A 53117-nucleotide genomic window follows, 5' to 3' on the forward strand; every position below is an offset into this window, starting at 1 on the left:
AGCCGACCGGTTCGCCGCCGTCGCCGCGCTGGGCTTGCCCACGGCGGGCGGCGGGCGGCGGGCGGCGGGCGGCGGGCGGCGGGCGGGAAAACCGTGTGCCGTCCGGGTGTCCGGGTGACAGGGTGGGGTGATGGACACCCCGCACGACCCCGCTCCCGGCCCCTCCGGCACGTCCCCGGCAACGGGCTGGATCACCACTCCCGTCACCGCGGACCTCCTGCGCGGCGCGCTCGACGTCGAGAGCACCGGGCGCGGAGTGCTGCCGCACCGGCTGCCCGCCCGGGCCCGCGCGCAGTGCGCCGACGGGCAGCTGGCCAGGGCGGAGGCCCAGCCGTCGGGTGTACGGCTGGTGTTCCGCACCCGGGCCACCGCCGTCGAGCTGGACACGCTGCGCACCAGGATGGCCTACAGGGGCGCCCCGCCCCGCCCCGACGGCGTGTACGACCTGCTCGTCGACGGCCGTCTCGCCGGGCAGGCCCGTACGACCGGCGGCAATGTCCTGTTGATGGACATGGCCACCGGGTCCGTGGAGACCCGGACCGGGCCGGTCGGCACCGTCCGGTTCTCCGGCCTGCCCGGCCGCGTGAAGGACGTCGAGGTCTGGCTGCCGCACAACGAGATCACCGAGCTGGTCGCCCTGCGCACCGACGCTCCCGTCGAGCCCGTGCCGGACCGGGGCCGCAGGGTGTGGCTGCACCACGGCAGTTCGATCAGCCACGGGTCCGACGCCGCGAGCCCCACCACGACCTGGCCCGCGCTGGCCGCCTCCCTCGGCGGGGTGGAACCGGTCAACCTCGGTCTGGGCGGCGGCGCCCTGCTCGACCCGTTCACCGCCCGCGCCATGCGGGACACCCCCGCCGACCTGATCAGCATCAAGATCGGCATCAATCTGGTCAACGCCGACCTGATGCGGCTGCGCGCCTTCGCTCCGGCGGTGCACGGCTTCCTCGACACCGTCCGCGAGGGGCACCCCGCCGTGCCGCTGCTGGTCGTCTCGCCCGTCCTGTGCCCGATCCACGAGGACACCCCCGGGCCCAGCGCCCCGGACCTCAGCGGCCTCGCCGAGGGGAAGCTCCGGTTCCGGGCCATGGGCGATCCCGCCGAGCGGGCCGGCGGGAAGCTGACGCTCAACGTCATCCGGGACGAACTGGCCCGCATCGTGCGGCAGCGGGCGGCCGACGACGCGAACCTCCACTACCTCGACGGCCGCGAGCTCTACGGCCCGGCGGACTTCGCCGAGCTGCCGCTGCCCGACGGACTCCACCCGGACGCCGCCGCGCACCGCCGCATCGGTGAGCGCTTCGCCGCCCTGGCCTTCGGTTCCGGCGGGCCGTTCGCCCCCGGGTCCTCCTGAGGCACCCCGGGCCGCCCGGGACGGGCGCCCCCGCCCGGCTCCGCTGCCCCCGTCCGGTTCCGCTTCCCGCGGGCCGGACGAGGAGCGCCGCGGTGGCGTGCCGGGGCGTGGGCGCTGTGCTCAGTCGTCGACGGCGTCCATCACGTCGGCCAGGTCGACGAACTTGAAACCGGTCGCCTCGCGGCCGTCCCGCACCGGGGTCTCCTGTCCGTCCTGGACGACGAGCAGGCCGTCGGGGTACTTACGGCCCAGCGGCGCGTTCAGCACGGCGGCGCCGTCGCACTCCTGGGAGCCGTCCAGGGTCCGGGAGGCGGCCGTGACGCGGAAGCCGCCCTCGTACTCGTTGCCGTCCCCGACCTCGCGGTCGTAGAGGGCGAAGGAGTCGTCGCCCTGGCTGGAGGCGAGGACGTACCCGTCGCCGTCGCGCTCGGTCAGCAGCGTCAGCCCCTCCACGTCGGCCGCCAGCCGGCGGCCGCCGAAGCCCGGATCGGCCCCGGTGGGCAGGCACTCGTCGCTCTCCTCGTCGTACGCGGCCGGGACGCCGTACTCGCGGACGGTGTCGATCAGCACGGGTGTGCCGGTGAGGTCGGCGCGCGTCCGCCAGATCCCGACGTCCTCCTGGCCGGCGTAGAGCATGCCGTTGGCCGGGTCGACGACCATGCCCTCGACCTGCGGCAGTTCGCCCGGCTCGCCGCACGGGGACCAGTCGGAGCCGTCGGGCAGTCGGAACGCCGAGGGCAGGTCCAGGGTGCGGACCCGGCGGTAGCCGACCGTGCCGTCCGGCTCGGCGGTGATCTCCAGCAGTGCGACGGTGGTGCGGTTGTTGCGGCTGACCAGGGCGTAGGAGCGGCCCGTCGAGGGGTCGGTCCAGGTGGCCAGGCCGTAGGCGGTGGCCTCCTCGTTGATCTCGTCCTGGTCCGCCGAGAAGACCGGGGCCGCCGCGGGGTCGGTGACGTCGGTGAGCGGCCCGCCGGGGCGGTCGCGGTCGATGCGGTAGACGCGCAGGCGGTCGTGGCCGCGGTCGCTGACCACGGCGAGGTCGGCGCGCCCGGACGGCAGCCGCACGCCGTGGAGGAGGTCGACGTTGTTGAAGCGGCCGGGGGCGTCCCCGGGGGAGGCGGGCGGAGGCGCGGGGACGGACTGGACCTGCCGGGCGTCGAGGTCGTAGACGCGCAGGCCGCCCTCCTTGGCCGTGGCCACGACCAGGCTCCGCTCCGGGTCGGCGGCGTTGCGCCAGATGGCGGGGTCGTCGGCGTCGGCGTAGCCGCCCGGCTCGTCGTCGTGGAGGGGGCCCGTCTCGGCCCTGGGTGTGACGGCGGGCAGGGCGGACGGGGCGGCGGGGCCCGCGTGGGCGGGCACGGCCGGGGCCGCCAGGGCCGTGCACAGCAGCAGCGTCGCCAGTCGGCCTGATCGGCGCACGGTCACGGACGTCTCCTCCGGGTCGGGGTGCGGCGGTACGGGGATGCGGGACACCCGGGAGCATGGGGCGGCGGGGTTGCCGGGCGGTGTCGCACCGCCCAACCGGGCCGGTCCGTACCGTGTACTCGCCCGTACTCGTCCGCCCCCCGCCGAACCGCCCCTCGCCCGTCGGCGTCCCCGGGCCGGGTCCGCCCGGAATCGCCTACGGTGGACATTCCCGGGCGTCGTCGACCGCATCGGAGGTGCCGGCGTGCGGATCTGTGTGTTCTGCGGGTCGTCGGGCGGCGGCGACGGCTATCTGGAGGCCGCTCGCCGGGTCGGCCGCACCCTGGCGGACCGGGGCATCGGGATCGTCTACGGCGGTGCCCGGGTCGGGATGATGGGGGCGGTCGCCGATGCCGCGCTGGCCGCCGGCGGTTCGGTGATCGGGGTGATTCCGCAGGGGCTCGTCGCGTGGGAGGTCGCCCACGAGGGGCTGAGCGAGCTGCACGTGGTGCCCGACCTGCACCGGCGCAAGGCCCTGATGGCCGACCTGTCCGACGCCTTCGTCGCGCTGCCCGGTGGAGCGGGCACCCTGGAGGAGACCTTCGAGGCGTGGACGTGGGGGCAGCTGGGCCTCCATGCGAAGCCGGTGGGGCTGCTCGACGTCGACGGCTACTACGCTCCGCTGCTGCGTTTCGTCGACCACATGGTCGCCGAGGGGTTCCTGCGCGCCCCTTACCGGCGGATGCTGATCGTGGAGTCGGACCTGGACCGCCTGCTGGAACGCTGCGCCGACTACCGGCCCCCGGACTACACCTGGACGGAGACGGACCCCTGAGGGCCCCCGCGGCCGGAGCGGCGCGGTACGCCCGCCCCGCGGACCGGGTCCGGCACCGGAGGCCGTCCCCGTGCCCGGCGCCGCCCCGGGGACGGCGGGAGGAGGGTGTCAGCACAGGACCCGGAAGGGCCGGTGGTCGGCCGCCGGGTCGAGGGGCCGCCGGCCGTTGGGGACGACCGGACGGCCGCACGAGACGAACAGGTCGTCGTACCGGGCGCGTGACCTCTCGCGGTAGTCGGCCGCGGACCTGGCCAGCATCCTGATGACCTCCTCGGCCAGCATCAGCTGGTACTGGCACGATTCCCGGTTGAGGTCGTTGAGGTCCCCGGTCGCCACGTGGTTCTCCTGACGGCATCCCCCGCCGCACAGGTAGCGGGCCCAGCACGCGCCGCACACCGGGTGTTCGTCCACCGTGCGCCGCCATTCGGGGTGCTCGCGGGTGATCCCCTCCGGTCCGGTGCCCACGTCGAAGCTCCGGTCGCCGACCAGGCGGTGGCAGGGGCTGATGCTGCCGTCCGGGGAGTGCGTGTAGTACGTGCGCCCTCCCGAGCAGAAGGCGAGCGCCGTCGCGCCCTCGGTGATCATCTGCACGGTCCGCTCGTACTCCAGCACGCCCTTGAACCGGTTCTCCGGCGAGAACAGGTTCGGGTAGTGGAGCAGGAAGTCCCGGAACTGCTCCGCGACGCCCGGCTGGAGGAAGTGGTTGATGTACCGGACGTCCCGCGGTTCGGAGAGTTTCCGGTCGCCCAGCGTCAGCGCGACGGGCACCTTCGTGTCCCGGTCCACCGGGTAGACGCCGGGGTAGATCTGGAAGTAGTCGAAGAGGTCGAGCCGCCACAGGTCGAGGACGTTCTCGGTGAGCGTCGGTTCCGCCGTGGCGATGGTCATCCGCGCGACCAGGGTGATGTCGTCGCCGCACGCGCGGCGGAGCCGGGTCAGGTTGCGGACGATCCGGTCGTAGGATCCCCTGCCGTTCTTGGAGGGGCGGTTGGCGTCCTGCACCCGGCGGCCGCCGTCGATCGACACCGAGACGATGAAGCGGTGGTCGCGGAAGAGTTCCTCGACGCCCTGCGGCAGCAGGGTGAGGTTGGTGGAGATCCGGTGGACGAACTCGGTGCCCTCGCGTTCGGCGAGGTCGCGGGCGCGTTCGCAGATCTTCCGGATCACTCCGGCGTTGGCCAGGGGCTCGCCGCCGAAGAACTCGAAGCGGACCCGCCGGCCGGGGGCGGCCCGGCGGCGGACGAAGTCGAAGATCCAGCCGATGGAGTGCTCCCCCATGGCCTCCGTGATGCGCCCGTAGTCGCCGCCCTCGGCGAAGCAGTAGGCGCAGGCGAGGTTGCAGACGTTCGTCAGATTGACGTTGACCGCGAAGTCGGCCCCGTCGGACAGTGCGCTGTTCCGCAGCCGGGTCCGGTTCGCCTCGTCGCCGATGCCGGCTTCGGTCCGCAGGCGGTCCCAGGCCCGCCGCTCCTCCGGCAGGAGGCTGTCCACACCGGATTCCAGGCGTTCGGCGGTGGCGGCCGGGGCGAGCAGCAGCCGGTGGCTGCCGGTGATGAAGACGGCCGAGGTGTCGTCGCTGAACGGCAGGACGCGGTAGTCGGTCCGGTGTCTCATGGGCGTCTTCCCCTCTTTCCGGCCTTCCCGGCCCTTTCCGCGGTCTTTCCGTGGCCTTTTCCCGAGCCTTCCCGGCCTCCTCCGCGGCGTTTCCCGGGGCCGTGCCCGGCCGTGCCCGGGCCGTGCTCAGTGTCCGGCGCGGGGCCGGAACAGCGGCAGCGGGGAGACGTCCTCGTTCAGCGCCCCGGCGTCCGCCTCCACCGTCGGGAAGTGGGCTCGGTCGAAGACCTGGTGGAGGCTGGAGGTGCACCGGCGGGGGACGGCCACCTGGACGCCGGTCTCGTCGGGGGTGCTCTTGGCCGCGATGTACCGGAAGCTCTCCCGCGGTGCGAGGTCGATGACGTCCCAGTCCGGGGCCGCGGCGGGGTCGCCGTAGCGGCGGTGGTAGACCCTGGCCGGGGCGTCGGAGGCGTTGCGCACCTGGACGTGCAGGGCGCGGATGTCCCCGTGCCAGTCGAAGTGCGCCACGTCCAGGTCCTCGTCGGAGGGCGGCTCCGCCACCCGGGGCCGGTGCCGGGCGCCGGGCAGGAGCGTGAGGGGCGCCGGTGCGCCGCACCCGGCGCAGTCGCCGTCGCCGTCCAGGCCCACGAGGTCGGCGCTGAGGCCGTACCGGGTGACCTGGAGCGTGCCGCACCGGCGGCACCGGGTGTCGGTCGACTCGGTGTCGTAGACGTTCCCCAGGTAGACGTGGTGCAGCCCCATGTCGAGGGCGGCCCTGCGGGCCCGTTCCAGGCGGTCCACCGGGGTGCGGACGGTGCGGGTCATCTTGTAGTCGGGATGGAAGCGCACGAAGTGGGTGGGGACCTCGGGACTCAGCCGCTCGCCGACGAAGGCCGCCATGTCGCGGGCGGTCTTCTCGTCGTCGCTGAGGTCGGTGACCATCAGCGTGGACACCTCGACGTGCCTGCCGGCGCGGAAGACCTGCTCCGTCCCTTCCAGTACCGGTTCCAGCCAGCCCTTGGTGATCCTCCGGTAGTACTTCGGGTCGAGGGATTTGATCGACACCGAGAAGATGTCGATGACCGGGATCAGTTCCTCGATGGCCTCGCCGCTGATGAAGAACGCGGACTTGTAGAGGTTGACGATCCCCGCGGCCTTCGCGAGAGCGGCCGTCTCCACGACGAACTCGTGCCACACCACCGGGTCGTTGTAGGTCCAGGAGATCACTTCGATGCCGTGCCGGACGGCGATGTCGACGACCTCTTCGGGGGTGTAGTGGTGGACGTCCTTGTCCTCCACGTGGCGCGCCTGCGAGGTCTTCCAGTTGTGGCAGTAGTCGCAGTTGAGCATGCAGCCCACGTTGCCCATGGAGAGGATCCGGGCGCCCGGCGCGTAGTGGAACACCGCCTCGGTTTCGATGGTCTCCTCCGTGGCGTGGACCGAGCGCCCGTAGTTCAGGGTCACCAGGCGCCCGTCGCGGTTCGCCCGCACCATGCAGAAACCGTGCTGGCCGGGTCGTATCCGGCAGTTCCGGGGGCTGAGGCGGCACCGGACGACACCGTCGTCCAGCCGCTCCTCCAGGCGGGCGGGGCGGGGTTCCCTGTTCCAGGTGGTGTTCGTCACTGGCTGTCCTTCCGGCGGGGGTGCGGGCAGGAGAGCGTGCGGGACGGGCCGGGGCTCCGCCCGCGGACGGAGGGCCGCGGGGACGGCGGCTCGCGGGCCGCACGCGCCCGGTTCCGGACGTCCCTCCCACGGTTCAGCGGTGGCGGAGGTCGGGGCGTCCCCGGTGTCGTGCGCCCGGTCGCATGCGTGCTGGAAGATGCCGTGCGAGTCGGAGCAGAGGTGTCGGTCGCCGGGGGATGCGGAGGAGGAGGACGGCCGCGCGGTTGCGCCAAGCTTCGTGGGACGCCCGTACTCCGTCAAGGAGCTCTCCGACGCCGCCGGACCCGGCCGGCACGGTTCCGGCCATCGAGGCCGCGGTCGGGTTCCCCGTACCGGTGGAGGCCCCCGACCGGCGCGTCCGTCTCCGCGGCCGGTGGATTCCCGCCCGGCCGGCCCGGCGGGGACCGGACTCCGGTTTCCCCTGCGGGCGGTGTGTCTGGAGGGACGACCGAAACCCGGTCCTCGCGCGGGGGCGGACACCCCCTCCCCGCGCGCCGCTGTGCGCGGCCCGCGCCCACTCCCGGATGTCCTGCGGCCCGGATGCCCGCGGGGAGCACGTCCGGCCGCCCGGGGGCGGTGGCCCGTGTTCGGGAGCGGGGCCGGCGGGCCCGGGCGGGCGCCCGCCCTACCTCCCGGCGACCGGCCGGTAGGTGCACACGTTCACGCCCGTGCCGCTGGTGACCGTGGAGACCAGTTCCAGCGTGCGCAGCGCCCCGTCGTCGGGGAAGATCCTCTTCCCGCCGCCGAGGAGCACCGGCATGACCATGAGCCGGAGTTCGTCGGCCAGCGCCTCGTGCAGGAGGGTGCGGGCGAGGGTGGCGCTCCCCATGACCACCGCGTCGCCGCCGTCCTCCCCGCGCAGTTCCCGGATGCGGGCGACGGCCTCGTCGCCCGGGATGCGTGTGGTGTTGTTCCAGGTCAGCTCGTCGTCGCCGAGCGTCCGGGACACGACGTACTTGGGGAGGGAGTTCATCCGGTCGGCGAACGGGTCCCCCGCGCGCCCGGGCCATGCCGCGGCCATCGTCTGCCACGTGCGGCGTCCGAACAGCAGCGCCCCGGCCCGGCTCACCGTGTCGTCGAAGGCGCCGCCCACCACCTCCGGGTCGAAGAACGGGTGCGTCCAGCCTCCGTGGGAGAAGCCCCCGTCGGTGTCCTCCTCGGGACCGCCCGGCGCCTGCACGACACCGTCCAGGCTGATGAACTCGCAGATCACGATGCGCACCGAACTCGCTCCTCTTCCGTCTTTCTCCGTTCCGGGGTCGCGGCAGTGGGGACCGCCGCGCCGCTGCGGACTCATCGCTCCCCCCGGACCCGGACGGGTGATGTGTGTCACACGCGGCCGCGTGCCGCCGCCCAGCCCCTCCGGCACGGCGGGAGCGGCCGGGCGGAACCGGGGCCCGCACGCGTCCGCCGTGACATCCGTCACGGCCGCGATCGGTACTAAGCCTGCGGAATAGTAGATGAACTCGGGCGGTATACGCCGTTTGCCCTTCTTGTCACGGACGCACCCCGTCCACGGCCCCACACCCCGCGCCCCGCTCGGCGCGCTCGCCCACTCGCGCGGCACCGGACGGTCCGTGACGGCCCGACAGGTCTTCCCGGGCGCCCCCGGCGTCCGGCCCAGCACGTCCCCACGCCCTCCGCAAGGGGCGCGGGCCCCTACGAGCGGAGGTAGTAGCAACGCTCGTTGCCCCACGTGCCCGGCGGTTTCCACAATGACGATCCGCACGGCATTCCCGCAGCTCAGAAGCGGGATTGTGCGGAGCCGGCCGCACCAGGGGCGCTCCGCGACTCACCGATCGAGGTCACCCATGAGCAAGCACCGCAGGACGAGGCACTACCGGAAGATATCCATCGCGGTCATCGCCGCGGCCGCCGTGGGAGTGCCCACCGCCGCCACGGCGTACGGGGGCGGATCGGGGTCCGCCAACGGCTGGTACCCCTTCTGGCAGCGCGCGTCCGCCGACGAGCGGCCGGCCAGGACCGCCTGGACCCCGCGGCCCGCCGCGAGCGCGTCGCAGACGCCCACCACCTCCCCGAGCGCCTCCGCTTCCGCCGCCCCGGCGGGCGATGCCGCGGCCCGTGTCGTGGAGCTGGCCAACAGCGAGCGCCAGAAGGCCGGGTGCGCGCCGCTGAAGGTGAACGAGAAGCTCACCCAGGCCGCCCAGGCCCACAGCCAGGACATGGCCGAGCACAGGAACATGTCCCACACGGGCTCCGACGGCTCCTCCCCCGGCGACCGGATCGAGAAGGCCGGTTACACGTGGAGGACCTACGGCGAGAACGTCGCCTACGGCTACCGGACCCCCGAGAGCGTCATGGAGGGCTGGATGACCAGCCCCGGCCACAAGCGCAACATCCTGAACTGCGCGTTCAAGGAGATCGGTGTCGGCCTGGCCCAGCCCGGCAACTACTGGACGCAGGACTTCGGCACCGCCCGGTAGGGACGGACGGGTGCGGGTGGGGGCGGGACCGCGGTCCCGCCCCCACCCGGAGGATCCCCTGAGCGTGCCGCCGGCCGGGCCGGCGGCACGCTCAGGGGATGTCGCCGCGCCAGTCCCAGCGCCGCGGATCGCCCCGGCGCGGCTCGTAGAGGGCACGGCCCCCGCTGCCGAAGGACCCGAGCTCGGTGGCCAGGGCCATGGCCTGGCGCGGCTGCGCGTCCTCCCAGTCCGTGACGTCCAGCAGCAGCCCGTCCAGGGGGCCGCCGACCAGTTCCCGGTACACACGTCCGGGCCGCGGCCCCGGGTCCTCCGGGTCCGCGCCGTAGACACGGCCTCTCAGGAATTCCTCCTCGTCCATGCCAGGCAGCATCCCAGCCGGCACCGACATCCCGCGCCGGCCCCCGGGGCGCTCCCGTCCCGGCCCTCCCCGGGCGTTCCCGGCTCCCGTCCGCCCCTACACGTCGTGCCCGTGGGCGGCCAGCCATCGGTGGACCGCCGTCTTGTCGGCGACGCTGACGCGTACGGGGCCGCCGGGCGCGGGTCCCTCGTCCTCGTTGAAGCCGGTGTCGGTGACGCGGGCCGTGACCCAGTCGGCCAGTTCCCGGGCGGTCTCGGAGGACAGCCGGCCCTCCTCCCACTCCCGCCCGGCCCGTCCGGCCATCCGTTCGTCGTGGCGTGCCGCCTCCTCCAGCCACACCGGTACCAGACGTTCGACGACCTGCTCGTCCGACGGTGCGGCGGCGGGCGTGTGCGCGGAATCGTTCATGGTGGACGGGTGACCGGCCGGGTCCCCTCCATGCCTGCCCAGCTCCTCCGCGGCGCCGCGCGTCACCCGTCCGTCCGCACGGCCCCGGCGGTGGCGGGCGGCTGCGGCGGGGGCGTCATCGCCCAGCGGATCGCCCCGGTCAGCCCGTGCCCGGCCAGGCGTACGGCGGTCTCCTCGACGACCGGGAGGTACGGCAGCCCCAGCGGCTCGCGGGCCCAGCGGGGCAGCAGAGCCGCGGCGCTGGCGGCCAGCACCGCGTACGGCGGGCGGGCGATCCACGGCAGCGGGGGCCGCAGGAGCAGGAAGCGGGCGGCTTCCCGGGCCTGCGGGGTGGCCCGCAGTTCGGGGCGGTAGCCGTCGAGCCTCACGGCGAGTTCGGCCTGGTCGCCGGGCGGGTCGGGCACGCCGAGGGCCTCGGCCACCCGGGCGGCGTCGGCGACGTACCCGTCGTACGCGTCGTCGTCCAGCCGCCGGGCGCCGTAGCGCCGGTGGGCGCGCAGGAAGCTGTCGACCTCGGCGGCGTGCACCCAGCCGAGCAGGTGCGGGTCGGAGGCGGCGTACTCCTCGCCGTCCGGAGTGGTGCCGTGCACCCGGGCGTGTGCGGCCCTCACCCGCTCGACCGCCCGCCGCGCGTCCTCGGCGGTGCCGAACGTCGTCACCGCCAGGAAGGTGCTGGTGCGCTGCAGCCGGCCCCAGGGGTCGCCGCGGTAGCCCGAGTGCGCCGCGACCGCGGCCATGGCCAGGGGGTGGAGGGACTGGAGCAGCAGCGCCCGCAGGCCGCCCGTGAACATGGACGCGTCGCCGTGCACCGTCCGGATCGGCCGGTCGGGCCCGAACCAGCGGGGTCCGGGGGTGTCGTGGATGCGGGCCCGGTTGGCCGGTCCCCGCGGCCCCGCGACCCGGGCGAACAGTTCCGCGCCCAGGCGGCGGCGCACCGCGTCGAGACCGGGAATGCCCGGTATGTCGGCATCCATGTCCGCCACTCTACGCTTCCGGCCGCACCGGCGGGCCGGGCGTGGGGGCCCGTCGTCCCGGGCGCGGAGGGCGGCCGTCCGGGGTGTGTCCCCGGACGGCCCCGCGGGGTGCCGGCGGGTGTGGAGGACACTGGCGGCGAGGGCGCCGCGGGGCGCCACAGGGGTTCGGGGGTCACCGTGCGTCTGCTGTACGACACCATGTCCGGGCTGGACGGCCTCGCCCGGGGGCACCACGACCGCCTGGCCGGGCTCGCCGCCTGGCCGGAGATCGGCCCGGAGGGGAACCTGCTGCACTCCTCCTCGGGGGGCGGGCCCTCGCAGCCTCTGGAGCAGATCTGGGTGGGCCGGGACGACGGAGCGGAGGGCCGGCTGGTCGTCGAGGCCACCGCGGACCGCGGCCGTGCCTGCGTCGCCGACTCCCTCGGGGAGGCCGTGGCGGTCTACCGGCGATGGGTCCGCGAGTACGTGGCCCGCCTGGACGTGCTGTTCGAGTACAGCGACGTGCCCGGCTGCGGCCGCGACCAGTACTACGGCACGGGCGGACCGGCCGCCGGCTGACCGACGGCGGCGGGCGCCCGCGCGCCCTTCCCGGCGTCTCCCCGCACCGGTCCGGGCGGACCGGGCCGCGCGCCGGGGCGGCCCCGCCGTATCCGGCCGACCGCAGCGGATGAGCGGATGAAAGATTTCAATCGAGGGACGGGGCGTGCCATGCCGAACGCCCTCCCCCTCGCAACCGGCCGAGGGCGTGGAGGCCGTTTTCCCTGCATTCGTCCCGGCTGTGGCGAGCGTGACGACCGGAAGATCATCCGCGGCCCTTGACCGCTCCCCTGTGGGAAGCCATGGTTGATTCGTTTCAATCAACCGTCAGAACCCGGTGCCCTCCAAGGCTGCCGGGGTGGCGCGCGCTCCCCGGCGGCAGGCGGGGCGGCGCGCCCCGGGCGCCCCTCCGCACAGGACGAAGGAGTCCGCGTGACATCCGCGCAGAACACGCCGCCGGCCGTCGGCGGTCCCCGGGCCGGCGACGGCACGGTCACCCGCCGCCAGTGGAAGTGGACGATCCTGGCCGGAATGGCCTCCTACCTCGACGCGGGGTCGATCGTCGCGATCAGCTCCGGCCTGGCGCTGTTCCAGGCCGAGTACGGCCTGTCGGACCACCTCACCGGCGCGCTGGCCGCCATCGGCCCCAACGCCATCGGCGCGGCCATCGGCGCCTTCGTCGGGGGACGGCTCGGCGACAGGCTCGGGCGCAAACGCATCTACCAGTACGACCTGCTCGTGTACGCGGGCGCCATCCTGCTCATCGCCTTCGCGACGGGCCCCGTGATGCTCTTCGCGGGAACCTTCGTCGTCGGCCTCGCCGTCGGCGCGGACGTGCCCACCTCCCTGGCCCTGGTCGGCGAGTTCTCCCCCGCCAGGGCGCGCGGCAGGCTGCTCGGCTTCACCCAGGTGAGCTGGAGCCTGGGCCCGGTGGTCGTGCTCCTGCTGGCCTGGGCGCTGTCGGACCTCGGCCTGCTGGGCATCCGCATCGTCTTCCTGTCGCTGTTCGCGGCGGCCGTCCTGACCTACCTGCTGCGCAGGGGCATGGTCGAGTCGGCCACCTGGCAGGCCGCCGCCCGGTCGGGGGCGGCGGCCCGGGCCCGGGTGCGCGACCTGTTCAGCGGCCCGCACCTCCAGGCCATGCTGCTGACCGGCGGGATCTACCTGTTCTGGAACCTCGCGGCCGGCACCAACGGCGCGTTCACCCCGTACATGGTCAAGACCCTCGGCGCGGGCGGCCAGGCCACCGGCGTGCTGCTCTCCTGCGCGAGCTTCGCCCTGGTCATCGTCGGCTCGGTCGCCTTCTACATGCGGCTGGCCGACCGCAGCCACCGGCACCGCCAGGTGATGTGGGCCGCCGGCTCGGTGATGCAGGTGGCCGCGTACGGGGTGTTCCTCTTCGCCGACTTCACCGTCCCGGTGATCGTCCTCAACGTGGTCCTCTTCGGCGTGGGCCAGGCACTGGCCGGGGAGGCGGTCTACAAGACGTACAGCCAGGAGCTCTTCCCCACCCTGCTGCGCGGCACCGCGCAGGGCATCACCTTCGGCACGTCCCGCGTCGTCCTGGGTGTCTGGTCCTTCTTCGTGCCGACCCTCGCGGCGACCGGCATCTCCACCGTCGCGGCGTTCCTCACCGCGTCCCTGGCCGTCTGCGCGGTGATCGGGCTCTTCCTGCCGGACACCACGGGGAAGCCGCTGGAGCAGGTCGAGGCCGAGCGCTCCGCCGCCCGCGGCTGACCGTGCGGGGGCCCGGGCCGGCTCGCCGCCGCCCCGGGCCCCGCGGCCCGCGGTCGTCCGTCCGCCGGGCCGGGCCCGCGTCAGCCGGGCTGGTCGTTGTCCTTCAGGGCTCCCCAGCCGTGCCAGCGGTCGATCTCGATCCAGGCGCTGAACCGGCGGCGGTCCCGCTGCGAATACCGCTTCCCGAGGTAGTGGCGGGCCAGCCGGTCGATGTCGGCCAGTTCCTCGTCCTCGCGGATCTCGGCGACGCGGCCGATGAGGGTGACGTGCGTGTACCAGTCGCCGTCGGCGAGCACGGTGAGCGTGACCCGGGGGTCGTCGCGCACGTGCTGCAGCCGTTTGCGGCCCTCGTCCATGTTGACCAGCACCCGGCCGTCGTCCCACAGGTACCAGGTGGCGGTGGACACCGGCTGGCCATCGGACCGCAGGGTGGTGATGACGGCCGGATTGGCCTTCTCCAGCAGGGTGACTGCCGCTTCGGGAAGCGGTGGTTTCGACATGCGCAGCACTCCTCGACGCGTCGCCGTTCGCCGTCCGGTCGGTCTTCCGCCCTCATGATCACACGGTGCCCCGGGCTTCGCGACCCGGTGGGGGCCGCCCCCGGCGGAGAGCGCGGCGCGCGGTGGAGCGGTCGGCGCCTCAGGCGAGTTGCGCGCTCTGCAGGGCGGCGTAGGCGCCGCCGCGGCGCAGCAGTTCCTCGTGGGAGCCGATCTCCTGGATCGCGCCGTCCCGCATGACGACGATGCGGTCGGCGCCCCGGACGGTGGACAGCCGGTGCGCGACGACGAAGGTGGTGCGGCCGCGCACCAGCCGGCCCAGGGCCTGCTGGACGAGCGCCTCGGAACGGGTGTCCAGGGCCGAGGTGGCCTCGTCCAGGATCAGCACCCGCGGATCGCGTATCAGGGCCCGGGCGATGGCCAGCCGCTGACGCTGCCCCCCGGACAGCCGGGCCCCGTTGTCGCCGACCACCGTGTCCCACCCCTGCGGCAGGCGCTCGACGAACTCCAGGGCGTTGGCGTCGCGCAGCGCCTGCCGCACGGTGTCGTCGTCCGCGTGCTCCATGCCGTAGGCGACGTTCTCGCGGACCGTGCCCTCGAAGAGGATGGACTCCTGGGGCACGACCGAGACGAAGTGCCGGTACGTCCTCAGGTCCAGGTCGTCCATGTCGGCGCCGTCGAGGAGGATGCGGCCGGAGGTGGGGCGGATGAACCCGATGACGAGGTTCAGCACGGTCGACTTCCCGGCCCCGGAGGCGCCGACGAGGGCGACGGTCTCGCCGGGGGCCACGGAGAGGGTGAAGTCGCGCACCGCGGGCGCTCCGCCGTCATAGGCGTAGTGGACCCGCCGGAACTCCACGGCGCCGCGCACCTCGGTCACCTCGGTCTTGCCCGCGTTGTGCTCCAGTTCCGGGGCCTGCAGGACCTCCCCGATGGACCGCACGGACTCCAGCCCCTTGGTGACGACCGGGGCGAGGCCCATCAGGGTGCTGGTGGAGTTGGTCAGGGTGGTGAGGAACGCGCTGAGCATCACCACGTCGCCGGGGGTGATGGCCCACACCTCGAAGTACGCGATCAGGGCCGCGCCGCCGAGGAAGCAGATGCCGAGCAGGTTGAGGAGGACCCAGGACAGCGAGGCGAAACGGCCGTTGAGGAGGTCCAGGCGCCGGCCGGAGTCGAGCACGCGGCGCAGCGTGTCGTCCATGCGCCGCAGGGCGTCGCGTTCCAGGCCGTGGGCGCGGGTGATGGTGATCAGGCGGGTCATCTCGCTCACCCGCGAGGAGAGGTGCTCCACCTCCTGCCGGAAGTCCTCGTTGTGGCTGCGCAGCCGGCCGCGCAGCCGGGCCACCAGCAGTGCGGCGACCGGGACCACGAGGAGGAAGACCGGCAGGAACTGCGGGGTCCGCACGGCGATGATGGCCAGGCCGCCGGCGAGCACGGTGACGGCTCCCAGTCCGGTCTCCGAGGTCTGCTGGACCATCTGCTCGACGGTCTCCACGTCGCGGACGACCTTGGTCTGGAGCACGCCCGCGCTCGTCCGCGTGTGATAGCCGATGGACAACTGCTGCATCCGGGTGCACAGCGCCGAGCGCAGGGCGGTGCCGGTGCGGCGCACGCTTCCGTGGAGGAGGCGGACCCACAGGAGGTGCAGGGGGGTGTTGACGAGCAGGATGAGCACGGTCAGTCCCACGCTGCTCCACAGCCGTCCGAGGGGCAGGTGCATCACGACCGTGTCGACGATGGCCGCGGTGACCAGCGGCAGCAGCCAGATCGGGCTGTGCTTGACCGTGAAGACCACGCACGCCGCCGCCAGTCGCCACCGGTCGTCCCGGAAGAGGTAGAGGAGGGTGCGGACGGGGTGCTCCCCGTGGTAGCGGCGGTCGAGCGGACCTTCGAACGACGCCACGGCAACAGCCTTTCCCTCGGGAGACACGGCGATGGGGTTCCGTGGCGAGTCCACCACAGCAAGCCCTTGCTATGAGTTTCTCAGCGTAGTCCATGGCGGGCAGCAGACCCGGGCCGGCGCCCTCGGCACCCCCAAGAATGCCTTCCTTAACCACCCTAGAAGACATATCTCGCCCTTCCCCCGCGAGCACCGAAGAAAAGGCGCGGCACTCAGGAGCCCGCTCCGGAACATCTCGCTTAGAGAGCGCTTTCCCATCAGTGGGAAACGTGAGAGGTTCGTGCGCCATGAACACCGACCGCCTCCCCGACGCCCCCCTGTTCCGCGACCCCCGCCTCGACGGCGCTGCCGATCCGACCGTCGTCCTGCACCGGGGGACCGGGCAGGCGTGGATGTTCTACACCGCTCGCCGGGCCACCTTCCGCGGGGAGGGTGTCGCCTGGGTGCACGGGACGGACATCGGCATCGCCGTCAGCGACGACGGCGGCGCGAGCTGGCGGTACCGGGGCGTCGCACGGGGCCTGGAACACGAACCGGGCCGTAACACCTACTGGGCACCCGAAGTCGTGTGGCACGACGGCCTGTACCACATGTACGTGACGTACCTGCGCGGTGTGCGCACCGCGTGGACCGGGCCGCGGAACATCCTGCACTACACCTCGGCGGACCTGGAGAACTGGCGGTTCGCCTCCGTCCTCCCCCTGCCGGGCGACAGGACCATCGACGCCTGTGTGCACCCGCTGCCCGGCGGCGGGTGGCGGATGTGGTTCAAGGACGAGGCGGACGGCAGCCGCATCCACTGCGCCGACTCCCCCGACCTCCGTGATTGGGAGGCCCTGGGCCGCGCCCTGCCCGACGACCGCCCCCAGGAGGGGCCCACCGTGCTGCGGCTGGGCGACTCCTACTGGATGCTGACCGACGGCTGGTCCGGACTGCTGGTCCACCGCTCCGACGACCTGGCCGCCTGGACCCCTCAACCCGGCGCCCTCCTCGCCGGCGGCGGCGCCCGGCCGGACGACGAGGGGCCGGGCCACCATGCGATGGCCCTGCCCCGCGGGCGGGGTGACTCCGCGGTGCTGTTCTACTTCACCTCGCCCGGAGGCGGGCAGCGTTCGACCGTCCAGGCCGCCGCGCTCGCGGTGCGCGGCGGCCGTCTGGTCTGCGACCGGGACGCGCCGTTCTCCGTCGGCCTGCGTCCCGGCGCCGTCCCCGTCTGGCGGGGCGGCACGGCTGCGGACTGAGAGCCGGGCCGGGCCCCCGGAAGACCTTGCCGGACCGGCCGCACGCCGCCGCGGGGAACGGCACGTCCCCCGGACACGGCCCGGGCCCGGTCCCTCCCGTTCACCCGAGGGGCCGGGCCCGGGCCGCAGGGGACGCCCGCGATGCCCCGCGTTCCGCGCGAGCCGGGGTTTTACCGGTTGCTCCCGCCGCTCGCCTGACCGCCCTTGCGGCCCGTCTCGGCGGCCCGCTCGCGGTCGTCGGCGAAGTTCCCGGAGTCGTTGGGGTTGTCGGCCGCTGCCATGACTGCTCTTCCACTCACGTCGCGTTGGCGCCTTACGCGGACGCGGGCGCCCGGCCGACTGGCGGACATTCGCCCCTGCCCCCGCATTTTCCGGCGTTCTCCTCTTCCTTCCTGCATGACGGTCGGTCACTTCCCGTTGTCACAGGACTCGTCCGCCTTCCGCCGCACCCTCCTTCCCGCACGCGGCGAACCCCCTCCAGGGAACGGCCGGGCGGCGGGGCGGCCGGTGACCGGCCTCCCCCGGCCGCCGTCCTCCCACGGCACCGGAGGAAGGCCTCCCCCGCCCGCCCGTTTTCCCCGGTGATCACGGGAAACCCGGAACAACCGGAACCATCGGGAACAGGAAGGGAGATACGGAAGTGGCCGGGATTCCCGAACAGGAACTGGATGTGTTGTGGGAGGAGTTCCACTCGGTGGTGAACATGACCTCGCGGGAGCTGAGCGACTGGCTCATGACCCGGTCCGCGGGACAGGACGCCGAGGAACTGCCCGACCAGGCGGGCACGGCCAACGGCCGCCGTGTGCTGGAGATCCTGGGCAAACGGCGCACGGACCTCACCGACGACGACGTCCGCGTCATGCGCAAGGTCGTCGACACCGTCGCCTCCGAGCGCGGCGCCGACATGGAGCCCACCGCGGGTCAGTCCAACTGGCGCCACCGCCTGATGACACTGGGACACGATCCGCTCAAGCCCGTCAAGTCCTGAAAGAGGGCCGCCGCCCCTCTCGTCACGGCGCGGTGCCGGGACGGCATCCCGGCACCGCCCGCGGAAGTCCGCGGGCGGTGCGTCGCGGGGGTCCTGACGCGGGCTCAGTCGACGGGCTGGGGAACCGGCTGCAGCTCGGCGGCCATCGTGTGGTGCGCCTCGACGGCCGTTCCGCTCCGGAGCGGCGCCTGCTCCTGGAGGTGCTTGAGCATGACGCCCTCGCGCAGGGCCCACGGGGAGAGGGTGACGCTGTCGATCTCCATGCACTCCATCGCGGTGTGGGCGATCACGGCCCCGGCCAGGGACTGCCGGGCGCGGGAGGCGGAGATGCCGGGCAGGGCGGCGCGCTCCGCCGCGGGCAGCGCCGCGAGGGTCTCCGCCGCCGCGCCGAGGTCCTCACGGGCGATGCGGCGCGTGACGAAGGGTCCCCGCTTCCCCGGAGGCGCCCCGCACAGGCGGGCCAGCTGCTGGAACGTGCGGGAGGTCGCGACGGCCGTGCGGGGGCTCTCCCAGCGGATCCGGGTCGCCACGTCCCGCAGTTCGTGGCGGACGCGGCGGCGCAGTTCCCGCACCGCGCGGGCCGGCGGGGGATCCGCCGCGCCGAGGTACTCGCGGGTCATCCGGCCCGCGCCGATGGGCAGGGAGGCTACGTAGTCGGGGGTCCTGCTGCGGCCGAAGGCCACCTCCATCGAGCCTCCGCCGATGTCCAGGAGCACCATCGGCCCGGCCCGCCACCCCATCCACTGGCGGGCAGCCAGGAAGGTCAGCGCGCCTTCCGTCGTGCCCGGCATGACGTAGAGGGGCACGCCGGTCTCGCTGTGGACGGTCTGCAGGATCTGATGGCGGTTGGGCGCGTCCCGGATGATCGCGGTGCCGAAGGCGAAGGGGTTCCTCACCCCCCAGCGGCCGGCCTCCTCCTTCGCCGCGGCGACCGCCTCCACCAGCCTGGTCACCGCCTGCTCGCCGAGCCGCCCGTCCGGTTCGACGTGTTCGGCGAGCCGCAGCCGCCTCTTGGCCGTGTGCACCGGCAGCGGTATGTCACCGTCGCCGTCGGCCACGGCCAGCCGCACCGTATTGGACCCCACATCCACAACCGCCAGACGCATGGAATGCTCGTGCCCCGGGTCCCCGTCCGGCATGCCGTCGCACTTCGCGCGCTCCGAAGCAGGGGTGCCGGAGCGGAAGCGCGGCGCGTGCTCCCGTGCTCCCGCTTCGCGCCGGGCCCAATGCCGCGAGAGCCGCTCATTCAGGAATAATGTTCTATATGTCTGTTTTCCCGATGTTTCCGGGAGCCGGGGAGCCCAGTGGGCTGCCCCTGGAGGTGTTCGACCCCGCACCGGTCGGAGTCCTGGTCTGCCAGGGGGAGCAGCACGTCCTGACCTACATGAACGACGCGTACCGGGCGGCCTTCGGGGACCGGCCCCTGGGCGTTCCCGTCCGCCAGGCGTTCTCCGACCTCTCCGAACAGGACTACCTGGACCTGCTCGACCAGGTCCTGCGCGACGGGAACCCGGTGCAGGTCTCCGCCGCGCCCGTCACCGTCCGGTACGCGCACGGCAGGGTCCAGCAGCGGTACTTCTCGTTCAGCATGTCGCGGATCGCTCCGGCCGGGGACGGCCCGGGAGTGCTGGTCGTCGCCGCGGAGGTCACCGGGGAGGTCGCCGCCGAGCAGCGGGCGAAGACGCTGGCCGAGGAACGGCGCCGGGCCCTGCTGCGCTACCGGAGCCTGGTCGCCACGATCACCGAGAAGGTGTGGGTGGCCGACCCCGGGGGGCGTCTCGTCGAGGGAAGCGCGGCGTGGGAGCGGGTGACGGGACGGCCCTGGGAGGAGATCCGCGGCGCGGGGTGGCTCGACACCGCCCACCCCGACGACCGCGCCTCCCTGGCCGAGGCGTGGTACCGGGCCGTCGGCGGGACGCCCGACTGGTTCGAGCACGTCTACCGGTTGCGGCACGCCGACGGGACCTACCGGCACTGCCTCCTGCGCGCCGTGCCCGTCCGCGACGACGGGAGCGTGCTGGAGTGGGTGGCCGCCTGCGTCGACGTCGAGGAGCAGTGGCGGCGGGACCGGCGCGGCGAACTCCTCGCCCGTGCCGCCGCCTCGGTGGCGGAGTCCGGGAGCGCCCCGGGCGCCTTCGCCGCCCTGAGCCGGGTGGTGGTACCGGACCTGGCCGACGAGTGCGGCATCTACCTGGTGTCCGACTCCCCCGAGCCGCCTCCCTTGGACGCCCCCTTCGTGGTGGACCGGGTCGCGGCCACCGCGCGGGAGGGACTTCCGCCCGGCCTGCCGCCGCACCGCAAAGAGCGCATCGATCCCGGCCACGCCCTCGCGCGCGCCGTCCGCGACCGGCGCGCGGTCCGCGTCTCCTTCCCTCCGGGCGGCGTACCGGCGGACGTCGCCCCGCCGGGTTCGCTGCCGTGGCTGGCACGCTCCGGGGCACACAGCGGGGTGATCCTGCCGGTCCTGGTCGACGGCGCCGTGGCGGCGGTGGTGACCGCCTTCGTCTGCGGGGACCGCGAACCGATCGGCCCGGTCGACCGGGCCCTGCTGCGGGAGGTGGTCGAGCAGGCCCACGACGCGCTCAGCCAGGCGCTGCGGTTGCAGCGCACCCAGCGGGTCGCGCTGGCCATGCAGCGCAGCCTCCTCACCGAGCCCCCCGACCTCCCGCACCTGCGGATCGCGGCCCGCTACCTGCCCAGCCCGTCCGCCGACGAGGTGGGCGGGGACTGGTACGACTCCTTCCGGCTGCCCGACGGGTCCGTCCTGCTGATCATCGGCGACGTGGTCGGGCACGATCTGCGGGCGGCCGTGGCCATGGGCAGGATGCGCAACATGCTCCGCGCGCTCGCCGCCGACCACGGCGGCCGGCCGCCCGGCGACGTCGTGCGGCGCCTGGACGCCGCCGCGCAGGCTCTCGACCCGGCCATGGGCACGACCACCTGCGTGGTGGCGCGTGTGGAGAGCACCGGGAAGGACGGGGACGCCGGGGGCCCGTGGCGTCTGGTGTACACCGTCGCCGGCCACCCCCCTCCCCTGCTGGTCGCCGAGGACGGCGAGGCCCGTTTCCTGGAGGGCGCCCGCGAGGCCCTGCTCGGCGTGCTCCCTCCGGGCGTCCACCGTGGCAGCGCCACCGAGGACCTCCCCGCCGGCGGGACCCTGCTGCTCTACACCGACGGCCTGGTCGAGCGCCCCGGCGAGTCCCTCGACGTGGGCCTGGAGCGGCTGCGGCGCCGGGCCGCCGCACTCGCCCGCGAGCCCGTAGAGGTGCTGTGCGACGAACTGGTGGCCTCCGCCGCCGCGGCGGGGCGCGACGACATCGCCCTCATCGCCCTGCGCCCGTCCGCCCCGTAGGTCCGCCCCCGCTCCGAACGGCCGGCCCGCCGACCGGATAATCAATGCATCGGCCACCTACTTCGACAGCCGGGATGACATGACCTTCCTGTACGCCCCCGTACCGGCCCCGCCCGCCGGCCGGCGCGGCCACCCCGCCCCCCTGCCCGCACGGGCCTCCTCCGAACGTCCTCCGCTCCGGCCGTCCCCCGCCGCGGCCCGCGCCGGGAACGGCCGTCCGAGGAACGGGGGAACGCGGTGCGGGGAGTACTGACCGGCTTCGCGGTGATCGCGGTGGTCGTCGCCACCGGATACGTCGTCGGGCGTCGCGGCCGTCTCGGGCCCGAGGGCCGCCAGGTGCTCACCAGGCTCGCCTTCCACGTGGCCACTCCCGCCCTGCTGTTCACGACCCTCGCCCGGGCCGACCTGTCGGTGCTCCTCTCCGGCCGGCTGCTGGTCACCGCCCTCAGCATGGCGATCGTCGCCGGGGCGTTCGCCGCGGTGGGCGCCGTCCGGCGCTGGGGAGTCGGGCGAACCACGATCGGGGCGCTGTGCTCCGGCTACGTCAACGCCGGCAACCTCGGCATCCCGATCGCCGTGTACGTGCTCGGGGACGCCTCCCTCGTCGCCCCCGTACTGCTCTTCCAGCAGGTCCTCGTCACCCCGATCGCGCTGACCGTGCTGGACCTGTCCCTGGGGGGCGAGCGGAAGCCGCTGTGGCAGCGCCTGACCACGCCGCTGCGCAACCCGATGGCGGTCGGCTCCCTGTCCGGGGTCGCCGTGGCGGCGGCCGGCTGGACGGTGCCCGGTCCGGTGCTGGCCCCCCTGACCCTGATCGGCGACATGTCCGTGCCCGCCGTCCTGCTGGCCTTCGGCATCTCCCTGTGCGGCAGCAGCCTGCCCGGCCGGGGCGGCGACCGGAGCGCGGTGGTGCTCTCCGCGTCCCTCAAGTCGCTCGTGCAGCCGCTGGCGGCATGGGTCCTGGCGGTGGGGGTCTTCGGACTCCGCGGGACCGCCGTGTTCGAGGTCGTGGTGACCTCCGCCCTCCCCGCGGCCCAGAACCTGTTCACCTACGCGTCCCGCTACCGGGTCGCCGAGAACCTGGCCCGCGATTCCATCCTGTTGTCCACCGTCGCGTCCGTGCCGGTGCTCGTGGCCGTCGCGGCGCTGCTGGGCTGAGGGGCCGTGTGCGGTCCGGCCCGGCGTCCGCCGCCGGGCCGGACACCGCTCGCCGGTCCCTCTGCCCGGCCCCGGCCCGGCCGGCCCCCGGTCGCGCGCGCCCGCCGCGGCTTTGCCCGTGCCCGGCTGCGGCCGCCCCGGTGTCAGCCGGGCCGGCGGACGGGCGAGCCCGCGAGGAAGGCACGGATGTCCTCGACGGCCTGTCCGTGGCAGGTCTCGTAGTTGGCGCGGGAGACGTAGCCCAGGTGCGGGGTGGCCGGCAGACGCGGCGCGGTCCGCACCGGGTGGTCCGCCGGAAGGAGCTCGATGTCGAACACGTCGATGCCCGCCCCGGCGATCGTGCCCTCGTGGTGGGTGAACTGGCGGTGCCGCATACGGTGACACCGTGCCGCTCGGCGGCGAAGTCGATGGCGGAGTCGATGGCGGAGTCGCGCATGCCGGAGGCGACGAGCAGCTTCAGCCCCGACAGCCGGGCGAACAGCGCCGCGGTGAAGGGGACCCGCTCACGCAGGGTGACGACGATGTCGAAACCGGCGAGGGCGGCGCGAGTTCGTCCTCCGTGCCGAGGTGTTCGCGGAAGGGGACGACGTCGACCCTGCCGGCGGTGGACGACCAGTCGGCGACGGTGGTGGCGACGCCCTGGAAGCCGTCGGGCACGGCGCAGCGGAATCTCATGCCGGTTCCCTTCGTCGGGGCCGGAACGGCCCGTGCCCGGACCCGGACGCGGGCACCATGATCGCGCACCGGTCAGGGGGCTCGCCGCCGCTTCTCCGGCCACCGGACCGTCCGTGGCCGGCGTCGACCGTCCCTCGGTCCGGTCCCGGGCGGCGTGCGGCCGCAGGGGCCCGCCCGGGGAGCCGGGCCGCGCGACGCCGCCGGGCGCGGGCCGCCCGCTGCGCCGGGGCGCCGGAAATCGCCGGGCCGTTCTCTGGTAGGCAGGGGGCATGAGCCTTCACGACATTCCCCTGCGCACCCTGTCGGGCGAGCCCACCTCCCTGGGCGCGTACCGGGGCAAGGTGCTGCTGATCGTCAACGTCGCCTCCAGGTGCGGGCTGACCCCGCAGTACGAGGGCCTGGAGCGGCTGCAGAAGAAGTACGCCGACCGCGGGTTCACCGTGCTGGGCGTGCCCTGCAACCAGTTCATGGGCCAGGAGCCCGGCACTCCGGAGGAGATCGGGGCCTTCTGCTCGGCCACCTACGGCGTCACCTTCCCCCTCCTGGAGAAGACCGAGGTCAACGGGGACGGCAGGCACCCCCTCTACACGGAGCTGACCCGGCTCGCGGACGCCGGGGGACAGGCCGGCGACGTCCAGTGGAACTTCGAGAAGTTCCTGGTCGCGCCGGACGGGACGCCCGTCGCCCGGTTCCGCCCCCGCACCGAGCCGGAGGCGGAGGAGATCACCTCCGCCATCGAGGCCCACCTGCCCGCCTGAGCGTTCCCCTGCCCGTTCCGTCCGGCCCGCGCTGGCCGGACGGAACGGAAGGAGCGGATGGAACGGAAGGAGCGGACTCCCCGCCCCTCCCGCACCGGACTATCGTGAATATCGCACAAAAGGTGCATCATTCGCGATACGGACGGCAGGTGTCCGCGATGATCCAGGAACTCATCACGGCGGGGATCGCGTCGCTCTCCGCCGGAGCCGTCTACTTCACGGCGGCGGCCCGGGTGGTCAAGCAGTACGAGCGCGGTGTGGTCCTCCGGCTCGGACGGGTGAGGGACGCCGTACGCCCACCCGGCTTCACCATGATCGTCCCGGTCGTCGACCGGCTGCGCAAGGTCAACATGCAGATCGTGACCCTGCCCGTGCCGGCGCAGGAGGGGATCACGAGGGACAACGTGACCGTCCGGGTCGACGCGGTCGTCTACTTCAAGGTGGTGGACCCCGTCGACGCGATCATCCGGGTGGAGGACTACCGCTTCGCGGTCTCGCAGATGGCGCAGACCTCCCTGCGCTCCATCATCGGCAAGAGCGACCTGGACGACCTGCTGTCCAACCGCGAGAAGCTGAACCAGGGCCTGGAACTGATGATCGACAGCCCGGCCGTGGGCTGGGGCGTCCACGTCGACCGGGTCGAGATCAAGGACGTCTCCCTGCCGGAGACGATGAAGCGGTCGATGGCCCGCCAGGCGGAGGCCGCCCGCGACCGGCGGGCCCGCGTCATCAACGCCGACGCGGAGCTCCAGGCCTCGAAGAAGCTCGCGGAGGCGGCGCAGCAGATGGCCGACACCCCCTCGGCACTGCAGCTGCGCCTCCTGCAGACGGTGGTGGCGGTCGCCGCCGAGAAGAACTCCACACTGGTCCTCCCCTTCCCCGTCGAGTTGCTGCGCTTCCTCGAGAAGGCCCAGCAGAACCCGAACCCGCGCCAGGACGCGCTGCCTCCCGCCTACGCGCAGGCTCCGCCCCCGTACGCGGCGGCCGCCCCGCCCGGACGGCACCGGGTCCCGGAGACCGGCGGCCGGTGACGGCCGCGGGCGCGGCCCGCCGGACCGCGCCGGGCACCGGTTCAGGCCGTCACCGGGACGGGGTCGCGCCGTTGCCGGTCCGGTCCAGCGGCCCCCAGCTGCCCCGCTGCCGGTTGACCTCCTCCTCGGCCTCCGTGATCATCCGGGCGTCGATCCAGGCGATCGGCTTCACCTCCCGGACCAGCGGTTCGTTGTCGGGCCCCCGTCCGACCTCCCGGCCCCGCAGCACCCAGGGCCGCACCCCCGGGCCCTTCTCCCGGCGCAGGTGGCAGTAGTCGTACAGGCGCCGGGCGACCCAGAGCCGGACCGGCCGCCTGGCCCACCACGGCTCGACGTCCAGGGTGTTGGCGGACAGGCCCGGCAGCGGGACGCCGGTCAGGTCGTCCGCGCTCTCCGCGGCGCCCAGGTCGGCCTCCGGGCCGCGGGACCAGCGGACGTACAGGTGCCTGCCGTTCTCCACCAGGCGGGCCAGCTCGTCGAGGGAGGTGAGGACGGGCAGCTCGGACGGGACGGTCATACCAGCGTTCGCTCCTCGGGATCGTGTGCCGTCCGGTCGTGAGCACGCCCGGCGAAGCATGACCTCGGGCCAAGGAGCCGTGCCACCGGACCGGCACACGGCGCGTGCCCGGCCCGCACGGGCGGAAAACCCCCGGAGCGGGTGTTCGCGCTCCGTTCACCGCCTGTCACAGGACCGCGCGGCCGCACGGGACGGAGTGATGTTTCGCCCCGCTTGTCGACGGTTAGGCGCTTTGCTGCAAGACGGTACGGCACCACCGGGAGGAGACCGTCATGGGCAGGCTGGGAGACATGGCGAACAAGGCCAAGCAGATGGCCAAGGGCCACCCCAAGCAGGCGGACAAGGGCGTCGAACGGGTCGAGCGGGCGGTCGACGAGCGCACCGGAGGCCGCTACGACGCGCAGACCGACAAGGCCTCGGACACCGTCCGCCGCTCCTACGAGAGCGAGGACGACGAGCGGCAGTGACCGCTCCCGGCTCCCGAGCGGAGCGTGAGGGGCGCCGGCGCGCGACGCGCCGGCGCCCCTCACCGGCTTCCGCCGCCCGGCCCCGTCACGGGGTGCCCGGACGCGCGGCGCCGAAGGGGTTGTCGATGACGTAGCGCCACAGTCCGTCCGCGCCGCGGCGCGCCACGTCCGTCGCGGTGCCCTCCACGTGCACGCGCTCGCCCTCCGGCCCCGTGCCCTCGATGGCCCAGTCCACGATCAGCAGGGCGATGTCGCCGGCGACGTAGGTGTGCCGGGGCCGGACGGTCACCGGCAGGCCGAGACCGAGCAGAGCGGTCTGGGCCCGGACCACGTCGTCCCCCCGCGACCGGGCGCGTGAGACGGGGGACCGCCGGGGACGTGCCCCCCGGGGCATGCCTCAGGAGCGCGGTGCGGTGCCGGTCCCTCCCGTCTCCCCCGCCTCCTCCGAGGCGGGGAACGCATCGGGGGAGACCCGGGGGGCGGGGCTGCTGGTCACGCGGTAGCGCCCGTTGGGCACGTGGTCCGACGCGGTGACGCGGACGGCGAGCGGCCCGGCCCACTCGTACCCCTTGCTCTCGCCGTGACGGGCCAGACTGTCCGTCAGCTCCTGGCCGATGCGGGTGCCGTGCCGCTCCAGTTCCTCGTAGACCTCGCCGGAGAGCTCGACCTCGTAGGCGTTGGGGACCACCACACGGCTGTGGCTGCACACCACGGCGTGGCTGTCGCACTCGTGCCGCAGGGCGTCGAGCAGTTCCACCGGTTCCCCGCCGAAGACCTTGGCGAGCAGCGCCCGCTCCCAGCGCTCGACCTTGCGTTCCCAACGGCTCAGTGCACCCATGGGGAATCGCGTGCCCGGGCCGCAGCGCCCCATGCGCGTCCGTGTCCCCGGGCGTCCCGTCCGGACGGTCCCGGCGGGGGCCGTCCGGACGGGGACGTCAGACGTTGGGCACGCGCAGCTTCTTCCAGCTGTCGGGGCCGGGGATGCCGTCCGCGTCCTTGCCGGAGTAGCCCAGCTTGCGCTGCCAGGCGGCGTACGACTTCCGGTCGGCCTCGGTCCACTCGGGGCCGGGGCCGACCTCGTAGCGCCCGCAGCCCTCGGCGACGAGCCGCTTGCCCATCGCCGTGATGATCTTGCTCTTGCGTCCGGGGCGGAAGAAGTCCGCACCGGGGAACGGCTCGTACTCGGCCGGGGGCTTGGGCGCCGGCTCGGTGGGGCCGTCCGGTCTCTCTCCCAGCCGCCTGGCGATCCGGCGCCGCATGGTGTCCATCGAGAAGCCGCGCGGGTCGACCTTGCCGGGCTGCCACTCCCGGTGGCCTATCACGGACTTCTCGTTCCAGCCGTGCGCGCGGCACAGGGCGGCCGACGCCTTCTCGATCGCCAGTTTCTGCGCCTCGGGCCACGGGTCCCTGCCGTCGCCGAGGTTGACGCACTCGAAGCCGTAGAAGTAGCGGTTGCCGTCGGTGTCGGCCTCGTTGTCGTCGGGCAGCGACCGTTCGCCGATGACGGCCCGGAGCACGTCGCCGTCGCCCAGGCCGGCGTGGTTGGCCCGGCCGTTGCCCACCAGGTGCACCACCCCCTCCTTGTCGATCACTCCGTGGCACAGCGGGCCGGGCAGCGAGGAGTAGCCCTCGTAGCACAGCTCGACGGTGTGGGCGGTGCCCCGGGTGACGGTGTGGTGGATCATGACGCCGTGCACCGGGCCCCAGGGGCCCTTGCTGTTGCGGTTGTGCGAACGCCAGTTGCGGTACTCGCGGACCTCCAGGCCCTCGTCCCGCAGCGCCTTGAGCAGGCGGGAGGCGTTCAGGGGTGTGGCCATGCCTCGGTTGCTCCTCTCGGGTGCGCCGGCGGTCCGCCGGCGGTGTGCTCTGCGCCCGCCCGGCCGCGGGCCGTCCGGACGGGCGGGTCCGGTTCCCGGGGCCGGTTCAGTTCCCGGGGCGGTCGGTGTCCGGCCCGGCCGGCTCCTCCTCGCGCGCTTCCTCCCCCGCCGTCTCCTGCGGTGTCTCCTCCGCCGTCTCCCGGCCCGTCTCCCGCGCGGCCTCCTGCGCCGCGTCCCGTTCGGCCAGTGCCCTGGCCTCGGCCTCGACCGCCTCCTCGGCCGCCAGGTCCTCCCGGCCGGCCACCGGGACGGCCGCCGCCAGCGGCCCGAAGGACATCCGCAGGTCGGAGGAGACGCCCTCTCCCATCACCCAGGCCAGGGGCGCGTAGTGCACCCGGACGCCGGCCGGTTCCCGCAGGAGCGGTTTGCGGGCCGCGTTCACCGGCCACTCCACGTCCCCGGTGGCGGTGCGGGCCGGAATCAGCCAGTACTCACCGGTCCGGTAGGCGCCGCCCGCCTCGAAGTGGATCTCGACGCCGTCCTCCAGCGGCAGCCACCGGCCCTCCTCGATCCGGAGCGCCCCGCCCTTCAGCCCTCCGCGCGCGCCGTGCCTGCCGCGCCGCGGCGGCTCGTGGTGGTCCCAGCGGCGCAGGTACGGGTGGAGTTCGGGACGGCGGCCGACTCCGGACTCCGGTTCGGCGGACAGCCGCACGCGCCGTCCCGGCAGGTCGACCTCCTCCACCCGCAGCAGCGGCAGCGGCTCGCCGCGGCCGGTGTAGGCCGTGTCGACGAGTTCCACCCAGTCCCCCACGTCCAGGTCCGACCTGTCGTCGCCGCCGAGGGAGGCCAGTTCGGCCCAGGTGCCGTCGAGACCGTCGACGGGGAGGACCACGGAGCCGTTCTCCCGCGACCACTTGAAGGTGGCCTCGCCCGCCGCCCCGCCCTCGTGGACCTCCACCCGGTAGAGCTGGTTCTCCGGGCCGCGGTAGCGGGAGTCGGGCCGGATCGCGCAGGGGTCCTCGTCGGCGCGGTCCGGCCGGCGGCTGCGGGCCGCCAGACGGGACCCCGGCGCGGACCGCTCGTCGGCCCAGCGGCGGAAGGCGGTGCGCAGGGCGTCCTTGCCGGTCTCCCCCTCCGCCACGTCCAGTTCCGAGCCGGGCAGCGCCAGCACCTGCCAGACGACCTTCACGCGGGCCGCCGTGTCCGGCGCCGCGGGACCGAGGGCCACCTCGCGCAGGGCCGGGTCCTCGGCCGCGGTCACCGAGCGCTCCCACACCTTCAGGTAGACGAGGTAGGGGAACGCCGAGGGCAGCCGGTCCCCGGGCCGTTCGGGGTCCCGGTGGCCGTCCGGCTGGTCCCAGTACGTCCAGTGGGCGGGCGTCCGGGGTCCGGTGCCCCGGGAGGCGCCGCCGGCCCCGGTCCCCCCTCCGGAGGCGCCGGTGGCGCCGGAGTCGCCGGCGGCGCCACCGTGGTCGTCGTCGACGGCGTCGCCGGGGACGGGCCGGTCGGCGTCGCACAGGATTCCGTCGACGTAGTAGCGGCCGCCTCCGATGACCAGGTCGTCCAGTTCGTGGCTGCGGCTGTCGAGGGTGATGGCGAAGCCGGTGGCGCCGGCGGGTCCGCCGTGCGGGCCGATCAGGTCGGCGGCGAGGGTGCGGATCTGGTGGAGCTGGATCGCCGTCTGCTCGTTGGCGTCCGCGTCGAGCTGGACGCGGCCCTGCTGGGCGAGCACCGCCGAGTAGTGCCGCTCCGGCCGGAAGGTGATGCGGGAGAGGTCAGCGTGCATGGAAGGGGTCCCCCTGGAGAAGGTTCCGTAGGTCTGCGAGGTCTGTGGACGCGTCGTCCCGGGCGTCGTCCCGGGCCCGCCGGCGGTCAGGTCACGAAGAGGACCCCCACGTCGGCGCCCGCGGGCGTGTACTCGGCGAGCCGGGCGCGGAGGCTGTCCTCGCGCTGCGGGAGGTAGAGGTCGTGGAAGGCGCCCATCGACGCGCCGTCCTCCGCGCCCCGGACGATCTCCTCGGCGCAGCCGGGGGCCAACTGGCCGTAGGCGGGCGTGCCGTAGCGCTCGCTGGTGAACAGCGGCCGCACGCGTCCGGCCGCCTCCCGTCCGGCGAGGTCGGGCTGGCAGCGGTGGCGGCGCGGCGTCCGGGAGCCGGGCGGCACGTAGGAGAAGCGCAGGCAGCCGGTGCCGCGCCGGGCCACGTGCATCCGGCCGGTGAAGACGCTGTTCTCGCCGATGGCGACGGCGTGGGCGTGCACCTCGCCGATGACCGTGGCGCGGTGGGCGTGCAGGACGGCGTGCGCGTGCCGGCAGTCCGGCGCGGACAGCGCCTCCAGGTCGTGCGCGGTGGCGTCCAGGACGCTGTCGCGGAGGTGGATCTCCAGCGGGTCGGTGCCCACCTCGTCGCCGATGACCTGGATGGTGCCCAGGATGCTCCGCTCGATCCGCACGCAGGCGGTGGTGCGTTCCAGGACCAGGCTCGGCTCCCCGGGGGAGTGCGGCTCGCACTCCGGCTTCAGGGACCAGCCCGGCACCAGGGTGCAGTGCCGGACAGTGACCGAGCCGACCGGTCCGGTGACGTTCACACCGCGTCCGGTGATCAGCAGGCCGTCCAGCACGACGCGCGGCGCCCGGCCCGGTTCGCAGTCCTCGCGGGCGCGGATGTTGAGCGCGTCCGGGCGGTTGCCGTACCAGTCCAGGAGCCGGATCACCGGGCGGGTGCCCTCGGCGGCGCGCAGGTGGAGCCGGTCGCCGGGTTCGAGGTCGAAGTCGAGCTGTTCCTGGTGGGCGCCGTTGTGGGCGATCTCGATGATGCCCTCGGGACCGCGGCGTCCGGCCCGCCGGTCCTCGCGCCACGCCTCGTACGCGTCCATGATCCGCTGGTGGGCGCGGCCGGGGCCGACCCGGTAGACACCGGCGGCGTCGGGGGTGGTGCGGTCGTCGCGGGCGTACTCGCCGCCGCCGGTGTCGTCGGAGAAGGCGTGGTGGTAGTCCACCCGGACGCCCTGGCGGGGCGCGGAGCGGGAGCCGAAGGCGATCCGGCCGAGCTCCGGGTCGACCGCGACCTGTCCGCGCTTCGGGCGGTAGCGCCAGTCGGTGAGGTCGGCGACGACGATGTCCGAGGGCGGTACCGGTTCCTTCCGCCCGTCCACGCGGACGGCGAGGCTCTTGCCCGGCCCGTAGTAGTCCGCGAGCCGGTCCTGGAGCTGCCGGCGGCGGATGTACGCGGGGACGTTGTCGATCGTGGCGAGGTGGGTGGGGGACGGTTCCGGCTCGGGCCGGGTCACCAGGGGGGTGTCGTTGCCGAGGATGGAGAACGTGTACAGGTTGCGGGCCCGGTCCACGCAGTAGGCGGGCGCGTCGGTCACCGGGTACGGCCCGAGGCGCCACACGTACAGGCCGACCCCGGCCGGGGTGAGGCCGCCGGGTGTGCGCCGGGATCCTGCGCGCCGTACGTCCGCCGAACGCGCTGTCGTCGTGAACGGCCCGCCCGCCAGGTCCAGTTCCGTCCCGTCGCGCAGGTCGGCCAGCCGGCCGCGGGAGAGCCGTCTGTCGTTCGCGGCCTCGGTCCGCGCCCCGTACAGCCTGACCGGCTGGTGGTGGGAGACCAGCCGGGAGAACTCCACCGCCCGCGCGGGCCAGCCGGACACCGACTCCGCCAGTTCCTCCAGCAGGTGGAGCGTGCCCTTGCGGCGCCGGTTGGCGACGGTGGCCGCCACGTCCCGGCGGGGTGCCAGGACCCGGGCCAGGCGCTCCCGGGAGGAGTCCGGCGGGCCGCCGTCCCGCAGGCCGGTGGTGAGGATCCGCTCGTAGCCGGGCAGCGGCCGGTGGCCGACCAGGTCGCCGAGGTAGGGCAGCACCCAGTCGGCGGCGGTCTCCACGAACCAGTCCTCGTACTGCTGCTCGACCCCGGTGCGGACGAGGTCGGCCTGTTCGGCGATCACGGCGAGCAGCGCGCGCAGGGGTTCGCCGCGGTCGCCGTCCCGCAGCCGGTGCCACTGCGGCAGCAGCTCCGCGAGCCCGTCCGGCTCCCTGCTCATCGCCGTGTCCTCTCCGTCGTGGGGGTCGTGGGGGTCGTCGGGCTCATCGGGTGGCCTCCGTGAGGATCAGCGTGTCCGCCGGTCCGGGCGCGAACAGCGCGAGCTGCGCCGGCCTGATGCCGCGGAAGACGGACACCGAGCGGCCCTCGGGCAGGGGCCGGGTGTCGGTGATGTCGGGGTTGAGGCGCAGCAGTTCGGCGAGCGTGATGCCGTGGCGGGCGGCGATCTCGCCGAGCGTCTCGCCGCCGTCGGCGGTGACGGTGTGAACGCTCTCGTCGTACCGGGCGGGCCGGGCCGGCACCACCGCCCGCGGGCCGCCTGCGGCGGCCGCCGGACGCGCCGCCTCGCGGGGGATGTCGGACGCCGGCACGCCGGTGAAGACGTCCACGTCCACGTGGTCGACTCCGGGCACCGAGTGCACCGTGGCCAGGACCTCCGACAGGAGGGCGGGCTGTCCCAGTTCCCGTCCGGCGAAGCCCATCTCGCGCAGCAGGGCCCGCCGCACGCGCGGTTCGACGTCGGCCCAGGAGTGGTCGCGGGCCGGCGCGATCCGGGCCGCCAGGAGCAGCAGCACCGGTTCGCGCACGTCCACGCGGACCGGGAGCCGCGGGTCGCCGTGGGCGGCCAGCGCCTCGCGCAGGGAGCGCAGGGTGGCGGAGTCCTCGCCGAGGGGCACGTCGTCCGCCCCGGCGACCGTCACGTGCAGCACCCGCCGCCGCCCGTCGTGCACCTCGCGGGCCGAGGCCCGGCCGATGCCCGCGTGGGAGCGGGCGAAGTCCTCGTAGTCCCGTACGGACACCAGCCGGTCGAGCGCGGAGACGGCGAGCGGGATCGCGCGCCGGGTCCGCCCGGGACCGTCGGCGTCCGAACCGCCGGTCGCGGGCAGCGGGTTGGTGACGGCGGTGACGCCCAGCGGCCGGGAGACGGCCTGGGTGATGCGGCCGGCCGCGACGTTGGCGGCGGCGCCGGTGCCGAAGCGGTAGCGGGCGCGCACGTTCTCGTGCCCGGTGGGGAGCCGTGCGCCGTGCACGCCGTCGCCGAACGTCACGGTGGTGCGGCCGTCGGCGTCGGTGCCGATGACGTACACCCGTTCGCGCGGGCCGCGGCCGGCGAGGCTGTCGACGGGGTGCCACAGCAGCCCGTCGACCCGGATCTCCAGGGCGGGCCGGGCGCCGAGGGGGTGTCCCCCGCCGGGGGCCGGGGAGGGACTGTCGGCGGGGAGCCAGGTGAGCGGGGCGTGCCAGAGCGTGAAGGTCTGGTTGGCCCGGCCCGCGTCGCCGCTGCCGATGGCCTCGTCGCGGCTCTCGCCGTGCGTGGCCGGCACCACGTTGCCGTGGATGGTCAGGGTCTCGCGCCGGTAGCGGTGGGCGAGGTCGGCGGTGAGGGTGAGCACGGTGTGGACGTGGTCGCCGGGCAGCCCGGGGTCGAGTCTCTGCTCGGCGGCCGCGATCACCGCGAGTTCGGCGCCCCGCACCCCGGAGACGCCCGGGATGTCGGTGCGTTCGCCGGAGACGATCAGCCTCCGGCCGGGCTCCAGTCCGTCGTACAGTTCGGCGAGTTCGATCTCGTTGCTGCCCACGTCGTCGGCCAGCGGCTCGTCGGCCGGGCGCAGCGCTTCCCCGGCGGCGTGCACGGTCGCGTCCCGGATGTGGGAGAGCAGGACGTCGTGCTCGTCCAGCCAGGGGTCGGCGAGGGTGAGTTCGGTGCCCCGGCCGGTGATGCCGTAGCGGGTGTAGGAGCCGGTGCGCACGGCCGTCACGCGGGTGGTGACGAGCGCGAGCGCCCTGTCGCCGGGGATGCCGTCCCCGGCTCCCTTGCGGGGGCGTTCGACCGCGATCCAGCTGCCGGCGGTGATCGCCTCGTGCACCGTGTCCAGGGCCAGGACGTTGCGGTGGGCGGGCCCGGGGACGGTGGCGACGCCGATCTCGACGTTGGCCGGTTCCCCGCCGGTGGTGTAGGCGACGGTCACCTCGTACGTCCCGTGGGTGGCCTGGTGGCGGGCGCCGGGTGCGAGCGTCCACTCCCGCTCGGCCCCGCCGCCCCGCACCGCCACCCGGACGCGGCCGTCCGCGCCGGGACGGGAGACGGACAGCGCCACCCCGGGCAGTCCGGCGCGCAGTTCGGCGGTCACGTCCGGCTCCGGCGGGACCGCCTGCCGTTCCCGCGGCCGGTCCGGGTCCTCGTCCTGGCCGGTGGCGGCGGTCAGCCGCACCGTGCCGGGGCCGAGGCCGAACTCGGTGTCGGCGGGGAGGTTCTCGCCGCGCTGCACCGTGACGGTGGGCTCGGCGTGCACGAACTCGGCCTTCACCGGCACCCTGCCGGCGGTGTCGAACACGATGCGCACGGTGGTCAGCGTGGCGCCGGCGAGAGGCCAGTCGGACTGCCGGATCACCCGGCCGCGTTCGTCCTGCACCGGCCTCAGCGGCGCCGTCGAGCCGAAGGGCGCGGCGGTCACCCGCATGGCCAGCAGGTCGGTGAGGGCCGGGGACGCGGCCGGTGTCGCGGCCTGCCGCCAGGCGGTGCGCAGTCCGTCGGCCAGGGACGGGTCGAGTGCGGACAGCAGCCGCGCGCCGAGGCCGAAGTCCGCTCCGAACGGCCGTGCCGGGCCGGGGGGCGGGGTGCTCGCGGCGGGCGGGCGGCGCCTCCCCGGGGAGCGGAGCGCGGGCAGCAGGGCGTCCAGGGCGCGGGCGGCCGCGCGGCCGGGTTCCGCCGTGCGGTGCCCGGCGGCGCCCGCCGCGCCGGGGCCGCCCGTGCTCGTGCCGTCCGGCTCCGTTCCGTCCGGCAGCAGCGGCCCCAGCAGGTCCGCCCGCTCCCGGAGGTCGGTGAGGACGGCGGCCAGCCTCTCGAACCAGGCGGCGGTCCGCTCGTGCGGTTCCGCCAGGGCCCGCGCCTCCTCCAGCCGCTCCAGGGGCTCCTCCAGCCGCCGCGCGAACGCCTCGGGCGTCCTCAGCAGGTCGAGGTCCGCCCGCAGCCGGGTGAGCACCTGCTCGTCGAAGTCCTCGACGAGCCGGCTGCCCGCGGGCCGCGGGTTGGGGCTGCCGGCCGACACCGTGATCCACCGCTCCAGTTCCCCGACGAGTTCCGCCAGGGTCGGGGGCGGCGAGACGGGCAGCCCGAGGGCGGTGCAGTCGTCGTCGCGGTCGATGCGGACACGGGTCACCGGGAGCAGCAGCCGCTGTCCGGGGGCGCCGGAGCCGTCGCCGGAGAAGACGAACAGCAGCCGGTCGCCCACCGAGAGGGCGTTGGCCGTCCCGGCGACGTACAGCTCCGACCGCTCCCGCAGGTCCTCGGGGGTGAGCGGGGCCGGGCGGCGGCGGCGCACCTTCAGGTCGTTCCACGACCAGCGGGCCGTCAGGTCCTCGTCCGTCTCGAACGTCTGCGCCTCCTCCTCGGCGGAGGCGGGGACGCTGAGGCTGCGCGAGCCCCGGGGGATCGGCACCGGGACGTCCTCGCGGCTGCGCGGGTCCCGGTCGACGGTGTACGCCAGGTGGGTGCCGGCGGCGAGCCCCGGGCGCGGCCGGTGCCCGACCAGCCGTCCCAGCCGCACCAGCGAGCGGTGGTCGTCCGCGGTGCGCAGGTAGCCCTCGTCGGCGATCCGCTCGGAGTGGAAGGTCAGCAGGTCCCCGAGGACGGCCCAGGCGTCCAGCAGCGCGATCGCCGGATCGTCGGGGGTCCGTGCCGTCAGCCCGCGCAGGGCGGGGTGGGCGGGCGAGGCCAGCCGGTCGAGCATGGCCGCCAGGAAGGAGCCGTAGTCGCCCACCCGGTGGTCCAGCGCGGACCGGCCCGGCGGGTTGTGGAGGGGGCGGGGGGCGCGGCGCTCGTCGCTCCCCCGGCCGCCCCCGCAGCCGCAGGAGCAGCCGCCGCGGATGTGCTCGCCGGTCATCGCACGCCTCCGAGGGTCACGGTGAGCCTGCCGTTCTCGGGCCGCTCCGGGTCGTTGTCGCATTGGGCGATCTCCAGCGGTCCGAGCCGCAGCACGCCGTCCTCCAGTGCCGAGTCGTCGAGCGGGTCCGTGTCGGTGGAGGCGTCGGCGAACAGCCGGTGCAGCCGGGTGACCCGTACGCTCTCCACGCCCGGCACGGCCGCCGCCACCGCCACCAGGCGGCTCAGCCGCACCGGTTCGCCGAAGCCGAGCGCGTCGGGGTGGAAGAAGCCGAGCCGGCCGCCGGGCAGCCTCCGGCTGCCCAGCACTCCGTGGAGCTCGGCCAGGATCCGCCCGTGCTGGTGGCCGGGGGCCGCGCACACCTCCACCGCGACGTCCAGCGGCACCGTCCGGGCGGGGCCGACCACCACGTCGTGCCCGATGAGCCGGTACGGCTCCAGGGCCTGCGCCACCGCGTCGAGCAGTTCGGCCGGCGCCCGGCCGGTGCCGTCGGCGTCGACGGCCACGTGCGCCTCCCGCACGCTGCCCGTCCAGCGGATCTCGGCCGCCGCGCGCCGCACGCCCGGCAGCGCGGAGGCCAGTTCGGCGTAGTCCCCGGCGGTGACGGCGCGCAGCCGCACCCTCCCCGGGCCGAGCGGGGCGAGGCGGCGCACCCGCTCGACGGATTCCGGTTCGGTCCCGCCGACGGCGGGCAGGGGGTTGCGCACCCCGGCCACCGGCATCGGTTCGCCGCCGTCAATGTCGCGCGCGTCCCGGCAGAGCACCAGGTGGTTGATGGCCTCGGCTCCGACGTTGCCCGCCCGGCCGCCGCCCAGCCGGTAGTGCGCCTCCAGGACCGAGCCCGGTGCGGGGCGGGCGCCGTGGTGCCCGTCGCCGAAGCGGAGCGCGAGCCGCCCGTCGTCCTCCAGTTCGCCGACGAAGTGGCGGTCGCGGGGGCCGCTGCCGAGGAGGTCGCGGCGCGGCTCCCACACCTCCTCCACGCCGCCCGTGCCCGCGCCTTCCCCTCGTTCCCCGCGCCCGACCAGCCGTACGGCCGGGAGCGCCGTGCGGGGGTCCGGCGCGAGGGCGGCGGCGGGACCGGCCAGTTCCGGCGCGTCCGGGTGCAGTCCGGCCGCGTACGGCGGGCCCCAGTCGTGTGCGATCTCCCAGGCGGTGCGTCCGTCCAGGACGCGCCCGGCACGGGCCCGTGCCGTCAGCACCTCCAGGCGGCGGCGTTTGGCCGCGAGGAGCCGGTCGCCGCGGTGCAGCAGGTCGCGCAGGGCGCGCGCCGGGTGGCGGCGCAGCTCCAGCCGTTCCAGCGTCCGCAGCCCGAACAGCACGGTCAGTTCGGCGATCTCGTGCTCGTCCAGCCCGTCGCGGTCGCGGGCGCTGCGCCACAGCTCCACCAGCCGCCCCCTCACCCGTCCGGGGATCGCGGCGAGCCGTTCGGCCTGTCCGGCCGCGACGCGGCGCGGGTCGGGGAACGGCGCGGCCTGGGTGACGGGGGCGCGGTGCAGGCGGGGGCGGAAGCGCGGGGCGATGCCGGGGTAGGCGGACTGGGCGAGCAGGGTCTCCAGGGCGGCGGTCTGCTCGTGGGCGGTGCCGGGCACCGCCTTCTCCCGCCGCCTGCCGGACGTCTCGATCCCGATCCCGGCCCGCCGCACCGCGTCCTCGCCGACGACCGCGAACAGTTCGCGGACGTGTCCGGGCGTCAGCAGCCGTCCGTGGCGGGTCTGTTCGAGCCGGTCCAGGATCAGCCGGCCGGGCCGGTTGCCCCTGTCGGCGTCCCCGCAGCCGGGGCCGGGCGGGTCGCAGGACGGGACGGCGGCGGGCTCGGCCGGCACGGCGATCGGCTCGGGCGGCCGGCCGCGGAAGGAGAGGGAGCGGCCGTGGTCGACGAGGACGACGTTGCCGCGCGCCACGCTGACGTCCTCCACCGGTTCGCAGTCGTGTCCGCCGGGCACGGCCAGGTGCAGCGGGAAGGCGAGCGCGTCCTCGCGGTCCCAGGCGACCTCCAGCACCGGCTGGTCGCAGAGCCGGTCGACGGCCGGGGTGACGGAGGTCAGGCGCACGGCCTGCCGGCGGGTGGGGTCGGCGTCGCCGGGGGTGCCGGAGCGCCGCCCCCTGACCTCCTCGAGCACCAGCAGGTCGCCGGGGCGCAGGTCCAGGGCGCGTTCCTCGCACCTCTCGTCGGCCCACTCGTCCCGCAGGGTGGCGGACGTGGCGCCCCTGGGCAGCAGGCACTGCTCGCCGTCCCAGGTCCAGAAGCGGACGGTGTTGTGCTGGGGCCGCAGCCGCAGCGGCGCGCCGCCGACCGGTTCGAAGACCTCCACCGAGCCGCGTTCCTCCAGCACGGCCAGGTCGCCGTCGTCGATGACGGTGCCGGTGCGGGGCCGGTCGCGGGGGCCGAGGGTGCGCACGTCGACGGCGGCGAAGCGGTACGTCCCGGCGGTCAGCGTCAGCGGCCGGGTCACCTCGACGGTGACGAGCGCGCGGGCGTTGCAGCCGTCGTGCATCGGGTAGTCGACGAGCCGTGCGTGGCGGCGCACGGAGACGCGGCGGCGTGCGGTGTCCAGGTACGCCTCGGTGGCGACCGCGTCCTGCTGGTGGCTGATCTGGTCGGCGGTGTACGCCAGCAGTTCGACCAGGGTGGTGCCCAGGTCGGCCGGGTTGCGTTCGACCCAGTCGGGGGCCGTCAGGGCGAGGCGGTCCAGGACGAGCCGGCGCAGGGTGTCGTAGTCGCGGGCGGTGTAGTCGACGACGGGGACGGGCCGGAAGGCGGCGGGCACCTCGGCCCGCCCGCCGTCCCCGTCGTCGCAGCGCTCCGCGTCCGCGCAGTCGAAGGGCGCGGGGCAGTCGGGGTGGAAGGTGAACTCGGCCGCGTGGTAGCGCTGGTCGAAGCCGGGGAAGGGCTCGGTGCCGGGGCGGCCGTAGGGGTCGGTGTCGACGATGGCCAGCCGGTAGCGGCCGGTGTCGCCCGTGCGGTCCAGGGTGACGTACAGCCGGTCGTCGAGTTCGGGGTCCTCCTCCCGCTCGACCTCCACCGCGACGGCCTCGATGCCGGTGACGCGGCGGCCCCCGTCGATGCGGACGTTCTCCGGGCACAGGCCGTGCGGGGCCTTGCCGAGGAAGGTGACGGTCAGGGTGAGCCCGTCGTCGCCGACCTCGACCGCGTCCACGCCGTTCAGCCGCGCCGCCCGGACCCTGCCGCGCCTGCCGCCCCCGCGGAGGGCCGTCTCGTTCGCTCCGCCGCTCATGCCGCGCCCCTCCCCTCGAACACCTCGTCGCGCCGGTTCGCGGTGGCCCGCACCACGTAGCGCAGGTGGACGCGGACGACGTTCTCCTCGCTGACCACGTCCAGGTCCTCCACCTCGATCAGCTCGCCCAGCCAGCGCTGGAGCGACGCCTGCACGGACAGCTCCACGGCGGCGGCCACCTCGGGGCTGTTGGGGGTGAACACCAGGTCGAGCAGCCCGCAGCCGAAGTCGGGGCGCATCACGCGCTCGCCGGGGCTGGTGAACAGCAGCTGCTCGATCAGGTCGCGCACGTGCTCGTCGTACGCCGCGTGCGCGGTCCGCCCGCGCCGGTCGACGCGGAACGGGAAGGCGATGTCCCTGCGCACCGTCCTGGCCCTCATCCGCAGGTCACCCCCTCCTGCGCGGCGGGGGCGACGACCGGCTGCCCCTGCGGCACCAGGCCGGCGGTGAAGCACACCCCCGGGGTGCTCTCCAGCAGCAGCGGCGAGCCGTCGGCCAGCACCCCGCCGGACGGGGGCGCCCAGCGGACGGTGGTGCACGGCGCTGGCACCCCGTCGACGGTGTGGCGGCAGCCGGTGACGGTGTGGACGAGCGTGCCGGTGGCGGCCGGCAGGCCGTCGACCAGCACTCCCGTGCCGGCGGCCGGGCCGGCGCTCACCCGTCCGCCGTGCGGGCAGCCGATCGCGGTGCCCGCGTGGATGACTTTCCCGGACAAGACTCTTCTCCCCCGTCTCGGTCAGCGTTTGACGGGCACGGTCAGCCGGCCCTGGTTGATGTCGACCCGGTCCCCGGCCACCGAGACCGAGGCCCCCTGCCCGTTGTCGATGTGGATTCCGTCCCGGGTCACCCGGATGGACGGCCCCGGCCTGCCGTCGGAGGCCGGGGCCTGGAGGAGGATCCCGGTCTCCGGGTCGTCGGAGAGCACGATCTTGTGCCCGCCGCGGGTCTGGACGACGACCGGTTCGGCGCCCGTCCGCGCCGCGGCCCGGGCGTCCTCCGGCAGCTCGTCCGCCTGTCCGTACCAGCAGCCCGTCCAGACGGGGAAGCTCGGGTCGCCCTGCTCGAACTCGATCCACACGCCCGCCCCCTCGGCCGGGACCGCGTACTGGCCGGCCCGCTCGCCCGTGAAGGGGAAGCAGGGCATGGCCCAGGTCGAGGCCTCCTCACCGAGCACGTCCGGGACGTAGGCGGTGATCCGGCCGATTCCCAGCGGATCGTCGTTGTCCGCCACCCGGCCCCGGAACTTGCCGAGGAAGCGGTTGTTCGGTGCTGGCGCCATACGAGCTGCTCCTGGTCGGTCTGGTGCTTGTCGGCGGGCCTGCGGCCCCTATGGGCGGACGGTGTCGCCGCGTGCGATCAGGCCCTCGCGCGAGAGCGTGAAGTTCTGCCGGTACGAGCCGGGCGTGAGGTTGTGCGTGACGGAGGTGACGTAGTACTCGCCGTCGTACGTCACGCCCGCGCCGCGCACGCCCACCAGTTCGCGCGGGCGCAGGACGTAGCCGTGGCGGTTGACGTCGAGCTGTCCCGAGCCGGAGACCGCGTCGGCGGACGTCGCGGCCCGCGCCAGGGCCTCGGCCCTGGCCTGCGCCTCGTCCTTCTTGGCGGTGCCGGACAGCCGTCTGCGTTTGAGCGCCGGGCTCGCACGCCTCCCCAGCGGGGGCCGCAGCGGGCTGATGTCGGGCTGCGGGATCAGGGTCGACCTGCGGGTGCGCGGGTCCTGCCAGTGGGCCTGCGGCTCCTCGCGGGCGGCGCCGTCGTAGGCGAAGGTGAGCTGGTCGACGGTGGAGTGGACGTCCATGTTGACGTTGAGCGCGTGCTGCGGCAGGCCGACGCGTCGCTGCGGACCCCAGTAGGCGGTGGACCGGCCGGGCACCGGGCCGGGTTCGAGGTAGAAGACGTAGCCGTTGGCGCGGGCCAGTTCGTTGACGTACGCCAGGTCGGTGCCGGTCTGGTAGTCCACGCGGTACTGCTCGCGCGGCTGCTGGACGATCTGCTCGCGGACGACGTACGGGTCGATGCCGTGGTCCGCGTACCGGGAGAGGATGCGGGTGACGCGCTGGGCGGGCGAGAGGTTGGGGTAGCGGTCGGTGCGCTCCTCCAGGTCCATCAGGAGCGACAGGTCCTCGCCGGTGACGGTCAGCGTCGTCTGGCCGGGCTGGTTGCTCGCCCCGACCTCCTGCCGGACGATCAGGCCGTCGAGGAGGACGGTCGGGGTGCCCTTGACCGTCGTGGTGACGATGACGCGGGTGCGCGGGTCGAAGAACCCCTCGGGTAACAGCCGCTCGACGATCGCGCCCTTCTTGGTGAGGTCGAACGCCAGCTGGAAGCCGGAGCGTTCGCCCGCGGTACTGGTGATCTGCGCGGACAGCAGCGCCTCGCTCACCGCCCGGGGCACCGGGCGGGTGAGTTTGGGACCCATGTGCAGGGTGAGGTGGACCGGCCCGCCGCCGACGTGCTCATCGGCCATGTGCGCCTCCGCGCGGGAAGCCGCCGGGCAGCGGGACGTCGATCTCCCGGCCCGGCTCGGCGGTCAGCTCGCGCGGGTCGAGGACGGGGTTGGCGTCGGCGATGCGCCACCACTGGGAGGGGTCGCCGAAGTAGCGCTGGGCGAGCTGGTCGGGGCGCTCACCGCTGCGCACGGTGTGGACGACGGTGTCCTCGTCGCGGTCCTCGGGCAGCGGCGGCAGCAACCGCCGCCTGGCGTACCGCACTTCGGTGCCGTCGGGCATGCGGTGCACCGCGATCTCCGCGTCGTGGTACCGGCTGGTGCGCGGGTACGGGTGCGAGCCCGGCGTCCCGTCCAGCGGGTTCTCGTACGTCTCGGCCATGGCGGCGGCTACACCCTTCCCGTTCCGATGTCGGCCCCGGTCAGCCCGAGCGCCGCGAGGGTCCCCGCCCGGGCGGTGCCGGCGAGGCGCTCCTTCTGCGCGAGGTGCGCGAGGTACAGCTCGGCCCCGCGGTGCCCGGCGGGCAGATCGCTGACGGTGAGCACCTTCATGCCGATGCTCAGCGAAGCCCGTATGGGGTTGAGGTTCACGTCGAAGGCGGACTCGTTGACGGACAGCTCCGTCAGCCGCACGGGCATGACGCGTTTGCTGCCCCAGGTGAACAGGGTCAGCGGCATCTCGATCGGGCTGATCTCGATGGTGCCCTTCCGGGCCAGCTTCGTGGCGTCCCGCAGCTGCGCCGTCGTCGGCTGCACCAGCATCTCGAGGGTGGCGAGCTGCGGGTGGATCCCGTCGGGCGCCGCCACCTCGAACTGGTCGGTGGCGTCGAGCTCGGCGGTGAACTTCCACGTCTCCTGCGCCGGCCCCTTGAGCCGCAGGGCCTCGTTCCGGTCTCCCCCGCTCCCCCCGCCCCCGGCATCACCGCTCCCGCCCGCGGCCTGGGGGCTGATGCTGCGTTCCAGGGTGTCGGGGTTGAACTGCAGCACGATGATGCGCTGCGGCGTCCCGCGCTCGGGATCGACGATGACGATGCCGGAGCGGATGGGCTTGGGAATGTCTGCGTAACGGGTCATGGTTCTGAGCTCCAGACATGGAGAGACGGCCGGTGAGTGACGAGCTCATGGCGTGTTGGGCAGGTTAAGTCCCTCGATCAGGTATCCGGCATCGCGCCGCACTTCCTCGTCCGGATCGTTCCTGTGCAGATCCTCGGCAAGGGCGCGGAGCTCGACGTTTACTCCCGTGTAACCGATACCTACCAGCAAGGCGTGACGGATGTCCGCATCTGGGTCGCCAGCAAGGCCCCGGTACGCAGAGATAAGTTCCCTGATTTCCCGCCTGACAGCACTGACAGCACTGATATAAATACCTCGGATCTTGGTGTCGCGGTCAACCGCTCCAGCCAACAGCGACATCGCTTCCGCGAACGTCCATGTCTCCAGAGAGGCACGTACGGCCTGACTCACCTCCTCGACCGCCACACCCGTTACTGTCAGGTAGCTGATACCGATGTACGGGTCTTCAACATAAGAGACGCTTGTCTTGCCATCGATCGTCTCCCAACCGAAACGCGTCGGCCGCTCATCCTCACGAGTGGCAGCCGTGATGTTCCAGTTCTGGTCCCACGCGAAAGCCTGTACGCTCTCCAGAGAAACACCAGACTTAAGCGCGATCCTAATCCCAACCGTCATGCCGTCACTTCCTCACTCAATCATTCATTCCATGATGCCCAAGAACGAATAGCTTAATGTATTCGATGAGGTCTTCCTTCGTCGCCCCCCACACCCCGCCGTTCGCCTGCAGTCGGGATTGCAGCCAGAGGGTAACAAGTTCGATCTTCCGCTTCTCCAGCTCTCGACGCTCCTCTTCCGTTCCATATTTTTTAATACTCTCGTTGAGCGGCCCGAGTGTGCCGCGCACAGCTTCCTCGCGTATGCGTTTTTCATCGACCGAAGAAAACAAGGGGATATTCTGATCCTCTGCTTCCAGACCTCGTGTGGCGCGGCTGGCCTTCTCCATCGAGGCCGGGTACATGCCCCTCCCTCCGACACGCTGCACTCCTTGAGTGTCCGGCTCGTACATCCTGAACGCCTCATTCCAGGTCATAGCACCCCTGGCAATGAGATCGAGCACCATGGGCGCCATCACAACATTCTCACGATCACGCACGGACTCACGCACGTACATAAGCCAGACTAGCCGACCAATACGATTCTTATCCGCTTTGTTCAATCTGATGTGCGTCGGCCACTTCCCCGTACGCATAAAGGTTCGCATAATATTGGCGATAGTGGCGTCACGAAGTCGCATGGCATGCAACTCGGCTACGATTTCGGGATCGATTCCTACACTACCTGGATTCTTCAGCGCATCTTTTTTCATACGCTTTTCAAGACGCTCCGACTGACGCGAGAGGCGCGCATGCGCTTTTTCCGTGGCCGCCGCGATGGACGGATAGGTGGTGATGCCATTGACGAATGCGTTGCGATCATTTGCCTTTCCCTCCCCCGCCCCCTTGTGATACTCGATGACGACCATCTCTTCTTCCCCCAGCGTATACCCCATGCGTTCTCTTGGGATATTCGCTCCACGCCTCTGCATATGCGCAACAGCCGCAGGAAAATCGACACCGCCCGCAACGCGAGGAAGATCCTGAAGATTTTCCGTCTCAACACCCGGGTTCTCCGCGAAGACCTGTTCCTCTTCACTGATCCTCTGAGCAGACTTCTGGATCCTCTTGTCCTCGAAGAAGCGGCGCACAGCTTCCCGGATTATTTCACGGAGTTCCGAGGGATTCGGTCGGTACGCACTTCCCGCTGACCCCCCGGGATTGAGTACGGCCCAAATTTCGGTCGCTCCCTCCGCTGATCGGACACCCAGGGATGTGAGACGGTACCAGGCACGCAGAGCCATCATGAATGTCTTCAGGGGGATATCGGTGACCCCTCGGCCGAGCACCCGCCTCAGAAGTGGCCTTATTCGTGCAAGGATTTTCCGGAGACGGTCCTCTTTACTCTGTTCGGAATTCTCCTTCTTCCGGCGCTGGTCGCGGAGTTGACGCTTCTGTTCCTGGCGGCGCTTCTGCTGGTCGCGGAGGAGGTCGCGGCGGCGGCGGTAGGCGTCGCGCATGCGGCGGGCGTGGTTGTCGAGGGAGCGGTCGAGGCGGCCGTCGCGGTCCTTGCGGTCGAGGGCCTGCCTGGCCCTGCGGATGCGGTTCTGGGCGGCCTTGACCGTCTGCCGCGCGCGGTTGGCGGCGCGGGTCTCCGGTGATGTGCGGCGCGGGCGCGGGGTGGGCCTGGTGCCCTCCGCCTCGCGGCGTGCTGGGGTTCGGGACTGGTCCCGGTCCCGGTCGGTGTCCTGGGTGCGGCGGTCGGGCTGGTCCGTCCGGGTGCGGTCGTCCGGGCGGCGGGTGTCGGGCCGGCGCGCGGCATCGCGGCGGGACTGGGGCGAGTCGGGCCGCCGGGTCGGGCGGGGCTGCGGGCGGGGGCGCTTCGGCCTGGCCGGCGGCTTGCGCGACAGGTCGGCGTTCGCCCGGCGCGTCCGCTCCTGCGCCTTCTTCGCCTCCTCCTGCTTGTCCGGCCGGTTCCTCGGGTCGTCCTTCGGCCTGTCCGTCGCCTGCGCTCTGTCCGGGTCCCGCGGCCTGTTCTCGTCCTTGGATCCGGACTTCTTGCCGAGGTTGGCCGCGACGCCCTTGAGCCGGTCGCCGACCTTGCTCACGTACTTGCCGATGCCGCTGAGCAGTGCCTGGTAGGCCAGTTCCAGCAGGGCGACGGCGCCCGAGGCGACGGCCTTGGCGAAGAGGACGCCGGCGTTGCCGCCCTTGACGGCCTTGAGGTAGTCCATGAAGGCACCGAAGGCCCGCAGGATCTCGCTCAGCGCGCCCCAGGCTGCCTTGAGCGCGTCGATGATCGCCATCACCCAGCCCGCGCCGGGGATGAGCTTGGCGATGATCTTGGTGACGACGATCTCGCCGATGATGACGGGGAGTTGGGGAAGCGCGGCGTCCCACGCCTCCTTGGCCATCTGCTCCCTGCTGACGCCTCCGCTGACCAGCTTGTCGAAGACCGCCTTGGGGAGGCCGAGGATCTCCTGGATCTTCTCGTTGAACCAGTTCTTGATCGCCGAGGTGACTTCCCGGAACAGGTGGTTCTTGGCGCCGTCCTCCGCCGATGCCTTGGCGCCGCTGAGCCAGCCGCCCGGGTCGGAGAGGATGTCGACCGCGATCATCGCCCACTCGCCCAGGGCGTTGAGCAGGCCCATGGCGAAGTCCATGATGCCCTTGAGCAGGCCCTTGACCGCCTCCACCGCCCTGCGCAGCCCTTCGCGCAGGGCGTCGAGGATGCCGCTGAGGATCTTGCCGATCCGGTCGAGGAGTTCGCCGACGATCCGCTTCAGTTCGCTCGCGAGCCGGTTGACCAGGGCGATGGCCGCGTCCCGGATGCGGATGATGAGGGCGCGCAGCCGGTTCGCGATCTCGACGATCGCGTCGAGGAAGGCCTTGCCCAACTGGATCAGGGCCTCGGTGAACTCCTTGAACTTGTCGATGATGAACTGCCGGGCCGCCTCGATCCAGCGGGTGACGGTGCCCTTGAAGTCCCGGATCAGGCTGGTGACCGCATCGCGGGCGGCTCGGAAGAAGCCGACGATCGCGTTCTTCAGCTCGATGAGCTTGTCGCGGATCCAGTTGAACGCCTTGGTGAGCCAGTTGCCGGAGTCGTTCTTGGCCGAGTCGCGCTTGTTCCTCGCGTCGTTCTCGGCCTTCTCCTTCTCCTTGCCGATGTCCTCCTGCTTCTTCTTCCTGTGCTCCTCGGCGTCCTTGTCGGTCTGCTCCTCCTTGTCCTTGACGTCCTTGCGGATCTTCTCGATCTTCTCGGTCTTCTTCGTGCCGAGGGAGGCGAGTTCGTCGTCCTGTTCCTTGCGCCACTGCTCGCGGGAGGCGTCCACCTCGGCCCTGGTCTTCCGGCGTTCGGCGGCCTGCGTACGGGTGTTGCTCTCGACCTCGCCGCGGACCTGCTGCCTGTGGCGCTCCTGGGACTCCCGGAAGTCCCGGTCCTTGGCCTGCCGCTTGTCGGACATCTGCTGCTGTCCGTCGGCGAACGCGGCCTGGATCTGGGGGCCGCGCTCGTGTTCCGCCACGGCGGACACGGCCTCGGGTGGGATGCGCCCGCCCACGGACGGGGCGCCGCCCCCGCCGGGACCGCCCTGCCCCTTGGCGCCCGGGACCTTCGCCTTCAGCGTCTCCTGGGGCACGTCGGGATAGATCTGGTCCTCGCCCAGGGGGCGGCCGGCGTCGTCGCGTCCGGAGGCGTGGAGTTCCCTGCCCTTGCCGTCGAGTTCACCGCCCTGCTCGTCGGCGCGCCCGTTGGTCTCGCCCTGGAGGCCGACTCCGGGTGCCGTGCCGACGTTCGCCTGGGCCAGCATCTCGTCCTCGGTGGGCAGGTCGAGGATCCACCGGGTCACGGCCTCGGAGTCGATGACGTCCTCGTCGGCACCCAGGAAATCGGCGACGCCGTTGATCGCCCCCACGACGAGCTGGGCACCACCGGCCAGAAGCCCCTGGAGGGTGCCGGGTTCCTCGATGTTCTCCCCGGGGATCTCGCCCTCCGGGGCCTTGTCGCCCGTGACCTCGGCCTTCTCCTTCTCCGGGGCGTCGACCTGGGCTGCCGGGTCGCCGGAGTACTGCCCGGGGGCCGAGGTCTTCGGCGCGCCGTGGAGGGTCTGCGGGGCGCCCGCGGGCCGCTCCATCGTCGGCGGTGCGTCCCGGAGAGCCTGCTGCTCGTCGCCGACCGTCTTGTCGACCGCGCCGTTCACCCCGCCCAGCGCTTCGAGGGCGCGGTGGGGTTTGAGTTTCGCGGCGGTGGACAGCCCGGCCTCCGGGGTCACCTGCGAGAGGTTGGGAGCGGGCGGGTCCTTCTTCGGTTGGGACGAGGCGACGGGACGCGCACCGCCGCCCCCTCCCCCGCCTCCCGAGGCGCTCCGGGTGCTGCCGCCCCCCTTGACGGAGCGCGAGGGCCGGGAGCCGGACGACTGCGCGGGAGCGGGCTCGGGACGGGGAGCGGGCGCGGAGGCCGGGGGCTCCTGCCGCTGCCGGGAGCCCGTCCGTCCTTCCGGTCCGTCGCCGGCGGCGGAGTCCGTCCCGCCGTCCGCACCCGTGACATGGGTGTCCCGGGCCGGGGACGCTTCGGCCGGGGTGTCCGTCGCAGGGCCCGGTCCGGGGGTGGCCGTGCTGGGAGCCGGGGACGGGGACGACGGGGACGAGGTGGCCGTGCCGGTGGAAGCGGCGGCTGTGCCGGGAGAGCCGGACGTCCCGGACGTCTCCGCCCGCTCTCCCGAGTCGCTCGTACCGGTCGCCTCCGGTTCCCGGTCCGCCGTCCGGCCGGCTGTGTCCTCTTCCGGCTCCTCCTGCCGCTCCTCCTGCCCCGCGTCGTCGCTCTCCGCGGTTTCGGGCCTGGGCTCGGGTGCGGCGGTGCGGTCGTCGTCGGTGCCGAAGGACGCGGGCCGCGGACCGGTCTCCCGCTCGGCGGAGGTCCCGGTGCCAAGGTCGCGCGGCGTCCGGTTCTCCGCCTGAGTACGGGTGGCCGGGGAGTCGGAGGCATCACCATCGGCCGGCACCGGCCCGGTGAGGTCGCCGTCCTCCGACTCGGCCTCCTCCGCGTCCTCCTGCTCACGCCGGGCCTGCACCTGTTCGGCCCTGGTGGGGGGCGGTTCGGGGAAGCTCGGCATCCGCTGGTCCGCGTCCGAACCGGGCGTGATCTCGTCGGCGGTCGGTACGCCGGAGACATCGAGGTCGGTGGCGGGGAGGAAGTCCTCGGGCCGGAGTTCGATGTTCCAGGCGCTGTCCCGGTCGGCGGCCCGCTCCTCCTCGAGGGCGTCGAGCGTGTCGGGGTCGTCCGGTCCGGTTTCCAGGCCGACCGGCTCGTCCTCCGCGAGGGCCGCCTCGTCCTGGGGACGCTTCTCCGCGAGTGTGCTGCGACTGCCGGGGTCGGCGGTCTTCAGCAGCGGGCCGGGTTCCACCCCGGACCCCTTGCCGGTGTCCTTCCGGCGTTTGTCCGCCTGTTCCGGTCGCTCCCCCGCGACCAGGGGTTCCACGGCTCCGGGACGGTTCCTGGCCGCGGACTCCTCCTTGCTCGCCGCCGGGGCGCCGCTGACGCCGGAGTTCCCGGCGCGCTCGCCCGTACCGCCCCGGGGCTGCTGCCCGGACTGCGCGGATTGCCGGGACTGCTGGGACCGGGCGGCGCCGCCCCCGGCCGCCGTACCCCGGCCGCCGCTCGGTCCCGATGTCCGCGTGCCCGCCGCGGACCGTCCCCGGCCCCCGGCGGGCCGCCGTGTCCCTGTTCCTGCCGTGCCGTCGCTCTCGCGGTCGCGCCGCCGGTCCCTCCGCTCCGGGGCGGTCTCCTCCCCGTCTTCCGGAGGAGGCCGTTCCCCGCCCCGCTGCTCCCCGTCCGTCCGCTGTCCGTCTCCCTGCTCGTCTCCCTGTTCGTCCCGCTGCTCGTCGTGTCGTTCGTCGCCGGGCCGCTCGTTCTCCGCCCGCTGCCGGCGGTCGGCCGCCTCCGCGTCCTCCCGTTCGTCCTCCAGCAGTTCCCCGGCGTCCGGAACGGCCTCGGGGGTGTCGAGGGCGTCCGGTTCCGGCAGGCCCTTCTCCTCGGTCTCCTCGACCAGTTCGACCAGCCGGTCGAACTCCGAGGAGAGCAGCCGCACCTCCAGCCGGTCGAGGACGGCGTCCTGCATCTGTGCCGAGAAGCGGGCGAGTTGGGTGCGTACGCGCTTGGACCGGTCCTCCGGGTCGCCGCGCAGGGAGCGCAGGACGCCGTTGGCCAGGCGGTCGACGAGGGTGGCGGGGTCGAGCTGCTCCATGCGGCGCCGGTCGGCGTCGACCGTGGCGTAGCGGAGCCAGCCCGGGGTGGCCCGGCCCTCCTCGACCCGCTCGGCGGCCGTGCCCGGTCCGTCCTCCCGTACCGACTCCTGCGCCGCCGTCTCCGCCTCGCGCTCCACCGCCTGCTGCGGCAGGCTCACCGCGCCGAGGTCGCGGCCGGCGCGGAGGGCTCCCAGGCCCTCGGGGTTCTGGACGGTGTGGAGCAGTTCGTGGGCGAGCAGCCGCATGCCCTCGGCGGTGTGCGGGCGGTAGGCGCCCTCGCGGAAGAGGACGTCCCGGCCGACGGCGACGGCGTCCGCGCCGAGCAGTTCGGTGAGGGCGCCCGCGTCCCGGTCGGTGTGGAGACGTACGCGGCCGAGGTCGTGGCCGAGCCGCTCCTCCAGTTCGCGGCGGACGCTCGGGTCGAGCGGCCGGCCGGCGCCGCTGACGATGTCCTTCGGCTCGGGCACGGGGGCCTTCGCCGGGCGCTCCCTGCGCTTGCGGCGCTTGGCGTCCTGGGTGGAGCGGGCGTCCTGCGACGTACTGCGCGAGGTCATCGGCGCCTCCTCCCGTCCGCGGGCCCCGGCTCGCCCCGGCCCGACAGGCCCGCGTGCACCGCCCGGGCCAGTGCCTCCCCCAGCCGGGCCGGCGACGTGGTGGCGGGCAGCGGCGGCAGGCCCGAGAGCGCCTCCAGCGTTCGCCCCCCGCCGTCCGCCGCGAGCGGTACGCCGCGCTCGCGCACCAGCCGGGTCAGTTCGGCCTCGAACGCCGCCGTGACGCGCTCGGGGTCGATCCGCGGGTCGAAGCCGTCGAGCACCAGCTCTCCGATGTCCACCCGGACCGTGGTGTCGTGTGCCGTGCCCCGTGCCGTGTCGCGCACGGCGTCGCGCGGCGTCTCGTTCAGACCCATCCGCCGACCTCCGAGGGCGTCAGGGAGCGTTCCAGCTTCAGGTACTCGGTGCGCGCCGCGGCGAGCATGTGCCGCATCTGCAGCGGGCCGCCCTCCTCGGCGGCCAGGAAGGCCGCGGAGAGGGCGATGTTGCGGATCGAGCCGCCGGCGACCGTCAGCCGGGCCAGCAGGTGCGGGTCGATGTCCTTCGCCGGGGCCTGTCCGGGCAGCACGCGGCGCCAGATCTCCGCGCGTTCGCTCTCGCCGGGGAAGGGGAAGTCGACGACGAAGCGGATGCGGCGCATGAAGGCCGTGTCGAGGGCCTTCTTCATGTTGGTGGTGAGGATCGCCAGGCCCCGGTACGCCTCCATCCGCATCAGCAGGTAGGAGACCTCGAGGTTGGCGTAGCGGTCGTGGCTGTCCTTGACCTCGCTGCGCTTGCCGAACAGGGCGTCGGCCTCGTCGAACAGCAGGAGCGCGCCGCCGCGTTCGGCCGCGTCGAAGACGCGGCGCAGGTTCTTCTCCGTCTCGCCGATGTACTTGGAGACCACCTGCGACAGGTCGATGACGAACAGGTCCAGCCCCAGTTCGCGGGCCATCACCTCGGCCGCGAGGGTCTTGCCGGTGCCGGAGCCGCCCGCGAACAGGGCCGTGACGCCCAGGCCGCGGCGCAGGGTGCGGGCGAAACCCCACTCCTGGTGGACGGTGCCCCGCTGCCGTACGTGGGCGACGATCTCGCGCAGGACGCGCACCTGGCGGTCGGGGAGGACCAGGTCGTCCCAGCCCGCCTCCGGTTCGATGCGGCGGCCCAGGTCGTCCAGGCCGATACGGGCCTCGGCCAGCCCGGCCCGCCAGGCCAGCGCGGCGGTGTCCGCCCCCTCCCCCGCCTCGCGGCGCACGGTGGCGGCGGCGGACCGGACGGTGTGCGGCGGCAGCGCGAACTGCGCGACCAATTCGCGCAGTTGCTCCCGCCCAACGCCCGGTACGCCGGCGAGGGCGTCGGCCCACAGGCCGAGCTGCTCCGCTTCGTCCAGCGCCGGCACGGTGACGCGTTCGCCGTGCGCCTCCTCGCCTCTCCGGGGGTCGGGTCCGGAGAGCGCCAGCGGTACGGCGGTCGAGGCGGCGAAGGCGTCCGCCGCGGCGCCCTGCTCGCGGTCCGGGTCGCCGGTCTCCAGCAGCAGGGCGGCGGGCAGCAGGATCGCCTCGCGCTGCCACAGGCGTGTCAGGCGGTCGCGTTCGGCGTGGTCGGCGGGCAGGTCCTCGGCCCTCAGTGCGTACAGGCCGAGCCCCAGCCGGTGGGCGGCGGCGGCCGCGATGTCGTGGCGGCTGTGCCGGTCGCCGCCGACGAGCTCCACCCTCGGCGGGGTGGCGGGGCCCGCCTCGGACCAGCTCCGGGCGATCCGCTCCGCGGTGCGCTCGTACGAGGGTGGGAGTTTCTCCGGGACGGGGAGGCGGGTCAGCATGCCGTGCAGGCGCGCGTCGAGGTACGGGGAGCCGGCGAGGAAGTGGAGGATGCGCTCGTCCAGCCGGACGCGGGTGGTGGTCAGCCGGGTCTCGTCGTCGAGTTCGACCAGCCGCCAGCGGCGCAGCGGGGCGACGGGGGTGAGGGCGCTCCAGTGGGGGTCGGTCAGCGCGGCGAGCGCGAGCGAGAAGGTGGGGTACGCGCGTTCGGGGTCGCCGGCGGCCGCGGCGCAGCGGCTGCCGGTGGTGGGCTCCAGCTCTGCGGCGGCCAGCAGCAGGACCAGTTCGCGCTCGAAGGGGCTCAGCCCGAAGCAGCGGACGAGCGCGTCGAGCGTGGCGGGCCCGGAGACGCCCCCCGGCCCGGGGACATCCCCCGGCCCGGGGACGTCTCCGGCCCGGGAAACGCCGGCGGGCCCGTCCGTTCCTCCGGTCGCCTGGCGGGCACGGGCGGCGTGGGCGTCGACGCGGGCCAGGACGGACCGCATGGCGGCGGTCAGCGTCCGGATCCCGGCCGCGTCTCCGCCGTCGCCCGTGCCGCTTTCGTGGGCCGTACCGCCCATGTGCTCTCCTCCCCCCGTCGTCGCCACCGCGTCTCAGTCCCGCTCGCCGTCCGCGGGGCCGCCCGTGTTCTCTCCCCCGGTGCCGCCCGCCGCTCCGCCCGTGGCGCCGCCGCCGCGTGCGGACGTGCCGGACGTCCTGCGGGTGCGGGACCGCGCGGGGGCCGTCCTGGTCGCGGCGCGGCGCTTCCCGGCGGGTGCGGCCGGCTTCTTCTCCGCGGCGGTCCCGGGGGCGGCCCTGCCGCCCTCCTCCTTCTCCGGACGGGCCGGTGGGGCGTCGGTCGCGGACGCCCGTGCCGCGGGGGCGCCGGCGGCTCCCCCCGCGGTGCCGAGCGGCTTCGGGCGTTCCGGGGCCCCCGGGGCGCCGAACGGCACCGCCCGTACCGTGCGCCGTTCCACCGGACGGGCGGGGACGGGCTGTTCGCGGCCCTCGATCAGCACCAGGGACGCCTGGTAGGCGACCGACAGCGAGTACGGCGTCTGGTGGAGCATCCCCCAGAGCTTGGAGGTCTCGTCGATGTCCATCTGGGTGGGCGTGAAGCGCACCTTCTGGACGGTCTCCGCGAGGTCGCTGCCCTCCAGGTACGGGAGCCGGGCGACCTCCTCGATCAGCGGCCGGGGCAGCACCGGGATCTCGTGGAGGGTGCGCACCACACAGCCGATGAGCCGCTGCCCGACCAGTTCGGTCTCGTTCCCGTAGGCGCTGATCAGGTAGTGGAGGTCCAGGGCCGCCGCGGAGCGTCTGAGGAGGGTGCCGTCGGCGGCGCGCGTGGGCAGGTCGCCGTTGCGCTGCGAGGTGTTGGCGGTCACCTGGTAGAGGAAGACCGTGATGGTCGGCCCGTCGGGGGTCTCCGCCGGGGGCCGTTCGGTCTTCACCGCGACCTGCATGTCGATCTCGGGCCGCAGGTTGTGCTCGATCAGCCGGGCGAGGGCCTGGGTGACCGTGGCGATCGCGAGCGCGTTGCTCATCCGTCAGCTCCTCCGCTCGCCGTCCGCCAGGTAGTCCGCCAGGCTCAGCGCCGGCGCGGGCCGGGCCGGCGGCTGCCGGCGCGGTTCCGCCGCGCGGCCGGCGCCGGGTGGGGG

The 53117-nt window shown here is 73.8% G+C and carries 42 protein-coding genes and 1 pseudogene; 12 read left to right on the plus strand and 31 right to left on the minus strand.

What is annotated here, in order from left to right; genetic code table 11:
• The first annotated feature begins 130 nt into the window (after positions 1-130).
• The gene (locus tag ABD358_RS26525) at positions 131-1354 is read left to right on the plus strand and encodes a GDSL-type esterase/lipase family protein (RefSeq protein ID WP_344633687.1); all 1224 of its coding nucleotides are present in this window, start codon (positions 131-133) and stop codon (positions 1352-1354) included.
• 120 nt (positions 1355-1474) lie between these two features.
• Here ABD358_RS26525 and ABD358_RS26530 read toward each other — a convergent pair whose 3' ends face one another.
• Positions 1475-2779, minus strand: a complete 1305-nt coding sequence (locus ABD358_RS26530; protein WP_344633688.1) for a phytase — start codon at positions 2777-2779, stop codon at positions 1475-1477.
• Between the two features lie 244 nt (positions 2780-3023).
• Here ABD358_RS26530 and ABD358_RS26535 point away from each other — a divergent pair, with 244 nt between their 5' ends.
• On the plus strand, positions 3024-3593 hold the full coding sequence (locus tag ABD358_RS26535; RefSeq protein ID WP_344633689.1) for an LOG family protein: 570 nt from the start codon (positions 3024-3026) through the stop codon (positions 3591-3593).
• 108 nt (positions 3594-3701) lie between these two features.
• Here the strand turns inward: ABD358_RS26535 and ABD358_RS26540 are convergent, their stop codons facing one another.
• From ABD358_RS26540 to ABD358_RS26550, 3 genes are all read right to left on the minus strand, one after another.
• Positions 3702-5207, minus strand: a complete 1506-nt coding sequence (locus ABD358_RS26540; RefSeq protein ID WP_344633690.1) for a radical SAM/SPASM domain-containing protein — start codon at positions 5205-5207, stop codon at positions 3702-3704.
• Positions 5208-5333: 126 nt separating this feature from the next.
• Positions 5334-6770, minus strand: coding sequence for an AmmeMemoRadiSam system radical SAM enzyme (gene amrS / locus ABD358_RS26545; RefSeq protein ID WP_344633691.1), 1437 nt, complete (start codon positions 6768-6770; stop codon positions 5334-5336).
• Between the two features lie 664 nt (positions 6771-7434).
• Positions 7435-8031, minus strand: a complete 597-nt coding sequence (locus ABD358_RS26550; RefSeq protein WP_344633692.1) for a dihydrofolate reductase family protein — start codon at positions 8029-8031, stop codon at positions 7435-7437.
• A 589-nt stretch (positions 8032-8620) separates the two neighbouring features.
• Here ABD358_RS26550 and ABD358_RS26555 point away from each other — a divergent pair.
• Positions 8621-9253, plus strand: coding sequence for a CAP domain-containing protein (locus ABD358_RS26555; protein ID WP_344633693.1), 633 nt, complete (start codon positions 8621-8623; stop codon positions 9251-9253).
• Positions 9254-9344: 91 nt separating this feature from the next.
• Here the strand turns inward: ABD358_RS26555 and ABD358_RS26560 are convergent, their stop codons facing one another.
• From ABD358_RS26560 to ABD358_RS26570, 3 genes are all read right to left on the minus strand, one after another.
• Positions 9345-9611, minus strand: a complete 267-nt coding sequence (locus ABD358_RS26560) for a hypothetical protein (RefSeq protein WP_344633694.1) — start codon at positions 9609-9611, stop codon at positions 9345-9347.
• 96 nt (positions 9612-9707) lie between these two features.
• Positions 9708-10019 carry a hypothetical protein gene (locus ABD358_RS26565; RefSeq protein WP_344633695.1) on the minus strand — a complete coding sequence of 104 codons (312 nt, stop codon included), beginning with the start codon at positions 10017-10019 and terminating at the stop codon, positions 9708-9710.
• Positions 10020-10081: 62 nt separating this feature from the next.
• Positions 10082-10993, minus strand: a complete 912-nt coding sequence (locus ABD358_RS26570; RefSeq protein ID WP_344633696.1) for an oxygenase MpaB family protein — start codon at positions 10991-10993, stop codon at positions 10082-10084.
• A 120-nt stretch (positions 10994-11113) separates the two neighbouring features.
• Here ABD358_RS26570 and ABD358_RS26575 point away from each other — a divergent pair, with 120 nt between their 5' ends.
• Together ABD358_RS26575 and ABD358_RS26580 are read left to right on the plus strand one after the other, a co-directional pair.
• Entirely contained in the window at positions 11114-11551 is a 438-nt protein-coding gene (locus ABD358_RS26575) for a hypothetical protein (protein ID WP_344633697.1), read from the plus strand.
• 411 nt (positions 11552-11962) lie between these two features.
• On the plus strand, positions 11963-13267 hold the full coding sequence (locus ABD358_RS26580; RefSeq protein WP_344633698.1) for an MFS transporter: 1305 nt from the start codon (positions 11963-11965) through the stop codon (positions 13265-13267).
• Positions 13268-13347: 80 nt separating this feature from the next.
• Here the strand turns inward: ABD358_RS26580 and ABD358_RS26585 are convergent, their stop codons facing one another.
• Positions 13348-13767: a PPOX class F420-dependent oxidoreductase gene (locus tag ABD358_RS26585; RefSeq protein ID WP_344633699.1), complete on the minus strand. Its 420-nt coding sequence runs from the start codon at positions 13765-13767 to the stop codon at positions 13348-13350.
• 139 nt (positions 13768-13906) lie between these two features.
• Positions 13907-15670 (minus strand): ABC transporter ATP-binding protein, encoded by a 1764-nt coding sequence (locus ABD358_RS26590; RefSeq protein ID WP_344633700.1) that lies wholly within the window; start codon positions 15668-15670, stop codon positions 13907-13909.
• Between the two features lie 284 nt (positions 15671-15954).
• Here ABD358_RS26590 and ABD358_RS26595 point away from each other — a divergent pair, with 284 nt between their 5' ends.
• On the plus strand, positions 15955-16908 hold the full coding sequence (locus tag ABD358_RS26595; RefSeq protein WP_344633701.1) for a glycoside hydrolase family protein: 954 nt from the start codon (positions 15955-15957) through the stop codon (positions 16906-16908).
• Positions 16909-17078: 170 nt separating this feature from the next.
• On the opposite strand, the gene ABD358_RS26600 is transcribed toward ABD358_RS26595, so the two are convergent.
• Positions 17079-17189 (minus strand): con-10 family general stress protein, encoded by a 111-nt coding sequence (locus ABD358_RS26600; protein WP_344633702.1) that lies wholly within the window; start codon positions 17187-17189, stop codon positions 17079-17081.
• Between the two features lie 368 nt (positions 17190-17557).
• Between ABD358_RS26600 and ABD358_RS26605 the strand changes: the two genes are divergently transcribed.
• Complete coding sequence (locus ABD358_RS26605; protein ID WP_425576433.1) at positions 17558-17896, plus strand: DUF3140 domain-containing protein; 339 nt, start codon at positions 17558-17560, stop codon at positions 17894-17896.
• A 104-nt stretch (positions 17897-18000) separates the two neighbouring features.
• Here the strand turns inward: ABD358_RS26605 and ABD358_RS26610 are convergent, their stop codons facing one another.
• Entirely contained in the window at positions 18001-19002 is a 1002-nt protein-coding gene (locus ABD358_RS26610; protein WP_344633704.1) for a Ppx/GppA family phosphatase, read from the minus strand.
• A 158-nt stretch (positions 19003-19160) separates the two neighbouring features.
• Here ABD358_RS26610 and ABD358_RS26615 point away from each other — a divergent pair, with 158 nt between their 5' ends.
• Positions 19161-21248, plus strand: a complete 2088-nt coding sequence (locus tag ABD358_RS26615) for a SpoIIE family protein phosphatase (RefSeq protein WP_344633705.1) — start codon at positions 19161-19163, stop codon at positions 21246-21248.
• A 237-nt stretch (positions 21249-21485) separates the two neighbouring features.
• On the plus strand, positions 21486-22406 hold the full coding sequence (locus ABD358_RS26620) for an AEC family transporter (protein ID WP_344633706.1): 921 nt from the start codon (positions 21486-21488) through the stop codon (positions 22404-22406).
• A gap of 143 nt (positions 22407-22549) precedes the next feature.
• Here the strand turns inward: ABD358_RS26620 and ABD358_RS26625 are convergent.
• Positions 22550-23081, minus strand: a pseudogene (locus ABD358_RS26625) (NAD(P)-dependent oxidoreductase).
• Positions 23082-23350: 269 nt separating this feature from the next.
• Between ABD358_RS26625 and ABD358_RS26630 the strand changes: the two are divergent.
• Both ABD358_RS26630 and ABD358_RS26635 read left to right on the plus strand, forming a co-directional pair.
• Positions 23351-23839, plus strand: a complete 489-nt coding sequence (locus ABD358_RS26630; protein WP_344633707.1) for a glutathione peroxidase — start codon at positions 23351-23353, stop codon at positions 23837-23839.
• A 158-nt stretch (positions 23840-23997) separates the two neighbouring features.
• The gene (locus ABD358_RS26635; protein WP_344633708.1) at positions 23998-24870 is read left to right on the plus strand and encodes a slipin family protein; all 873 of its coding nucleotides are present in this window, start codon (positions 23998-24000) and stop codon (positions 24868-24870) included.
• Positions 24871-24919: 49 nt separating this feature from the next.
• Here ABD358_RS26635 and ABD358_RS26640 read toward each other — a convergent pair whose 3' ends face one another.
• On the minus strand, positions 24920-25387 hold the full coding sequence (locus tag ABD358_RS26640) for a DUF6098 family protein (protein ID WP_344633709.1): 468 nt from the start codon (positions 25385-25387) through the stop codon (positions 24920-24922).
• 272 nt (positions 25388-25659) lie between these two features.
• Between ABD358_RS26640 and ABD358_RS26645 the strand changes: the two genes are divergently transcribed.
• Complete coding sequence (locus tag ABD358_RS26645; RefSeq protein WP_344633710.1) at positions 25660-25854, plus strand: antitoxin; 195 nt, start codon at positions 25660-25662, stop codon at positions 25852-25854.
• Positions 25855-25939: 85 nt separating this feature from the next.
• Here the strand turns inward: ABD358_RS26645 and ABD358_RS26650 are convergent, their stop codons facing one another.
• The 18 genes from ABD358_RS26650 to ABD358_RS26735 all read right to left on the minus strand — a co-directional run bounded on the left by ABD358_RS26650 (position 25940) and on the right by ABD358_RS26735 (position 53003).
• Complete coding sequence (locus ABD358_RS26650; protein WP_344633711.1) at positions 25940-26185, minus strand: YybH family protein; 246 nt, start codon at positions 26183-26185, stop codon at positions 25940-25942.
• A gap of 66 nt (positions 26186-26251) precedes the next feature.
• Positions 26252-26692, minus strand: a complete 441-nt coding sequence (locus ABD358_RS26655) for a DUF3662 domain-containing protein (RefSeq protein WP_344633712.1) — start codon at positions 26690-26692, stop codon at positions 26252-26254.
• Positions 26693-26789: 97 nt separating this feature from the next.
• The gene (locus ABD358_RS26660; protein ID WP_344633713.1) at positions 26790-27671 is read right to left on the minus strand and encodes a peptidoglycan-binding protein; all 882 of its coding nucleotides are present in this window, start codon (positions 27669-27671) and stop codon (positions 26790-26792) included.
• A gap of 106 nt (positions 27672-27777) precedes the next feature.
• The gene (locus ABD358_RS26665) at positions 27778-29457 is read right to left on the minus strand and encodes a DUF6519 domain-containing protein (protein WP_344633714.1); all 1680 of its coding nucleotides are present in this window, start codon (positions 29455-29457) and stop codon (positions 27778-27780) included.
• 86 nt (positions 29458-29543) lie between these two features.
• Positions 29544-31712, minus strand: coding sequence for a hypothetical protein (locus ABD358_RS26670; RefSeq protein ID WP_344633715.1), 2169 nt, complete (start codon positions 31710-31712; stop codon positions 29544-29546).
• A gap of 43 nt (positions 31713-31755) precedes the next feature.
• Positions 31756-35595 carry a putative baseplate assembly protein gene (locus tag ABD358_RS26675; RefSeq protein WP_344633716.1) on the minus strand — a complete coding sequence of 1280 codons (3840 nt, stop codon included), beginning with the start codon at positions 35593-35595 and terminating at the stop codon, positions 31756-31758.
• Positions 35592-38831 carry a putative baseplate assembly protein gene (locus tag ABD358_RS26680; RefSeq protein ID WP_344633717.1) on the minus strand — a complete coding sequence of 1080 codons (3240 nt, stop codon included), beginning with the start codon at positions 38829-38831 and terminating at the stop codon, positions 35592-35594. Before ABD358_RS26680 ends, ABD358_RS26675 begins: the two co-directional genes overlap by 4 nt.
• On the minus strand, positions 38828-39211 hold the full coding sequence (locus ABD358_RS26685; protein WP_344633718.1) for a GPW/gp25 family protein: 384 nt from the start codon (positions 39209-39211) through the stop codon (positions 38828-38830). Before ABD358_RS26685 ends, ABD358_RS26680 begins: the two co-directional genes overlap by 4 nt.
• Complete coding sequence (locus ABD358_RS26690; RefSeq protein WP_344633719.1) at positions 39208-39546, minus strand: hypothetical protein; 339 nt, start codon at positions 39544-39546, stop codon at positions 39208-39210. The genes ABD358_RS26685 and ABD358_RS26690 overlap by 4 nt, the downstream gene beginning before the upstream one ends.
• Positions 39547-39567: 21 nt before the next feature.
• Positions 39568-40110 (minus strand): phage baseplate assembly protein V, encoded by a 543-nt coding sequence (locus tag ABD358_RS26695; RefSeq protein WP_344633720.1) that lies wholly within the window; start codon positions 40108-40110, stop codon positions 39568-39570.
• Positions 40111-40158: 48 nt separating this feature from the next.
• The gene (locus tag ABD358_RS26700) at positions 40159-41298 is read right to left on the minus strand and encodes a hypothetical protein (protein WP_344633721.1); all 1140 of its coding nucleotides are present in this window, start codon (positions 41296-41298) and stop codon (positions 40159-40161) included.
• The gene (locus ABD358_RS26705) at positions 41288-41659 is read right to left on the minus strand and encodes a LysM peptidoglycan-binding domain-containing protein (RefSeq protein ID WP_344633722.1); all 372 of its coding nucleotides are present in this window, start codon (positions 41657-41659) and stop codon (positions 41288-41290) included. The genes ABD358_RS26700 and ABD358_RS26705 overlap by 11 nt, the downstream gene beginning before the upstream one ends.
• Positions 41660-41667: 8 nt before the next feature.
• Positions 41668-42351, minus strand: a complete 684-nt coding sequence (locus tag ABD358_RS26710) for a hypothetical protein (protein WP_344633723.1) — start codon at positions 42349-42351, stop codon at positions 41668-41670.
• Positions 42352-42396: 45 nt separating this feature from the next.
• Entirely contained in the window at positions 42397-42966 is a 570-nt protein-coding gene (locus ABD358_RS26715) for a hypothetical protein (protein ID WP_344633724.1), read from the minus strand.
• Between the two features lie 16 nt (positions 42967-42982).
• Positions 42983-49684 (minus strand): eCIS core domain-containing protein, encoded by a 6702-nt coding sequence (locus tag ABD358_RS26720; RefSeq protein WP_344633725.1) that lies wholly within the window; start codon positions 49682-49684, stop codon positions 42983-42985.
• Positions 49681-50037, minus strand: a complete 357-nt coding sequence (locus ABD358_RS26725) for a hypothetical protein (protein WP_344633726.1) — start codon at positions 50035-50037, stop codon at positions 49681-49683. Before ABD358_RS26725 ends, ABD358_RS26720 begins: the two co-directional genes overlap by 4 nt.
• Complete coding sequence (locus ABD358_RS26730) at positions 50028-52037, minus strand: ATP-binding protein (RefSeq protein WP_344633727.1); 2010 nt, start codon at positions 52035-52037, stop codon at positions 50028-50030. Before ABD358_RS26730 ends, ABD358_RS26725 begins: the two co-directional genes overlap by 10 nt.
• A gap of 33 nt (positions 52038-52070) precedes the next feature.
• On the minus strand, positions 52071-53003 hold the full coding sequence (locus tag ABD358_RS26735) for a Pvc16 family protein (protein ID WP_344633728.1): 933 nt from the start codon (positions 53001-53003) through the stop codon (positions 52071-52073).
• Between the last annotated feature and the right edge of the window lie 114 nt (positions 53004-53117).

Origin of the sequence: Streptomyces glaucosporus (assembly GCF_039533345.1) — a bacterium.
Taxonomy (GTDB): domain Bacteria; phylum Actinomycetota; class Actinomycetes; order Streptomycetales; family Streptomycetaceae; genus Streptomyces; species Streptomyces glaucosporus.

Excerpts from the sequence above, each read along its gene's own strand:
- ABD358_RS26525 (WP_344633687.1), top strand. The coding sequence starts at position 131 with ATGGACACCCCGCACGACCCCGCTCCCGGCCCCTCCGGCACGTCCCCG.
- ABD358_RS26540 (WP_344633690.1), bottom strand. The coding sequence starts at position 5,207 with ATGAGACACCGGACCGACTACCGCGTCCTGCCGTTCAGCGACGACACC.
- ABD358_RS26555 (WP_344633693.1), top strand. The coding sequence starts at position 8,621 with ATGAGCAAGCACCGCAGGACGAGGCACTACCGGAAGATATCCATCGCG.
- ABD358_RS26560 (WP_344633694.1), bottom strand. The coding sequence starts at position 9,611 with ATGGACGAGGAGGAATTCCTGAGAGGCCGTGTCTACGGCGCGGACCCG.
- ABD358_RS26565 (WP_344633695.1), bottom strand. The coding sequence starts at position 10,019 with ATGAACGATTCCGCGCACACGCCCGCCGCCGCACCGTCGGACGAGCAG.
- ABD358_RS26570 (WP_344633696.1), bottom strand. The coding sequence starts at position 10,993 with ATGGATGCCGACATACCGGGCATTCCCGGTCTCGACGCGGTGCGCCGC.
- ABD358_RS26585 (WP_344633699.1), bottom strand. The coding sequence starts at position 13,767 with ATGTCGAAACCACCGCTTCCCGAAGCGGCAGTCACCCTGCTGGAGAAG.
- ABD358_RS26595 (WP_344633701.1), top strand. The coding sequence starts at position 15,955 with ATGAACACCGACCGCCTCCCCGACGCCCCCCTGTTCCGCGACCCCCGC.
- ABD358_RS26600 (WP_344633702.1), bottom strand. The coding sequence starts at position 17,189 with ATGGCAGCGGCCGACAACCCCAACGACTCCGGGAACTTCGCCGACGAC.
- ABD358_RS26610 (WP_344633704.1), bottom strand. The coding sequence starts at position 19,002 with ATGCGTCTGGCGGTTGTGGATGTGGGGTCCAATACGGTGCGGCTGGCC.
- ABD358_RS26615 (WP_344633705.1), top strand. The coding sequence starts at position 19,161 with ATGTCTGTTTTCCCGATGTTTCCGGGAGCCGGGGAGCCCAGTGGGCTG.
- ABD358_RS26630 (WP_344633707.1), top strand. The coding sequence starts at position 23,351 with ATGAGCCTTCACGACATTCCCCTGCGCACCCTGTCGGGCGAGCCCACC.
- ABD358_RS26635 (WP_344633708.1), top strand. The coding sequence starts at position 23,998 with ATGATCCAGGAACTCATCACGGCGGGGATCGCGTCGCTCTCCGCCGGA.
- ABD358_RS26640 (WP_344633709.1), bottom strand. The coding sequence starts at position 25,387 with ATGACCGTCCCGTCCGAGCTGCCCGTCCTCACCTCCCTCGACGAGCTG.
- ABD358_RS26645 (WP_344633710.1), top strand. The coding sequence starts at position 25,660 with ATGGGCAGGCTGGGAGACATGGCGAACAAGGCCAAGCAGATGGCCAAG.
- ABD358_RS26655 (WP_344633712.1), bottom strand. The coding sequence starts at position 26,692 with ATGGGTGCACTGAGCCGTTGGGAACGCAAGGTCGAGCGCTGGGAGCGG.
- ABD358_RS26660 (WP_344633713.1), bottom strand. The coding sequence starts at position 27,671 with ATGGCCACACCCCTGAACGCCTCCCGCCTGCTCAAGGCGCTGCGGGAC.
- ABD358_RS26665 (WP_344633714.1), bottom strand. The coding sequence starts at position 29,457 with ATGCACGCTGACCTCTCCCGCATCACCTTCCGGCCGGAGCGGCACTAC.
- ABD358_RS26670 (WP_344633715.1), bottom strand. The coding sequence starts at position 31,712 with ATGAGCAGGGAGCCGGACGGGCTCGCGGAGCTGCTGCCGCAGTGGCAC.
- ABD358_RS26675 (WP_344633716.1), bottom strand. The coding sequence starts at position 35,595 with ATGACCGGCGAGCACATCCGCGGCGGCTGCTCCTGCGGCTGCGGGGGC.
- ABD358_RS26680 (WP_344633717.1), bottom strand. The coding sequence starts at position 38,831 with ATGAGCGGCGGAGCGAACGAGACGGCCCTCCGCGGGGGCGGCAGGCGC.
- ABD358_RS26685 (WP_344633718.1), bottom strand. The coding sequence starts at position 39,211 with ATGAGGGCCAGGACGGTGCGCAGGGACATCGCCTTCCCGTTCCGCGTC.
- ABD358_RS26695 (WP_344633720.1), bottom strand. The coding sequence starts at position 40,110 with ATGGCGCCAGCACCGAACAACCGCTTCCTCGGCAAGTTCCGGGGCCGG.
- ABD358_RS26700 (WP_344633721.1), bottom strand. The coding sequence starts at position 41,298 with ATGGCCGATGAGCACGTCGGCGGCGGGCCGGTCCACCTCACCCTGCAC.
- ABD358_RS26705 (WP_344633722.1), bottom strand. The coding sequence starts at position 41,659 with ATGGCCGAGACGTACGAGAACCCGCTGGACGGGACGCCGGGCTCGCAC.
- ABD358_RS26710 (WP_344633723.1), bottom strand. The coding sequence starts at position 42,351 with ATGACCCGTTACGCAGACATTCCCAAGCCCATCCGCTCCGGCATCGTC.
- ABD358_RS26715 (WP_344633724.1), bottom strand. The coding sequence starts at position 42,966 with ATGACGGTTGGGATTAGGATCGCGCTTAAGTCTGGTGTTTCTCTGGAG.
- ABD358_RS26720 (WP_344633725.1), bottom strand. The coding sequence starts at position 49,684 with ATGACCTCGCGCAGTACGTCGCAGGACGCCCGCTCCACCCAGGACGCC.
- ABD358_RS26725 (WP_344633726.1), bottom strand. The coding sequence starts at position 50,037 with ATGGGTCTGAACGAGACGCCGCGCGACGCCGTGCGCGACACGGCACGG.
- ABD358_RS26730 (WP_344633727.1), bottom strand. The coding sequence starts at position 52,037 with ATGGGCGGTACGGCCCACGAAAGCGGCACGGGCGACGGCGGAGACGCG.
- ABD358_RS26735 (WP_344633728.1), bottom strand. The coding sequence starts at position 53,003 with ATGAGCAACGCGCTCGCGATCGCCACGGTCACCCAGGCCCTCGCCCGG.